Genomic DNA, 57,671 nt, shown 5'->3' on the forward strand with positions numbered 1-57,671 from the left:
AGTTGTCTTAAGAGAGACAAAGACCTTTGAGAACTGAATAAGAAACCAAGTGCAGGGTTATGATAGAAGAATTATAACCTGTCAATTTACAAGAATAAATCGTCAGACGACGGTAATGAGTTAACGCTCGAACAATTATTAAAATTTTTAATGAGAGTTTGATCCTGGCTCAGGACGAACGCTGGCGGCGTGCCTAATACATGCAAGTAGAACGCTGAAGAGAGGAGCTTGCTCTTCTTGGATGAGTTGCGAACGGGTGAGTAACGCGTAGGTAACCTGCCTTGTAGCGGGGGATAACTATTGGAAACGATAGCTAATACCGCATAACAATGGATGACACATGTCATTTATTTGAAAGGGGCAATTGCTCCACTACAAGATGGACCTGCGTTGTATTAGCTAGTAGGTGAGGTAACGGCTCACCTAGGCGACGATACATAGCCGACCTGAGAGGGTGATCGGCCACACTGGGACTGAGACACGGCCCAGACTCCTACGGGAGGCAGCAGTAGGGAATCTTCGGCAATGGGGGCAACCCTGACCGAGCAACGCCGCGTGAGTGAAGAAGGTTTTCGGATCGTAAAGCTCTGTTGTAAGTCAAGAACGAGTGTGAGAGTGGAAAGTTCACACTGTGACGGTAGCTTACCAGAAAGGGACGGCTAACTACGTGCCAGCAGCCGCGGTAATACGTAGGTCCCGAGCGTTGTCCGGATTTATTGGGCGTAAAGCGAGCGCAGGCGGTTTGATAAGTCTGAAGTTAAAGGCTGTGGCTCAACCATAGTTCGCTTTGGAAACTGTCAAACTTGAGTGCAGAAGGGGAGAGTGGAATTCCATGTGTAGCGGTGAAATGCGTAGATATATGGAGGAACACCGGTGGCGAAAGCGGCTCTCTGGTCTGTAACTGACGCTGAGGCTCGAAAGCGTGGGGAGCGAACAGGATTAGATACCCTGGTAGTCCACGCCGTAAACGATGAGTGCTAGGTGTTGGATCCTTTCCGGGATTCAGTGCCGCAGCTAACGCATTAAGCACTCCGCCTGGGGAGTACGACCGCAAGGTTGAAACTCAAAGGAATTGACGGGGGCCCGCACAAGCGGTGGAGCATGTGGTTTAATTCGAAGCAACGCGAAGAACCTTACCAGGTCTTGACATCCCGATGCTATTTCTAGAGATAGAAAGTTACTTCGGTACATCGGTGACAGGTGGTGCATGGTTGTCGTCAGCTCGTGTCGTGAGATGTTGGGTTAAGTCCCGCAACGAGCGCAACCCCTATTGTTAGTTGCCATCATTCAGTTGGGCACTCTAGCGAGACTGCCGGTAATAAACCGGAGGAAGGTGGGGATGACGTCAAATCATCATGCCCCTTATGACCTGGGCTACACACGTGCTACAATGGTTGGTACAACGAGTTGCGAGTCGGTGACGGCAAGCTAATCTCTTAAAGCCAATCTCAGTTCGGATTGTAGGCTGCAACTCGCCTACATGAAGTCGGAATCGCTAGTAATCGCGGATCAGCACGCCGCGGTGAATACGTTCCCGGGCCTTGTACACACCGCCCGTCACACCACGAGAGTTTGTAACACCCGAAGTCGGTGAGGTAACCTTTTGGAGCCAGCCGCCTAAGGTGGGATAGATGATTGGGGTGAAGTCGTAACAAGGTAGCCGTATCGGAAGGTGCGGCTGGATCACCTCCTTTCTAAGGAAAAACGGAATGTACTTGAGTTTCTTATTTAGTTTTGAGAGGTCTTGTGGGGCCTTAGCTCAGCTGGGAGAGCGCCTGCTTTGCACGCAGGAGGTCAGCGGTTCGATCCCGCTAGGCTCCATTGAATCGAAAGATTCAAGTATTGTCCATTGAAAATTGAATATCTATATCAAATTCCATATGTAATTAATTACATATAGATAGTAACAAGAAAATAAACCGAAACGCTGTGAATATTTAATGAGTTAGGTCGAAAGACCAAAATAAGGTTAAGTTAATAAGGGCGCACGGTGGATGCCTTGGCACTAGAAGCCGATGAAGGACGTGACTAACGACGAAATGCTTTGGGGAGCTGTAAGTGAGCAATGATCCAGAGATGTCCGAATGGGGGAACCCGGCAGGTAATGCCTGTCACTCATTACTGTTAAGGTAATGTAGAGGAAGACGCAGTGAACTGAAACATCTAAGTAGCTGCAGGAAGAGAAAGCAAAAGCGATTGCCTTAGTAGCGGCGAGCGAAACGGCAAGAGGGCAAACCGAAGAGTTTACTCTTCGGGGTTGTAGGACTGCAACGTGGACTTAAAGATTATAGAAGAACTACCTGGGAAGGTAGGCCAAAGAGAGTAATAGCCTCGTATTCGAAATAGTCTTTATACCTAGCAGTATCCTGAGTACGGCGAGACACGAGAAATCTCGTCGGAATCTGGGAGGACCATCTCCCAACCCTAAATACTCTCTAGTGACCGATAGTGAACCAGTACCGTGAGGGAAAGGTGAAAAGCACCCCGGGAGGGGAGTGAAATAGAACCTGAAACCGTGTGCCTACAACAAGTTCGAGCCCGTTAATGGGTGAGAGCGTGCCTTTTGTAGAATGAACCGGCGAGTTACGATATGATGCGAGGTTAAGTTGAAGAGACGGAGCCGTAGGGAAACCGAGTCTTAATAGGGCGCATTAGTATCATGTCGTAGACCCGAAACCATGTGACCTACCCATGAGCAGGTTGAAGGTGAGGTAAAACTCACTGGAGGACCGAACCAGGGCACGTTGAAAAGTGCTTGGATGACTTGTGGGTAGCGGAGAAATTCCAAACGAACTTGGAGATAGCTGGTTCTCTCCGAAATAGCTTTAGGGCTAGCGTCGATGTTAAGTCTCTTGGAGGTAGAGCACTGTTTGGGTGAGGGGTCCATCCCGGATTACCAATCTCAGATAAACTCCGAATGCCAACGAGATATAATCGGCAGTCAGACTGCGAGTGCTAAGATCCGTAGTCGAAAGGGAAACAGCCCAGACCACCAGCTAAGGTCCCAAAATATATGTTAAGTGGAAAAGGATGTGGGGTTGCACAGACAACTAGGATGTTAGCTTAGAAGCAGCTATTCATTCAAAGAGTGCGTAATAGCTCACTAGTCGAGTGACCCTGCGCCGAAAATGTACCGGGGCTAAAACATATTACCGAAGCTGTGGATACCTTTATAGGTATGGTAGGAGAGCGTTCTATGTGCGAAGAAGGTGTACCGTGAGGAGTGCTGGAGCGCATAGAAGTGAGAATGCCGGTATGAGTAGCGAAAGACAGGTGAGAATCCTGTCCACCGTAAGACTAAGGTTTCCAGGGGAAGGCTCGTCCGCCCTGGGTTAGTCGGGACCTAAGGAGAGACCGAAAGGTGTATCCGATGGACAACAGGTTGATATTCCTGTACTAGAGTATATAGTGATGGAGGGACGCAGTAGGCTAACTAAACCAGACGATTGGAAGTGTCTGGCCAAGCAGTGAGGTGTGATATGAGTCAAATGCTTATATCTATAACATTGAGCTGTGATGGGGAGCGAAGTTTAGTAGCGAAGTTAGTGATGTCACACTGCCGAGAAAAGCTTCTAGCGTTAATTATACTCTACCCGTACCGCAAACCGACACAGGTAGTCGAGGCGAGTAGCCTCAGGTGAGCGAGAGAACTCTCGTTAAGGAACTCGGCAAAATGGCCCCGTAACTTCGGGAGAAGGGGCGCTGACTTATGGTCAGCCGCAGTGAATAGGCCCAAGCAACTGTTTATCAAAAACACAGCTCTCTGCTAAATCGTAAGATGATGTATAGGGGGTGACGCCTGCCCGGTGCTGGAAGGTTAAGAGGAGTGCTTAGCAATAGCGAAGGTATGAATTGAAGCCCCAGTAAACGGCGGCCGTAACTATAACGGTCCTAAGGTAGCGAAATTCCTTGTCGGGTAAGTTCCGACCCGCACGAAAGGCGTAATGATTTGGGCACTGTCTCAACGAGAGACTCGGTGAAATTTTAGTACCTGTGAAGATGCAGGTTACCCGCGACAGGACGGAAAGACCCCATGGAGCTTTACTGCAGTTTGATATTGAGTATCTGTACCACATGTACAGGATAGGTAGGAGCCTATGACCTCGGGACGCCAGTTTCGAGTGAGGCGTTGTTGGGATACTACCCTTGTGTTATGGCTACTCTAACCCAGATAGGTTATCCCTATCGGAGACAGTGTCTGACGGGCAGTTTGACTGGGGCGGTCGCCTCCTAAAAGGTAACGGAGGCGCCCAAAGGTTCCCTCAGAATGGTTGGAAATCATTCGCAGAGTGTAAAGGTATAAGGGAGCTTGACTGCGAGAGCTACAACTCGAGCAGGGACGAAAGTCGGGCTTAGTGATCCGGTGGTTCCGCATGGAAGGGCCATCGCTCAACGGATAAAAGCTACCCTGGGGATAACAGGCTTATCTCCCCCAAGAGTTCACATCGACGGGGAGGTTTGGCACCTCGATGTCGGCTCGTCGCATCCTGGGGCTGTAGTCGGTCCCAAGGGTTGGGCTGTTCGCCCATTAAAGCGGCACGCGAGCTGGGTTCAGAACGTCGTGAGACAGTTCGGTCCCTATCCGTCGCGGGCGTAGGAAATTTGAGAGGATCTGCTCCTAGTACGAGAGGACCAGAGTGGACTTACCGCTGGTGTACCAGTTGTTCTGCCAAGAGCATCGCTGGGTAGCTATGTAGGGAAGGGATAAACGCTGAAAGCATCTAAGTGTGAAGCCCACCTCAAGATGAGATTTCCCATGATTTTATATCAGTAAGAGCCCTGAGAGATGATCAGGTTGATAGGTTAGAAGTGGAAGTGTGGTGACACATGTAGCGGACTAATACTAATAGCTCGAGGACTTATCCAAAGAAAGTAACTGAGACATATTGACAACGATTTGGTTTCTTGATACAGTATAGATATTCAATTTTGAGTTGAGAATACTCAGAGTTAAGTGACGATAGCCTAGGAGATACACCTGTTCCCATGCCGAACACAGAAGTTAAGCCCTAGTACGCCTGATGTAGTTGGGGGTTGCCCCCTGTTAGATATGGTAGTCGCTTAGCGTTTATCCGCCATAGCTCAGTTGGTAGTAGCGCATGACTGTTAATCATGATGTCGTAGGTTCGAGTCCTACTGGCGGAGTATAGGTTTCATTGCTGGACGTAGGTCTAGCTTTTTTTGTTAAGTTATTTACTTGTTAAAACTCTTAATTTCAGATATGATATGATTATATTTTATTTGAGAGGTATTATTATGTCGAATTTTGCATCAGAGTTTACACCTATTTCTATTTCTACTGCTAAAGATAAAATTTCTTCTACAGATAAGTTTATTTTATTTATTGGCCGTCCTTCTTGTCCATATTGTCAACTTTTTGAACCTAAATTATCTAATGTTGCACGTAATTCAAATCTTACTATTTTCTATATTAATAGTGAAAATAGTGAAGAACTTGAAGATATTCAAGCTTTACGTAAAAGATATGGTATTGCTACCGTCCCAGCTCTCTTTGTTTCAGAAAATGGAACTGCTAAGGTTGTTTGTGACTCTTCTCTTTCTGAGGATGACATTTTAGATTTTATTTCTTAATCTTTTTGGAGGTTCTTATGTTTATTTGTAAACACGAGGTCCAGTATTATGAAACAGATCGAATGGGTATTACTCATCATTCCAATTATGTACGATGGATGGAAGAGGCTAGAACTTTTTTTCTAAGAGAGATAGGTTGGCCTTATGAAAAAATTGAAGAGGAGGGAATTATCTCTCCTGTTACTTCAATTTCCTGTGACTATAAAGCTACTTCTACTTTTGCAGATGAGATTTCTATTGAGATTATTGTTAAAAGTGTTAAATCTGCTAGACTTTCTTTTGTATACCATATGGTAAATCAGAATGGTGTTCTTGTTTGTACAGCTGCTTCTGAACATAGTTTCTTATCTAAGGATGGTGGTTTTGTTAATCTTAAAAGAGATTATCCCTCATTTTTTAATCTTTTAAAAGAGCATTCAGTTATGCAATAAAAAAAGAAGAAAATCATTTTGATTTTCTTCTTTTTTTATTCAGCAAGCAGTTTTTGATAAATTGCTAAATTTTCATCATCAAATACGTTAAATATAACTTTTTTTATTATACTTGATTCATCAATAAAGGTTTTGACTGTTTGAATGGCGATTTTGGCAGCTTTTTGTTTTGGAAAATTGAAATCTCCAGTTGATAGACATGGAATAGCTATTGATTCAATGTTATTTTTCTCGGCTAGTGCTAATACTGAGAGATAGCTTTTTGCTAAAAGATCCTCATCAATTTGTGTCGGTTGGTCTACTATTTTCGGACCTACTGTATGAATGACAAAAGCAGAAGGAAGATTGTAAGCTGGGGTTATTTTAGCCATGCCAACAGGTTCTTCATATCCTTGTTCTAAGATGAGTTCGAAACAAGCTTGGCGTAACTGAACGCCTGCATATGTATGAATAGCATTATCTACACAATCATGAAGTGGTTTCATACATCCTAGTAAGGTTTTATTGGCTGCATTTACGATTGCGTCTACTTCAAGTCTTGTAATATCCCCCTTCCAGAGGTAGATTCGATCATCTTGTGGGATAGGCTGGAGTGAACTGAGTTGTACAAATCCACGTTCCCCTTTCCTAACTTGTAGGTAAAGGTCTTGTATTGTCAAGAATTGTGTTGATGCTGCCATTGGTTTACGTGTATTAAAGAGCGCTCTGAGAAGCTTTTGCTTTTCTTCGAGTTCTTCTGGGATAATCAAATCATGTAATTCTAGATTTTCTTTTTTGAGTTCACCTATGAGATAGGTAATCATTGCATCTTTATCCATATTTACTCATTTCTATTTTTATAGTTTTTTTATTATTATACTCCCAAGATAGGCTGTGAGCAAGTAATGTCTATGATAGGCAATGACTAATATTTGATAAGAATTTTTTATGTATGTATCAAATTCTTGCAATGGCCTTTAGAATCATATAGAATAGGTCTACAAAAGTTTTATAATGTCTAGGAGGATGAATATATGACACAAGTAGTAACAGATGCTACATTTGAACAAGAAACAGCTGAAGGACTCGTTTTGATTGATTTTTGGGCAACTTGGTGTGGGCCTTGCTTGATGCAAGCACCAATTCTTGAGCAACTTTCTGAAGAGATTTCAGAGGATGAACTTAAGATTGTTAAAATTGATGTTGATGAGAACCCAGAAACAGCTCAGAAGTTTGGAATCATGTCTATTCCAACTTTACTCTTCAAAAAAGATGGTGAGTTTGTTAAGCAAGTTGCAGGTGTACATACAAAAGAACAAATTAAAGCTATCGTTGCAGAGCTTAGCTAACTAATCTTCACAGTCCCGTTTAGGGATTTTTATTTTTAATTTATTCGAACGACGAGGAGAGTCTTATGTCTTATTCATTTCAAAATCCTAGTGCTGAGGTTATAGAATCTTATTTAAAATCAGCAAAGACGATTGCAATTGTTGGTTTATCTCATCGTAAGGAGGCAGCATCTTATCAGGTTGCTCATTTTCTACAAGCTGCTGGTTATCGTATCATACCAGTAAATCCCAAACTAGAAGGTCAGGAGCTTCTAGGAGAGCATGTTTATGCTTATCTTAAAGATATCCCATTTTCGATTGATATTGTTGATATATTTAGACGAAGTGAGTTTTTACCAGATGTTGCTTATGATTTTCTTGAGACGGATGCAAAAGTTTTCTGGAGTCAAATTGCTCTTGAGAATGAGGAGGCTGAGACTATTCTTCGTCAAGCGAATAGACAGGATATTGTAATGAATCGTTGTACAAAGATAGAATATATGCGACTCTTTGTTTAATAAAATGAAAAGGTGAGTGAGCTATGCTCGCTCGTTTTTGTTATAATAGAGCTATGATTGAAATTTTTGATACGCATACCCATCTTAATGTGGATAATTTTGCAGGAAAAGAACAAGAAGAAATAGATTTTGCAGCTGAACTAGGTGTTGTTAAAATGAATATTGTCGGTTTTGATAAACCAACAATAAATAAATCTTTAGCACTATCAGAGAGATATGATCAATTATATAGTACGATTGGATGGCATCCTACGGAAGCGGGGTCCTATTCTCAGGAAATTGAGGATATGATTGTATCACAATTGGATAATCCGAAAGTAGTGGCACTTGGGGAAATCGGTTTGGATTATTATTGGATGGAAGATCCTAAAGAAACTCAGATTGATGTCTTTAAGCGTCAAATAGCTTTGTCAAAGGAACATAATTTACCTTTTGTTGTCCATACACGTGATGCGCTTGAGGATACTTACGCTGTTATTAAAGAAGTTGGTGTTGGTCCTCGTGGGGGGATTATGCACTCATACTCAGGATCCCTAGAAATGGCTCAAAAATTTGTTGATCTTGGAATGATGATTTCATTTTCAGGTGTTGTAACTTTTAAGAAGGCTTTGGATGTCCAAGAAGCTGCTCAGAAGTTACCTTTAGATAAGATTCTGGTTGAAACGGATGCACCGTATTTGGCACCCGTTCCCAAACGTGGTCGAGAGAATCGTACAGGCTATACACGTTACGTAGTAGACAAGATTGCTGAGCTTCGTGGTTTAACAAGTGAAGAGGTTGCTAGGGCTACTTATAATAATGCGATGAGGATTTTTGGGCTGGATGAATAAAATAAAAATTCAAGAAGTCATCGTGGTAGAAGGTAAGGATGATACTGCAAATTTGAGACGCTTTTATGAGGTGGATACCTATGAGACTAGAGGCTCTGCTATCAATGAAGACGACTTAGAGCGTATCAATAAGCTTAATGATTTACGCGGGGTGATTGTTTTTACTGATCCAGACTATAATGGTGAACGTATCCGTAAAATCATCATGGAAGCTGTTCCGACAGCAAAGCATGCTTTTTTAAACCGTGGGGAAGCAACACCAAAATCTAAGACTAAAGGTCGTTCATTGGGTGTTGAGCATGCGAGTTTTGAGGATCTTCAAAAGGCCTTATCTGGAGTTCTAGGTAGTTACGATGATGATAATCAGTTTGATATTAGTAAATCAAATCTTATGAAGTTAGGACTACTAATGGGAGCAGATAGTCGAAAGCGTCGAGAATATTTGGGCGAGGCGCTTCGTATTGGTTATTGCAATGGAAAGCAGCTTCTAAAACGTTTGGAATTGTTTGGAATCACTCTAGAGGAGCTGGAAGAGGCTATGTCAAATTATTAGACTACCAGTAATCTTAAAATCAAATCGCTATTAAGTAGCTTATTATAGAGGTTGGGATAATTAAGAATTTGGACCTATTTTTTGTCCAAATATAAAAATCGTGAAATTAATAAGAAAAGAGAATAAATGAGAATTGCAGATTATAGCGTGACCAAGGCTGTCCTTGAACGCCATGGCTTTACCTTTAAGAAGTCTTTCGGACAGAACTTCTTAACAGATACAAATATTTTACAAAAAATTGTTGATACGGCAGAGATTGATAAAAATGTCAATGTAATTGAAATTGGACCTGGTATTGGAGCATTAACAGAATTCTTGGCTGAAAATGCTGCGGAAGTTATGGCTTTTGAAATTGATGATCGATTGGTTCCGATTTTGGAGGATACATTACGTGATCATGATAATGTTAACGTGATTAATGAAGATGTTCTCAAGGCGGATTTACAGACACGAGTAAAAGAATTTAAAAATCCAGAACTACCAATTAAGGTCGTAGCCAATTTGCCATATTATATTACGACGCCAATCTTGATGCATTTGATTGAGAGTAAGATTCCTTTTGCAGAATTTGTCGTTATGATGCAAAAAGAAGTCGCTGACCGTATTTCTGCAGAGCCTAATAGTAAGGCTTATGGTTCTCTATCAATTGCTGTTCAGTATTATATGATCGCTAAAGTGGCATTCATTGTCCCTCGTACAGTCTTTGTACCAGCCCCTAATGTTGACTCAGCTATTTTGAAGATGACGCGTCGTGAACAACCGTTGGTTGAAGTTAAAGATGAGGATTTCCTTTTCCGAGTGGCTAAGGCTAGCTTTGTCCATCGTCGTAAGACATTGTGGAATAATTTAACAAATCATTTTGGTAAATCTGAGGAAGTGAAAGCCAAACTTGAGCAGGCTTTGGAAATTGCAGATATAAAACCTTCTATTCGTGGAGAGGCTTTATCTATTTCTGATTTTGCACACTTATCAGATGCTTTGAGAGAAGCAGGCCTATAATTCAAAAATCCCACTGAGATTCAGTGGGATTTTTAGCTATGCGGAGAGAGGGATTTGAACCCTCACGCTTGAAAAAGCACATGCGCCTGAAGCATGCGTGTCTGCCATTCCACCACCTCCGCAGATGATATGCCTATTATACTGCAATCTATTGAAAATGCAAGGAGGCCCATGGGAGATGGAAGATCCGTTTTTTTGTTCCAGAAAAGCTTTCTAATTTGTGATATAATAGGGCTATTAAACGAATGAGGAGTTCACTTGCAAGGAAGAATTATCAAAGCACTGGCAGGTTTCTATTATGTAGAGCATGATGGTGTTGTATACCAGACGCGTGCACGAGGAAATTTTAGAAAAAAAGGACAAACACCTTATGTTGGAGATTTTGTTGAATTTTCAGCAGAGGAAAATTCAGAAGGTTATATCCTTAAAATTGGTCAACGAATCAATAGTTTAGTGCGTCCACCCATTGTCAATATAAATCAGGCTGTGGTTATTATGTCTGCCAAGGAACCGGATTTTAACAGTAATCTTTTGGACCGTTTTTTGGTTTTACTAGAGCATAAAAATATAAAGCCTGTAATCTATATTTCTAAGATGGACTTGGTTGAAGATGATTCAGAAATGAAAGCTATTCAAAAACAGTATCAAAAAATTGGTTTTGATTTTATCTTCAGTTTGGAAGAACTATTGCCGCTCTTGACTGATAAAATAACAGTCTTTATGGGACAGACAGGTGTTGGAAAATCAACCTTGTTGAACCGTATTGCCCCACAGTTACATATAGAAACAGGTGAGATTTCAGACAGTCTAGGTCGTGGACGTCATACTACAAGGGCTGTAAGTCTTTATGACGTTCATGGTGGGAAGATTGCTGATACACCAGGATTCTCTTCGCTAGATTATGAAGTGGATAATGCAGAGGACTTGAGTGAAGCTTTTCCGGAAATCCGTCAAGCTAGTCATGGCTGTAAATTCCGTTCTTGTACTCATACCCATGAGCCTTCTTGTGCTGTTAAGGATGAGGTTGAAAATGGCCAGATCTGGCAAGTCCGTTATGATAATTACCTTCAATTTTTAAGTGAAATTGAAAATCGTCGTGAAACATATAAAAAAACTGTAAAAAGAAAGTAGGTCTCTCATGTCATATAAAATTGCTCCTTCTATCCTAGCTGCTGATTACGCTAATTTTGCTTCAGAGCTAGCTCGTATTGATGCATCAGGTGCGGAATATGTTCACATTGATATTATGGATGGTCAATTTGTTCCTAATATCAGTTGGGGAGCAGATGTGGTTGCTAGCATGCGTAAACATAGCAAGTTAGTTTTTGATTGTCACCTTATGGTTGTTGATCCTGAGCGTTATGTGGATGCCTATGCACAAGCTGGTGCAGATATCATGACCATTCATGTTGAAGCCACTAAGCATATCCATGGTGCCCTCCAGAAAATCAAAGCTGCTGGTATGAAAGCAGGTGTTGTGATTAATCCTGGAACCCCAGTTGAGGCACTTATTCCTATACTTGATTTAGTGGATCAAGTACTTATCATGACTGTAAATCCAGGTTTTGGTGGTCAGGCGTTCATTCCAGAAATGATGTCTAAAGTAGAGCGTGTTGTGGAGCTTCGTGAAAAAGGTGGCTATTCATTCGATATTGAAGTTGATGGTGGTGTAGATAACAACACTATTGCAGCATGTGCCAAGGCGGGGGCTAATGTTTTTGTAGCGGGCTCTTACCTCTTCAAAAATCCTGATTTGACAGCGCAAGTTCAAACGCTTCGTGATGCTATCGATGCCTAAAATAGCTTTATTTGTCGGTGGTGAGCTAGAGTGGTTCGCTACCGATTTTGATTATTTTGTTGGGGTGGATCGTGCGTGCTTACGTTTGTTGGAGTTAGGTTTACCTCTTGATTTGGCTGTCGGAGACTTTGATTCAGTATCTCGGTCAGAGTTAGAGATGATTCAATCAGCTGCCAAAGATTGTATGATTGCTCCAGCTGAAAAGGATGATACGGATACAGAGTTAGCCCTAAAAATTATATTTCAGCTATATCCTGAGGCGGAAGTAACTATTTTTGGTGCTTTTGGTGGCAGAATTGATCATATGTTATCAAATATATTTTTGGTCAGCGATCCTGAATTAGCTCCTTTTATGAGGCGTATCTGTTTGCGAGATAAGCAAAATAAGATTACTTATTATCCAGAAGGAAGTCATAAAGTTTTACCAGAACCCGGAATGACATATGTTTCTTTTTTACATGAAGGAGATGGAGAACTGACGATTTTGGGAGCAAAATACGAATTAACTAGTGTAAATTATTTCCAAAAGAAAGTCTATTCTAGTAATGAATTCGTTGATAGTCCGATTCAAGTGCTTGTGCCAAATGGATATGTGATTGTCATTCAGACTAAAGATAGGAGTTAGTATGATCTATCTACTTACACTTTTAACTTTATTAAGCTTGGGGATTCTTATTGCTCTTTTCTTGAAGAATATGGAGTTAAAAGAACAGATTAATAAGAGTTTGGAAGAAAATGCAGATAATCTTTCAGATCAAGTTTCGTTTCAATTGGAATCTTTTGCTAAGACAAATCAACTGGAAACGACAAAGCAATTGAACCAATTGCAGATGGAACTATATCAACAGTTGACAGATATCCGAGAGGTTTTACATCAAAATTTGTCTGATAATCGAGACCGTTCCGACCAACGCCTTGAGCAAATAAACCAAAGCTTAACCAAAGCTGTTAAAGATATGCAGGATTCCAATGAGAAACGTTTGGAACAAATGCGTCAGACAGTTGAAGAGAAACTTGAGCAAACCTTACAAACACGTTTACAAGCCTCTTTTGAGACGGTTTCAAGACAATTAGAGTCGGTTAACCAGGGCTTGGGGGAAATGAAAAATGTAGCCAAGGATGTTGGAAGTCTTAACAAGGTCCTTTCAAATACAAAAACACGAGGTATTTTGGGAGAGCTTCAATTAGGGCAAATTATTGAAGACATATTGACTGTTAATCAGTACGAGCGAGAATTTCCTACGGTATCAGGTTCAAGTGAACGAGTTGAATATGCAATCAAAATACCAGGAAACCATAAAGATGAATATATCTACCTTCCCATTGATTCTAAGTTTCCTTTGGAAGATTACTATCGTCTGGAAGATGCTTATGAGTCTGGTAATAAAGAGGAGATTGAGAATCACCGTAAGTCACTTCTGACTAGTATTAAGCGATTTGCAAAGGATATTAACAAGAAGTATCTTAACCCACCTGAAACTACAAATTTTGGCATATTATTTTTGCCGACGGAAGGACTTTATGCTGAGGTAGTACGCCAACCAGCCTTCTTTGACGCCCTTCGTCGCGAAGAGAATATTGTTATCGCAGGGCCGTCAACCTTATCAGCACTCTTGAATTCATTGTCTGTAGGATTTAGAACTTTGAATATTCAAAAGAATGCGGATGATATTAGTAAGATTTTAGGCAACGTCAAACTAGAGTTTGGCAGGTTTGGAGATATGTTAGCTAAAGCTCAGAAACAATTGAATACAGCAAGTAAAACCGTCGATAGTCTTCTTAACACAAGGAGTAGGGCAATTGTTAGAGCTCTTGATACAATTGAAACCTATCAAGACAGTGCGACACAAAGTTTGTTGGATTTACCACGATTAGAAAACGAGGACAAGCATGAAGATTAATCAAATGAAAAAAGACGAGTATTTTGAAGGTTTTTATCTGATTAAGCGTGCAGAGGTACGTAAGACAAGAGCAGGAAAGGATTACATTGCCTTTACATTCCAGGATGATACTGGAGAGATTTCAGGCAACCTATGGGATGCTCAGCCTTATAATGTCGAAGAATTTACCGCAGGTAAAGTAGTGCATATGGAGGGCCGTCGAGAGGTTTATAATAATACTCCTCAGGTAAACCAAATTACCTTACGCTTGCCTACATTTGGTGAGCCAAATGATCCGGCTGATTTCAAAGAGAAACCACCAGTAAATCCTTCCGAAGTACGCGAATACCTAGAGCAAATGATTTTCAAGATTGAGGAAGCAACTTGGCAGCGTGTTGTTCGTACCCTCTATCGAAAGTATAATAAAGAGTTTTTCACTTTTCCAGCTGCTAAAACAAATCATCATGCCTTTGAAAGTGGACTAGCCTATCATACAGCTACTATGGTTCGCTTAGCGGACAGCATTGGAGATATTTATCCAGAGCTCAATAAGAGTCTACTCTTTGCCGGAATTATGCTTCATGATTTAGCTAAGGTTATTGAACTTACTGGTCCTGAAAATACTGAGTATACGGTTCGTGGAAACTTGATTGGTCATATTGCTTTGATTGATGAAGAAATCACTAAGGTGCTCATGGAGCTCAATATTGACGATACGCGTGAGGATGTCGTTGTTTTGCGTCATGTTATTCTCAGCCATCATGGACAACTAGAGTATGGTAGTCCAGTGCGCCCCCGTATTATGGAGGCAGAAATTATTCATATGATTGATAATCTTGATGCCAGTATGATGATGATGACGACAGCCCTTAACCTAGTAGGTCCAGGAGAAATGACAAATCGTCTCTTTGCTATGGATAATCGTTCTTTCTACAAGCCAAAATTTGATTAAAATCGAAATTAAGCGAGCATTTCATATGAAAATGTTCGTTTTTTGCTGTATTATGGTATAATAGTTAAAAAGTACAGAAAATATAGGTAACATATGAAATTAAAACGAAGTGAGCGCATGGTAGTGATTTCAAACTACCTGATTAATAATCCTTATCAATTGACAAGCCTCAACACCTTTGCAGAACGTTATGAAGCTGCAAAGTCTTCAATCTCAGAAGATGTTGCTATCATTAAAAAAGCTTTTGAGGAAAGTCAAATAGGAGAAATCGAAACAGTAACTGGTGCATCTGGTGGCGTTATGTTTACACCGACTATTTCTGATGAAGATGCAAGAAGTCTGGTTGAAGATCTTTGTAAACGTCTTTCCGAGAGTGATCGTATCTTACCAGGTGGTTATCTCTACCTATCTGATTTATTGAGTACACCGTCTATTTTAAAAAATGTTGGTCGTATCATTGCCAGTGCCTTTAAAGGACAAAAAATTGATGCCGTTATGACAGTTGCAACCAAAGGAGTTCCTTTAGCAAATGCAGTAGCAGATGTCTTGAACATTCCATTTGTTATCGTTCGTCGTGACTTGAAAATTACAGAAGGTTCAACCGTATCGGTAAACTACGTTAGTGGTTCAAGTGATCGTATTGAAAAGATGTTCCTTTCAAAACGTAGTTTGAAACCAAATAGCCGCGTCCTTATTGTTGATGATTTTCTTAAAGGTGGCGGTACCATTACGGGTATGATTAGCTTGCTTTCAGAATTTGATAGTGAGTTAGTAGGTGTAGCTGTATTCGCAGAAAATGCTAAAGGCGATCGTGATATCCATGAATATAAATCATTACTTACTGTTTCTGACATCGATGTAAAAGCACAGAAGGTAGAAGTTGAAGTCGGTAATATTTTTGATAAATAATTAATCTACGATAGTATTCCTAATTTAACGATTAGGAATTTTTCTTTTTAACAAGAAAGTCTTGACAATAATCATCAAAAAATGATACTATATTAGACGGTACTTTTTACTTTTGGTCTCTCAAAAGTGTACAGAGACGTGCTGACATAAGTTGCAAAAGTACACAAAGATATGGGCTGTCACCAAGTGCCATATCAACCAAAAATAAAAAAACACAGGAGAATGTAGATGCCTACAATTAACCAATTGGTTCGTAAACCACGTCAATCAAAAGTTGTTAAATCTAAATCACCAGCTTTGAACGTTGGTTACAACAGCCACAAAAAAGTTCAAACTAACGTATCTTCACCACAAAAACGTGGTGTTGCAACACGTGTTGGAACAATGACACCTAAGAAACCTAACTCAGCCCTTCGTAAATTCGCTCGTGTACGTTTGAGCAACCTTATCGAAGTTACTGCTTACATCCCAGGTATCGGACACAACCTCCAAGAACACAGCGTTGTTCTTATCCGTGGTGGACGTGTAAAAGACCTTCCAGGGGTACGTTACCACATCGTCCGTGGTGCACTTGATACTGCAGGTGTAGCTGATCGTAAACAAAGCCGTTCTAAATACGGTGCTAAACGTCCTAAAGGATAAGAAGGGAGATAAGATAAAATGAGTCGTAAAAATAGAGCGCCTAAACGCGAAGTATTGGCAGATCCATTGTACAATTCAAAAATCGTTACACGTCTTATCAACCGTGTAATGCTTGACGGTAAACGTGGTACTGCTGCAACAATCGTATACGATGCTTTCGAGCAAATCAAAGAAGCAACTGGAAACGATGCTCTTGAAGTATTTGAAACAGCTATGGACAACATCATGCCTGTACTTGAAGTACGTGCACGTCGTGTCGGTGGTTCAAACTACCAAGTCCCAGTTGAAGTTCGTCCAGAACGTCGTACAACTCTTGGTCTTCGTTGGTTGGTTAACGCATCACGTGCGCGTGGTGAACACACTATGAAAGATCGTCTTGCAAAAGAAATCATGGATGCTGCAAACAACACTGGTGCATCAGTTAAGAAACGTGAAGATACTCACAAAATGGCTGAAGCAAACCGTGCCTTTGCACACTTCCGCTGGTAATCATAAGTTTCAAGCTGAATTACAGTCATATATTCATAAGCTAAGATTATGGATTTGTAATAGGCTGACTCTGAATTCAAATAATATTATTCATATCATTTGAAAACCAGTTAAATATTAGTGAAAAAACGGGTAGGTCCTGCCTATCCGTTTTTTGACAATAATGTTATAATAAATAAGTAAACTAAAATATTTATAGGAGAATAAACCTAATGGCACGCGAATTTTCACTTGCAAAAACTCGTAATATCGGTATCATGGCCCACGTCGATGCCGGTAAAACAACTACAACAGAGCGTATCCTTTACTACACTGGTAAAATCCACAAAATCGGTGAAACTCACGAAGGTGCATCACAAATGGACTGGATGGAGCAAGAACAAGAGCGTGGTATCACAATCACATCTGCCGCTACAACAGCACAATGGGATGGTCACCGCGTTAACATCATCGATACACCAGGACACGTGGACTTCACAATCGAAGTACAACGTTCACTCCGTGTATTGGATGGTGCCGTAACCGTTCTTGACTCACAATCAGGTGTAGAACCTCAAACTGAAACAGTTTGGCGTCAAGCAACTGAGTATGGTGTTCCACGTATCGTATTTGCCAACAAAATGGATAAAATCGGTGCAGACTTCCTTTACTCAGTAAGCACACTTCACGATCGTCTTCAAGCAAACGCACACCCAATCCAATTGCCAATCGGTGCTGAAGATGATTTCCGTGGTATCATTGACTTGATTAAAATGAAAGCTGAAATCTATACTAATGACCTTGGTACAGATATTCTTGAAGAAGATATTCCAGCTGATTACGTTGATCAAGCAAACGAATACCGTGAAAAATTGATCGAAGCAGTTGCTGAAACTGACGAAGATTTGATGATGAAATACCTTGAAGGTGAAGAAATCACTAACGAGGAATTGAAAGCAGCTATCCGTCGTGCAACAATCAACGTTGAATTCTTCCCAGTTCTTTGTGGTTCTGCCTTCAAGAACAAAGGTGTTCAATTGATGCTTGATGCGGTTATCGATTACCTTCCAAGCCCACTTGATATCCCTGCAATCAAAGGTATCAACCCAGATACAGACGAAGAAGAAACTCGTCCAGCATCTGATGATGAGCCATTTGCAGCTCTTGCCTTCAAGATTATGACTGACCCATTTGTAGGTCGTTTGACATTTATCCGTGTTTACTCAGGTATCCTTCAATCAGGTTCATATGTAATGAACACATCTAAAGGTAAACGTGAACGTATCGGACGTATCCTTCAAATGCACGCTAACAGCCGTCAAGAAATTGAACAAGTATACGCTGGTGATATCGCTGCTGCTATCGGTTTGAAAGATACTACAACTGGTGACTCATTGACTGATGAAAAAGCTAAAGTTATTCTTGAGTCAATCGAAGTTCCAGAACCAGTTATCCAATTGATGGTTGAGCCTAAGACTAAAGCTGACCAAGATAAGATGGGTATCGGTCTTCAAAAACTTGCTGAAGAAGATCCAACATTCCGTGTTGAAACTAACCCTGAAACTGGTGAAACAGTTATCTCTGGTATGGGTGAACTTCACCTTGATGTCCTTGTTGACCGTTTGAAACGTGAACACAAAGTTGAAGCAAACGTTGGTGCTCCACAAGTATCTTACCGTGAAACATTCCGTGCTGGAACACAAGCACGTGGATTCTTCAAACGTCAATCTGGTGGTAAAGGTCAGTTTGGTGATGTTTGGATTGAATTTACTCCAAATGAAGAAGGTAAAGGTTTCGAATTCGAAAATGCTATCGTCGGTGGTGTGGTTCCACGTGAATTCATCCCTGCAGTAGAAAAAGGATTGGAAGAATCTATGGCTAACGGTGTCCTTGCTGGATACCCAATGGTTGACATCAAAGCTAAACTTTACGATGGTTCATACCACGATGTCGATTCATCTGAAACTGCCTTCAAGATCGCTGCATCTCTTGCACTTAAAGAAGCTGCTAAGACTGCACAACCAACTATTCTTGAACCAATGATGCTTGTAACAATCACTGTTCCTGAAGAAAATCTTGGTGATGTTATGGGTCACGTTACAGCTCGTCGTGGACGTGTTGATGGTATGGAAGCACACGGTAACAGCCAAATCGTTCGTGCATATGTTCCACTTGCTGAAATGTTCGGTTATGCAACAACACTTCGTTCTGCAACTCAAGGTCGTGGTACATTCATGATGGTATTTGACCACTATGAAGATGTTCCTAAATCAGTTCAAGAAGAAATCATCAAGAAAAATTCTGGTGAAGCTTAATTAGAACTTATAAAGTTAGGGTACTTATGAAAGTAAGTGCCTTTTCTATTTGCAATTTTTTGAAAAAAATTATATAATATGACTGTTGAAAGGTTGAATTGAAAGCGTTCAAGTTAATCTTTTCACAATAGGGAGAGCTTGCTCTCAAAATTATATTTATTTGATTTTCATAAGGAGGAAATCACTAATGGTAGTTAAAGTTGGTATTAACGGTTTCGGTCGTATCGGTCGTCTTGCTTTCCGTCGTATCCAAAACGTAGAAGGTGTTGAAGTTACACGCATCAACGACCTTACAGATCCAGTTATGCTTGCACACTTGTTGAAATACGACACAACTCAAGGTCGTTTCGACGGTACTGTTGAAGTTAAAGATGGTGGATTTGAAGTTAACGGTAAATTCGTTAAAGTTTCTGCTGAACGTGACCCAGAACAAATTGACTGGGCTAACGACGGTGTAGAAATCGTTCTTGAAGCAACTGGTTTCTTTGCTACTAAAGCAGCTGCTGAAAAACACTTGCATGCTGGTGGTGCTAAGAAAGTTGTTATCACTGCTCCTGGTGGATCAGATGTTAAAACAGTCGTATTTAACACTAACCACGATATTCTTGATGGTACTGAAACAGTTATCTCAGGTGCTTCATGTACTACAAACTGTTTGGCTCCAATGGCTAAAGCTCTTCATGACAACTTCGGTATCGTTGAAGGTTTGATGACTACTATCCACGGTTACACTGGTGACCAAATGGTTCTTGACGGACCACACCGTAAAGGTGACCTTCGCCGTGCTCGTGCTGCTGCAGCTAACATCGTTCCTAACTCAACTGGTGCTGCTAAAGCAATCGGTTTGGTTATCCCTGAATTGAACGGTAAATTGGACGGAGCTGCTCAACGTGTTCCTGTTCCAACTGGTTCAGTAACTGAATTGGTAGCAGTTCTTGACAAGAACGTTACTGTTGATGAAGTAAACGCAGCTATGAAAGAAGCTTCTAACGAATCATACGGATACACTGAAGATCCAATCGTATCTTCTGATATCGTAGGTATGTCATTCGGTTCATTGTTTGACGCAACTCAAACTAAAGTTCTTGACGTTGACGGTAAACAATTGGTTAAAGTTGTTTCATGGTATGACAACGAAATGTCTTACACTTCACAACTTGTTCGTACTCTTGAATACTTCGCGAAAATCGCTAAATAATTCAATTGTATAAAAAGAAGAGCTTCGGCTCTTTTTTTATTTCCAAAATAATAAAACAGCCGTATAAATAGGCTGTTATAATCTCAGTAGGATTGTGATTTATGAATAAGCTAGAAGGCATTCCAAATGAGTAGAAAGAGCAGGACACAACCCCAGGAGTTTTTATTATGTTTTTGTATAGCTAGCATACCATAAATAAGTATAAAAACGGTAAGTGATTCAAATAGGGTATAGATATCAAAACCAATAATTCCATGGATAAGGAGGCAAAAAATCGCACAAGTTATTGCCCCACTATCTAACCAAATGTAAGGAGATGGAAAACGTATGCGTATCTTTTCAGCGATGACTACATAGTTAAATCCTTCCTAGAATCCCCAAATAAGACAGATGAATGGGTATGTCAGGATATTACTAGGAAATGATTGGCTCATTACTTCTTTTGTTAATTGTATTGATTGAAGCGGTAGATAGGAATGAATCTGATGAGTAATTCCTTTAAATATGATAAGTGGTAGGGCTACAAGAAGAGATTGAAAAAGGGTGGTAACTAGATTTTTGGTGATTAATCCAAAGTGTCTGAAAGATTCTTTGCGATAAAGCATAACAGTGCTGGTTCCTAAGCCTGCGATGGCAAATTGACAACTAGCTAATAAGATTAATCGCAGCCATAGCGGTACTGAGGTTTGGTTAGTGTATGAAAAAAGAGTTGGTTTAAGAGTAAGAAAGAGGAGCAGAGGAACAAGGGTAAGAATAAGGATTACATTTAGATCATGGTCAGCTTGTTTCTGCTTCTTGTTTAGCTGTTTTTCATGGATATTCGACCTTTCTATTTAGATTATATGCTAAATGTCTTATACTCGCAATAAGCTAGAAATCCTTCTGATTTTGCTATCTCTTTTATGCATTTTGTGATATAATGAAAACGTATTAAAAAATTAAGGAGTCTGATCAAATGGCTAAATTGACTGTTAAAGATGTTGACTTGAAAGGGAAAAAAGTTCTCGTTCGTGTTGACTTCAACGTACCTGTAAAAGATGGCGTGATCACTAACGATAACCGTATCACTGCTGCCCTTCCAACTATCAAGTACATTCTTGAACAAGGTGGACGTGCAATCCTCTTCTCTCACCTTGGACGTGTAAAAGAAGAAGCTGATAAAGAAGGCAAATCACTTGCTCCTGTAGCTGCTGACTTGGCTGCTAAATTGGGTCAAGACGTTAAATTTATCCCAGGTGTTACACGTGGTGCTGAATTGGAAGCAGCTGTTAACGCTCTTGAAGATGGACAAGTTCTCTTGGTTGAAAACACTCGTTTTGAAGATGTTGATGGCAAGAAAGAATCTAAAAATGATCCTGAACTTGGTAAATACTGGGCATCACTTGGAGATGGTATCTTCGTAAACGATGCATTCGGTACAGCTCACCGTGCACACGCATCTAACGTTGGTATCTCAGCAAACGTTGATAAAGCTGTTGCTGGTTTCCTTCTTGAAAACGAAATTGCTTACATCAAAGAAGCAGTTGAAACTCCAGAACGTCCATTCGTAGCTATCCTTGGTGGTTCTAAAGTATCTGATAAGATTGGTGTTATCGAAAACCTTCTTGCAAAAGCTGATAAAGTTCTTATCGGTGGTGGTATGACTTACACATTCTACAAAGCACAAGGTATCGAAATCGGTAACTCACTTGTAGAAGAAGATAAACTTGATGTTGCTAAAGCTCTTCTTGAAAAATCAAATGGTAAATTGATTTTGCCAGTTGACTCAAAAGAAGCTAATGCATTTGCTGACTACACTGAAGTGAAAGACACTGAAGGTGAAGCAGTAGACCCAGGTTTCCTTGGTTTGGATATCGGTCCTAAATCAATTGCTGAATTCGATAAAGCCTTGACTGGTGCGAAAACAGTTGTATGGAATGGTCCTATGGGTGTATTTGAAAACTCTGACTTCCAAGCTGGTACAATCGGTGTGATGGACGCAATCGTGAAACAACCAGGCGTTAAATCAATCATCGGTGGTGGTGACTCAGCTGCTGCAGCAATCAACCTTGGACGTGCAGATAAATTCTCATGGATCTCTACTGGTGGTGGTGCTTCTATGGAACTTCTTGAAGGTAAAGAACTTCCAGGATTGGCTGCACTTACTGATAAATAAGTCTATTAGAATGAAAAGAGTTGGGAAACCAACTCTTTTTTGTGTCATCTCTTTGAATATTTAATAGAGGCTAAAATTATTATTGGGAAGTAAATTTCTCTCAAAAAATTGCGATTATTAGTTTGAACTTTGCGTCATAATACTGTAGAAGTAGCCAAAAGTTTCATAATCATGTTAAAATAGTAAAATGGGATTGAAATTTGAACCGAAAAAATTTAAATTTGGTATGCGTACACTTAAGACGGGGATTGCTGTCTTTCTTGTTTTAGGTCTTTTTTCTGCTTTAGGTTGGGAAGGGCTTCAGATTGGTTGTTTGACAGCAGTCTTTAGTCTTCGAGAAAACTTTGATAGAAGTATTCAGTTTGGTAAATCACGTATTTTTGCGAATACGGTTGGAGGTCTTTTGTCGCTATTATTTTACTTTGTGAATATGTGGTTTCATCATTCAGTTTGGGTGACCTTGCTATTGGTTCCAATTTTGACAATGTTAACGATTGTCATTAATGTGTCTTTTAATAATGCTTCTGGTGTTATTGGAGGGGTGGCTGCACTTTTGATTATTACCTTGTCTATTCCGCCTGATAATACTTTTACTTATGTTATTGCTAGAGTCTTTGAAACATTCTGTGGAGTCTTTATAGCAATCCTTGTCAATTATGATTATGATTGGCTACTTAAACATTTAAAATAAGAATGATAGGGTTCTATTGGACTCTATTTTTTATGATTTTTCGATAAAATCCTTAAATTAGAGCGAATATACAATGTAATGTTCGGTAATTGCTCATTGTGTAAGAAAAAGTGACATAAACTGTTGACATGTAGAAATATTCAGAATATAATTGTTAGGAAAGGAGGATGATCATGGCAAGAGAGAAAGAATTAAGGCGTTCTCTAGCTGTTTTTCCGATTGGAACAGTTATGAAGTTGACGGATTTAACCGCTCGTCAAATTCGTTACTATGAAGATCAAGGTTTAATTCAACCTGAACGTACAGCTGGAAATCGTCGGATGTACTCATTAAATGATATGGATCGTTTATTGGAAATCAAAGATTTTTTGGATGATGGTTACAATATTGCAGCGATTAAACATGAGTACGAAGAGCGTGAAGTTCGTGCCCAACAAAAACAAGTGGCTTTAACAGATGCGGACGTTCGACGTATCTTGCATGATGAACTCCTTCAGCAAGGCCGTTTTACGACCCCGTCACAACAATTTGGTAACTTGCGTATCTAATTACGCTTTGAACTTTTATTTTTGGTTTTTATAAAGGAGACCCCTATTATGGCAATCACAGCAGCTGATATTCGTCGCGAAGTCAAAGAGAAGAATGTTACTTTCTTGCGTTTAATGTTCTCTGATATCCTTGGTGTTATGAAGAACGTTGAAATTCCTGCGACAGATGAACAGTTGGATAAGGTACTTTCAAATAAAGCTATGTTTGATGGTTCATCAATCGAGGGATTTGTTCGTATCAACGAATCTGATATGTATCTTTACCCAGATCTTGATACGTGGACAGTTTTCCCTTGGGGCGATGAAAATGGTGCAGTAGCTGGTCTTATTTGTGATATCTATACTTCTGCGGGTGAACCATTTGCTGGTGACCCTCGTGGTAACTTGAAAAAAGCTTTGCGTCATATGGAAGAAGTTGGTTATAAATCATTTAACCTTGGACCAGAACCAGAATTTTTCCTTTTCAAATTAGATGAGCAAGGTAATCCTACGCTTGAAGTTAACGATAAAGGTGGTTATTTTGACCTTGCTCCAACTGACCTTGCAGACAACACACGCCGTGAAATCGTTAATGTGTTGACAGAAATGGGATTTGATGTTGAGGCATCTCACCATGAAGTGGCGGTTGGTCAACATGAAATCGACTTCAAGTATACAGATGTTTTGAAGGCTTGTGATAATATCCAAATTTTCAAATTGGTTGTTAAGACAATCGCTCGTAAACATGGTCTTTATGCGACATTTATGGCGAAACCTAAATATGGTATTGCTGGTAGCGGTATGCACTGTAACATGTCTCTCTTCACTGAAGAAGGAAATGCATTCTTTGATCCAGAGGATCCACGTGGTATGCAATTGTCTCAAGACGCCTACTACTTCCTTGGTGGTTTGATGAAACATGCATATAACTATACTGCAATTATTAACCCAACAGTTAACTCTTACAAACGTTTGGTTCCTGGATATGAAGCTCCTGTATATATTGCATGGGCAGGTAGCAACCGTTCACCATTGATCCGCGTTCCTGCGTCTCGTGGTATGGGTACACGTTTGGAATTGCGTTCAGTAGACCCAATGGCAAACCCATACTTGGCACTTGCTGTTCTTTTGGAAGCTGGTCTTGATGGTATTATTAACAAGATTGATGCTCCAGATCCAGTTGAAACAAACATTTACTCAATGTCTCCTGAAGAACGTAAAGAAGCAGGTATTATTGATTTGCCATCAACACTTCGTAACGCTCTTAAAGCATTGGAAACAGATGAAGTGGTTCGTCAAGCTTTGGGTAATCATATCTATACAAACTTCCTTGATGCGAAACGTATGGAATGGGCAAGCTATGCTACCTTTGTTTCACAATGGGAAATTGATAACTACTTGGATATTTATTAAGAAATTAAATTTGAAAATCAGGTTATGCCTGGTTTTCTTTTTCTTTTTAATTTATTAAGTTCTTGGACAAATTACGTAGTTTTAACTGAGCTGTTTTCTTTTGTCATATTTCTTTATTTCTCCTTAATCGCATTAAAATATGAGAGTGTTAAACTAATTTCATATTAATCTTATTCAGGGGGAAATATGAAAACTACAAAAAAAGCTGCTTTGGCAGCAGCCTCAAGTGCATTATTGCTCGGTCTTACAGTCGCACAAACAGTTAATGCTGATACTTATACAGTTCAAAATGGAGATTCATTCTTCGAGATTGCTAGTCAGTATGGTGTAGATCCTTATCAATTAGCAGCTGAAAATGGCATGACTATTTGGTCAACAATTGTTCCTGGTGGAAGCTTGGAAGTTTCAGGAGCTACTACGGCAGTTGAAGAAACAACAGAAGTTTCTTCTTCAGAGGTAACAGCTACTGATTCAGATGCTACTTGGAATCGTTATCCAGTTGGTCAATGTACATGGGGTGTTAAGGAAGTCGCTCCATGGGCAAGTAACTGGTGGGGTAATGGTGGCGATTGGGCCGGAAGCGCTGCTAGCCAAGGTTATGCTGTAGGTTCAACACCTGTGACAGGATCAATTGTATGTTGGACTGATGGTGGTTATGGTCACGTTGGTTATGTAACACAAGTTGGTCAAGATGGTCAAATTCAGATCTTGGAGTCAAACTATAACAACCAGCAACAAATCAATAACTATCGTGGTTGGTTTGATCCACAAAACTCAACTACACAAGGTTCAGTATCTTACATTTATCCAGGTGCATAAAACGAAAAGAAGCGTTTATAGCGCTTTTTTTCTTGCTGGAAGAGTTGTGCTCAGACTGGATTTAAACTTAAAAAATGGTAGCTAGATAGCTACCATTTTTTTATTTATCAGGTGTGAGAATCATTGGAATAATGATTGGTTCACGTTCTGTTTTTTCATATAGGAATGGGCGTAAAGCATTGACGATAGCTCCGTTAACAGATTGGATGCTAGCATCTTTATTCTTAAGAGCGATACGAATAGCATTGAATAGAATGCGTTGGCTTTCGCGGATAAGATCGCCAGATTCACGCATATAGATGAAGCCACGACTGAGGATGTCTGGACCAGCTAGAATCATCTTAGACTTGAAGTCAACAGTAGCTACGGCAAGTACGACACCATCTTCAGAAAGATCACGACGATCACGAAGAACGGCAGCTCCGATATCCCCAATGCCATTACCATCAACATAAATATCTTGAGCATTGAAGTGACCTGCACGACGCGCAGAGTCTTTTGTTAGGGCTAAGACATCACCATTTTCCATAATGAAGATATTATCTTTTGGAACGCCACAATCAACAGCAAGACCTGCGTGGACTTTCTGCATGCGGTATTCACCGTGAACAGGCATGAAGAATTTTGGTTTTATCAAACGAAGCATTAGTTTTTGCTCTTGTTGACCACCGTGTCCAGAGGTATGGATATTGTTGATTTTACCGTGGATAACATCAACACCAGCTTCTTGAATGGTATTAATCAGACGGTTAACGCTAGTGGTGTTCCCTGGAATAGGACTAGATGAGAAGATGACAGTGTCACCAGGTTGTAGTGTCACTTGGCGGTGCATACCATTGGCGATACGTGCAAGGGCCGCCATAGGCTCCCCTTGAGAACCGGTACACATGATAAGAATTTCACTGGCATGATAGTTTTTCATCTCACTAGGATCAATGATAGTCCCTTTTGGAACCTTGATGTAACCTAGTTCAACTCCATTGACAATGGCTTTTTCCATAGAACGTCCGAAGACAACAATCTTACGGCCAGTTTTTACAGCGGCTTCGGCAGCTTGTTGAAGACGGAAAATGTTTGAGGCAAATGAGGCGAAAATAATACGTCCGTGGATTCCTTCAATAATTTTCATAATGGATTGGCCAACAACCTTCTCGGAATTAGTGAAAGTTGGTACTTCAGCATTGGTTGAGTCTGAGAGGAGGCAAAGAACGCCTTCCTCACCAAGTGCAGCCATACGGTGAAGGTCTGCTGGTTCCCCTACTGGGGTGAAGTCAAACTTAAAGTCACCGGTACACACAATTTTACCTTGAGGTGTATGGATGACAATACCGAGAGGTTCTGGAATTGAGTGAGTAGTGCGGAAGAAGGTCACGCTCATATTTTTGAAAGTAAGCTCTGTATTAGCATTAATTTCGTAGAGTTGTGCGTCACGAAGTAGTCCGTGTTCTTCCAATTTTCCTTTGATAAGAGCAAGAGCAAGCGGTCCTGCATAAATTGGGATATTTGCCTGTTTAAGAAGGAAGGGAATCCCACCAATATGGTCTTCATGACCGTGGGTAATGACAAGTGCCTTTACACGATCAACGTTTTCAACGATGTAAGAATAGTCTGGGATGACATAGTCGATTCCGAGAAGATCGTCTTCGGGGAATTTAATACCCGCATCGACGATGATAATCTCATCTTGGTATTCAATACCATAGGTGTTTTTACCGATTTCCCCCAAACCACCAATCGCATAAACCCCAACTTCTTCAGGTTTTAGATTGATTTTTGATGCCATGGTCTTAGAACTCCGTTACTTCAAAAACGCCTGTTTCTTTTTCGTATTCAAGGGCTTTTTCTGAGAGGAGCTCGATGAATTCGATGTTATAGGCAGTGTTTTTTTCGATGATTTGACGAGCTTGGATACGTCCCTCAAGTTCAGTTTCTGCATCGATATCTAGGTAGAGTGATTTTGTCTGTTCACGGCGTGGATTACGCTCTTTAGTTTCTTGGTAAAAGACTTTATAAATCATGGTTTTCCTTTCTTTCCAAAAGGCTCTGCCATTCTATAAAAAAACCGGTCAAGTTAATCTTTCTATGATTTACTTGACGTTATGATATTCACTTTATGAGTAATAGCTAGTAGCCTTGATTCGTTTAACAATTACTATTATTGTACCATAAGATAAGGGCTAGATAAAGAAAATGGCGGAAAAAGTTGGAAAATGTTCGTTTCTGGGAAACAGTGACTTGTGTTATAATAGAAAAGCATAAAAGGAAACAAGGAAAAAAGATGAAAATATTAGCATTTGATACTTCTAGCACTGCTTTATCAGTAGCCTTGTTGGAAGATGAGAAACTAGTGGCAGAAACAACTGTCACAGTAAAAAAGAACCACAGTATTAGTTTAATGCCCACCATTGATTTTTTAGTTGCTCAGGCAGGCTGGCAGCCGTCTGATTTAGAACGTATTGTGGTTGCACAGGGGCCTGGATCCTACACCGGGCTTCGTGTGGCTGTCGCAACAGCTAAGACGTTAGCCTATGCGCTTGACATTGATTTAGTGGGGGTTTCAAGTCTACAGGCGCTGACAAACCTTTCGGTTGTCGGTGTTGTGATTCCTATCATGGATGCCCGTCGTAATAATGTTTACGTTGGTTTTTATGAAAATGGTCAGGCTATCGTCCCTGATTGTCATGCTGCCTTTACAGATGTTCTTGAGCAAGCTAAAGTTTATGAAAAGGTGACATTTGTCGGTGAAGTGGCTAATTTTGCGGATCAGATTAAGGAAAATCTTCCAGAGGCAACGATCTTGTCTAGCCTTCCATCAGCTCAGTTAATTGGTCGTTTAGGCTTATCCTTGCCTTCTGTTGATGTGGATGCCTTTGTTCCACATTACTTGAAGCGGGTTGAGGCAGAGGAGAATTGGCTTAAGACGCATGAGGAGATTAACCGTGACAACTACATCAAGCGCGTCTAGACTGAGTAGCCAAGAGCAAGCCCAATTGATTTATCAGATTTTGTCGGATGTTTATGACAAGTCTCCGTGGACGATAGAACAAGTGGTAGCAGACTTGGCTTTAGATACTACGGAATATTTCTATGTGTATGATCAGGAAGAAGTTGTTGGTTTTTTAGCCCTTCAAAATTTGGTGGGTGAGCTCGAGGTGACCAATATCGCCGTTTTAAAAGCTTATCAAGGGCGTGGTTATGCTAGTCAGTTGATGAAGCATTTGGAAGATCGTAGTGAGCCTATATTTCTAGAAGTGAGGACTTCAAATCAAGTCGCTCAGGCGCTTTATAGAAAATTTGGTTTTGAAAGTCTAGGAATTCGGAAAAATTATTATCATGAGCCTCAAGAAGATGCAGTTATCATGAGGCGAGAGGAAGTCTAATGGCAGATAGATATATTTTGGCAGTGGAGAGCTCATGTGATGAGACTTCAGTTGCCGTTTTGAAAAATGAGAAGGAACTTTTAAGTAATATTATTGCCAGTCAGGTGGAAAGCCATAAACGTTTTGGTGGTGTTGTTCCTGAGGTGGCTAGCCGTCACCATGTGGAAGTGGTAACTCTTTGCATTAAAGATGCCCTTTCTGAGGCGGGAATTACTGCTGAACAACTAGATGCTGTAGCAGTAACCTATGGTCCTGGTTTGGTCGGGGCGCTCTTGGTCGGGATGGCAGCAGCTAAGGCCTTCGCTTGGGCACACGGATTGCCTTTGATTCCAGTTAACCATATGGCTGGACATCTTATGGCGGCGCGTGAGGTTCAAGAATTGGAATATCCCCTCTTAGCGCTTTTGGTGTCTGGAGGGCACACAGAGTTGGTTTATGTGTCAGAACCGGGAAATTACAAGATTGTTGGTGAGACACGTGATGATGCAGTTGGTGAGGCCTATGACAAGGTCGGGCGTGTGATGGGGTTGACCTACCCAGCTGGGCGTGAAATTGATGAATTGGCTCATAAAGGGAAAGATGTTTATGATTTTCCACGCGCTATGATTAAGGAAGACCACTTGGAGTTTTCATTTTCAGGCTTGAAGTCAGCCTTCATCAATTTGCACCATAATGCAGAGCAAAAGGGTGACGTCCTAATTAAAGAAGACCTTTGTGCTTCTTTCCAAGCTGCTGTGTTGGATATCCTTCTAGCTAAGACTAAGAAAGCCTTGGAGCGTTATCCTGTCAAGACACTTGTTGTTGCAGGTGGTGTGGCAGCTAATCAAGGCTTACGTGAACGTTTGGCTGAAGAAATCACAGATGTAGATGTGGTTATTCCGCCTTTACGTCTTTGTGGTGACAATGCTGGCATGATTGCTCTAGCAGCCGCTATTGAATGTGATCAAAAACATTTTGCTGAGTTGGACTTGAATGCAAAACCAAGTCTAGCCTTTGCAGGATTTGAAGAATAAGAAGAACCTCTTACTAGTTTGGTAAGAGGTTCCTTTAGAAAGGAATTGAGTGTGTCTGACTTTCGTTTAGGTGTAAAAGCCGCGGTACCGACAGCTTTAGGCTATGTAGCTATTGGCCTAGCCTTTGGTGTTGTAGCAGCTGCTTCGGGTCTATCAGCCCTTGAGGTTGGCCTCATGTGTGCCTTGGTCTATGGTGGCTCGGCCCAGTTTGCCATGTGTGCCTTAGTAGTTGCAGGAGCTGGTCTAGGTGAGTTAACCTTGACTGTTTTCTTGGTTAATTTGCGTAACATGTTGATGAGTTTACATGCAACGACGATTTTTACAAAAACAAGTCTCTGGAATCAGCTGGGAATTGGTAGTCTGATTACGGATGAAAGTTATGGTGTCTTGTTGGGAGAATATGTGCATCATAAAGATATTCCTGCTAACTGGATGCATGGTAACAATATTTTCAGCTATTTGGTTTGGATTGTATCATCAGTTATTGGTTGTTTGATTGGTTCCATGATTCCTAATCCTGAGCTATTTGGTTTGGATTTTGCTTTGATTGCCATGTTTATTGGTTTGTTGAGTAGTCAGATTGATGCCTTGTTAGGGGAAGGCGTGCGTAAGCTACTCTTGATTTTACTATCTATTGCTGTGGCTTATTTGAGCTTTAGTGTCATCTTGTCGGAATCTTTGGCTGTTTTAGTGGCTACTTTGGTTGGATGTAGTGTGGGGGTGATGTGTGATGGCCGTCAATAAGTTTATTCTCATTGCTATTCTACTTGGGTTTGTGGTCAGCTGGGTTCCTCGTGTGCTTCCCTTTGTTTTAGTGAAATACAAGGGGCTTCCAGATATCGTTGTTCGATTTTTGCACTATTTACCAGTTTCTATCCTCTTTGCTCTGATTCTCTATAGTCTCACGACTGAGAAGATTGGTCACTTGCCACAGTTTAAGTGGATGGAAATCCTGGCTACTGTGCCAACGGTAATTGTAGCCTTTAAGAGCAAAAATCTGCTCTATGCAGTAATCGTTGGTATAATATCTATGGCCCTGATTCGTTTCGTATTTTAGCAAATGAAAAGACTTGGAGTTGCTCTTAGTGAGTCGCTTTCCAAGTCTTTTTTAGTTGTTGTTAAAAAAGGCAGCAATATCGTCTTCACTGAGACCAATCATTGGATCTATAGTTGCCCAATTTTCTTCAGTTAAACGATAGTTTTCTTCTGTTTGCACAGGTTTGTTAACAGACTTATCCACAGGTTGTGAATAAGTGTTAACAAGATTTTGGGATGGATTGATATTTTCCGAGAAGTCTTTGTTTTCAAAGGTTTCTGAGGGGTAGTTGTTCTTCGTTTTTGTTTGATTGGGTGCCTCTGTTGCCAGGTTTTTAACAATCTTTTCGACAGACTTATCAACAGCTTGTGTATAAGTTTGTTCAAAACGTTGGATGAGAAAAGTATTTCGTTTAGCCCCCTCGTTGCGAACGGCATAATCAAAGGCTGCGATTTCTCCTAACATGACTAGCTTACTCTTGGCACGTGTGATGGCGGTGTAGATGAGGTTACGTTGTAGCATACGTCCACTTTGTCGTGTGATGGGAAGGATAACGACTGGGAACTCACTCCCTTGGGATTTGTGGATTGACATGGCATAGGCCAGAGTAATCTTATTCCATTCGTTACGAGGATAGATAACCTCATTGCCATCGAAGGACATGTAAATTTCGTCCTGCTTGCTTTCAGTATATTTACCAGGGATGAGATCAGTAATGATGCCGATGTCGCCATTGAAGACATTGAGTTCGGTATCGTTGACCAGATGGAGAATTTTGTCGTTCTTACGGAAGAAAATGTCATTAAAGGCAAACTGATTGGCCTTTTCTTGAGGATTAAGTAGGTCCTGCATAATGGTGTTGAGATTGTTAATACCAGCCTGTCCTCGGTACATGGGAGCTAGAATCTGAACATCCTGAGCAGCGATTCCGCTCTTTATAGCGGCAGAGACAATTTTAGGAACCATCTGTGGAATATGGTTGGCATTGGCCTCAAAGTAAGAGCGGTCAGCCTTTTTCTCTGTGAAATCAGCGGGGAGTTGGCCTTGGCGCATCTGACTAGCTAAAGTAACGATGGTGGAATCCTCGGATTGTCTGAAAATTTTGGTCAGAGAAACCTTAGGCAAGTCATCAATCTGCAAAAGGTCAGCCAAGACCTGGCCAGGACCTACGGAAGGCAGTTGGTCTTGGTCACCCACAATGATGACTTGGGTTGAATCAGAGATACTTTCAAAGAGTTGATTGGCCAACCAAGTATCAACCATAGAAAACTCATCGATGATAATCAAGTCGCAATCGAGATAGTCCTCTAAGGTCTTGAAATCGTCTTCGCTATTGAGTCCCAAATGTCTATGGATAGTGGCGCTAGGGAGTTGGGTGAGTTCGTTCATCCGACGAGCAGCCCGTCCTGTTGGTGCCGCTAAAATAATAGGCAAATCAGACTTCTTGAGATCTAGACCATGAAGGTCGGCATAAGTTTTAATGATTCCGTTAATAACGGTGGTTTTACCTGTCCCGGGACCACCTGTCAGGATGAAGACCTTGCTTTGTAGGGCTTTGATAATGGCATCTTTTTGAACCTTATCATAAGTAATACCAAGCTCCTCTTCCACCTCTTCAAGACTTGCTTGGATTTTGTCCTCTGCACTGATGTCAGGTTGGTCTTTTATGATACGAGTTAGGTGGGTATAGATACCCTGTTCCGCAAAATATAGGGTATTATCAAAGATTTTAGTTTCTATATTTTGCACTTTATCCTCTTGGATGAGATTGGTTAATTCCTTAGCGACCAAGGCAGGGTCAAGTTCAATCTGACGAGCACTTTCCAAAAGGATGATAGTTCGTTCGAGCAAAGCTTTGGCTTCGATGTAGGTGTCGCCTTCTTCCATACTGGCTTCTAGCAGACAATGAATCAAGGCAGCTCGTAAACGTTCAGGAGCATCACTAGCAATTCCTAAGCGTTCGGCTAGTTGGTCAGCTATTTTAAATCCGATTCCTTGAACTTCCTCTACCAAGAGATAAGGGTGTTCTTCGATAAGGTTGAGCGATTCTTCCTTATATTGGTTGAAAATTTGTGAGGCAGCTTTTGGTGTGAGTCCATAGTTGGAAAGTTTGGACAAGATTTGCTCGGTTCCATAGTTGATTTTTAACTTTGCAACGAAGGCTTCTCGGTTTACCTTTGAAAGGTTAGGAATCTGTTCTAACTTGCTAGGATCCTCGAGAATCTGGTCAATTGGGTCTTCGCCATAAATCTCGACAATACGCTCAGCTGTTTTCTTACCAATCCCCTTAAAATTGTCGCTAGCGAAATACTTGATAAGACCGCTAGCAGAAGGTTTTGACCGTTCGTAGCGCGTCATTTGGAGTTGTTCACCATATTTGGGATGATTGGTTAGCTGACCCCAGAAGGTATAATCTTCACCTTCCATGACATCTCCCATGGTTCCTGTAACAATGATTTCATAGTCCTCAAAATCACTGTCTGTTTCGTCAATTTCTAAGAGTAGAATACGGAAAAAATTACTAGCGTTTTCGAAAATGACGCGTTCGATAGTTCCTGAAAAATAAAATTCTTGCATGTGTTTTTCCTAGATACATAATAAGGCTGGGTTCCCCCAACCTTATCTTATTTAGTGTTTTTAGTTGTCCTCAACGGTACCAATTTTATTAAGTGGCCAGAAGCGGAATTTAACTTCCCCTACAAGAGCACTCTTGTCAAAGTAACCAACTACTCGACTATCTTTGGAAACAATACGGTTGTCTCCAAGTAGGAAATATTTACCTTCAGGAACAGTGACAGAGAAGGTCGTGTTACCATCAGCATTGGTTGTAAAGGCCTTGGCATCCTTAGCTAGTTGTTGGAAGTAGCCACTCTTGCTCTTGTCATCGTTGTAAGCATATTCTTTTTGTAGCTTATCCTTGGCAAAGGCAGCTTGGAATTCTTTGAGGTATTCTTCCTTGACTTCTTTACCGTTGACAGTAAGTTTATCATTTTGATAGGTAATGGTATCACCTGGCATACCGATGATACGTTTGACGATTTGTTTTGTCTTACCGTCTTCGACTTCCTTGGCAACGACAATATCGAAGCGTTCAATGGATGTGTGTTTCAAAACGATAACACGTTGATTATTGGCTAGAGTAGGATCCATTGAGTGGCCGTCAACCTGGACAGGGAGCCAAAGGAAGAGGCGAGTCAAAAGGAAAAATGTGATAAAGAGGATAAAGAGTCCCCATTCACGAAGTAAAATGAGGAAGTATTGGGTCCATTTGTTTTTCATAGTTAAGGCCTTTCAGGGTTATTTTAAGCGTTGGTAGGCTTTTTTGGTATTGGCGAAATGATATTTAGCAGTAGCTTGGAGAGCCTGATCTCCGTAGGCTTGAAGAAGCTTAGTTGCGACCTGGTCAGATTTAGCACCAGCACCTGAAGGAAGGGTGTAGCCAACCTCTTGGCTGAGTTTGTCCAGATTTTCCAGGAAGAGATTGCGAGCGATGATAGAACTCACCGCAACAGCTAAGTATTTCCCCTCAGCCTTTTCTTCTAAAGTGATAGGAAAGTCAAAGCGATTGCGTTCATTCTTGAGGTATTTCTGATAATTTTTCTCACTGGTGAAGGCATCAATGACAATCTTATCTGGTTTAGCACCTGATTGTAACAATAGGAAGATAGCCTGATTGTGGAGAGCTACTTTAACGGACACAGCATTATGACTCTTACCGTCTCCAACCACTTCATTATACTTTCTAGGCGAAAGAAGGAGTGCCTTGTGAGGAATTTTCTCCTCCAAAATAGGTGCAATCTGACGAATCTTGATATCATTAAGATTTTTAGAATCATCGACCCCAAGAGATTTCAAAAAGGCATGGTCAGCTGGGGTAACTAGACTAGCTACAACAGCTAGACCACCAAAATAGGAGCCATTTCCGACTTCATCTGATCCAATTAGGGCTAGGTTTTGCCCATCAGGTGAATGCTTAGGCTCAGCTTGGTATCCAAAACGGCTAGCCAAGACTTCTGGCTTAGCTCCTTGGAAGGTTACCTTTCCTGAAGTATAGGCGATGACACTTACTCCATCGACCTTGGCTGAAAAGCTTGCATAAGGATTTTTAGTCGCAGTCGCATAGCTTGCCAGGACCTTCTGGAGTGTCGAAATCTGCTCTGCTGTCATTTTTAATACGATTGTGCCCATGAAATCTATTTTAGCACAAAAAAGGAGAATTGGTAGATATTTTACAGACTCGGAATCCCTGAAAATTATTTTTCTAGAGAAGTGCAAAGTCTAAAATTTACGAAAGTTAAAATTTAGGATATAATGATTAGAAAGAGAATGCCTAACCATGCTCTTTTTTCCACAATTAGAGAAAATGGGTTGGCATTTAAGTATCGAACACGCCTCAGAGTAAGTGTCTGAATCTTGCTAAAAATGGCGATATAAAAGCAATAAAATAAGGAGAAGCTGCGGTGGCGAATCCGTGACCACCATTGATTGGCAGCTAACAAGCAAATGGCAAATAAGAACCGTTACAAATTTCATTTTGGAGAGAAAAACCTCACGCTAACAACTGATAAGGACAACCTATTCATGGAAGAGGTGGAGCGTGTTGCCCACGAGAAATATAAAATTATCAAAGAGCAGATGAAAAATGCTGACAATGAAACAATCGCTATCCTAATGGCTATCAATTCTTTGTCGACTCAGTTGGAACGCGAAATTCAAGTTGAAGATATGGAAAAAGAGTTGGAAACGTTGAGAGCTAAGCAACTTGAGCAGCTCAAGGTTAAGGCGACAGCTACAAATGACGATGAGGATGACGCATGATTGGACTCCTTGTCTTAGCCATTATGGCTTGGAATTTCTACATTGGCTATCGTCGAGGCCTCTTTATGCAAGCTTATTACGTGGTTTCAGTCATTATCGCCATGTGTGTGGCGGCCTATTTCTACCGGTCGCTAGGAGAGGCTATCAATCTTTGGGTACCTTATACCAATCCAACCAAGGATGCCAGTATAGCCTTCTTTAAAGATCAGAACATCTTTTCACTTGACCGTGTCTATTATGCGGGTGTTGCTTATTTTGCTATCTACTGTATAGCCTATTATGGCTTACGCTTTCTTGGTATTTTCTTCCATATTGTGAGAATTGAGCGACTTGATCAGAGACGTTACCAAGTGGTAGGTGGTGTCTTGGCCACCTTAGTGAGTCTTGTGCCTTTGACTATGTTGGGGAATATTCTTGCGACTGTTCCTATGAACAACATTCAAACGCTCTTGTCATCGAGCTGGGTTTTACGTATCTTGATTAATGGTTATTTTCCAGTTAGTCAGATTATCCAGCATTTGTGGACAAGTGTGATATAGAAAATAGAAGTCTTCCTTGATTAAGGGAGACTTTTTTTGTTCTTTGTTTTGGTAGGATATGAAAAAGACCGGACACAAGGTCTCAGTCTTTCTTAACTATTTTTACCCTAAGGTTGCAATGGTACATCCGGAACCACCGGCACTTTGTGGGGCATATTCAAAACTTTTAACATGGCGATGACGGCGGAGATATTTGGTAACGGCATCACGGATGACACCTGTACCAATACCGTGGATGATGTCCACCTGACTCATGTTATTAAGTAGGGCTTGGTCAATAAAGGCATCAAGCTCTTGCATAGCTTCTTCGTATCGTTTCCCACGAAGGTCTAGACGGGCACGAGGACCGCCAGATGCCTTCTTGGCTTTTTTAACCACGTTAATCTGTTTCTTCTTAGGTTGTTGGGCTTCCGATTGGGCACGAACAAGAGTGAATTCATCCGCCTTGAGTGTCATCTTGATGAGACCGACCTGGGCTTCCCAGTTACCATTTTTGGCTTGACTGGTAAGGGTACCCCGTTGCCCATAGGCGGTAACGATGATATCATCTCCGACACGAGGGGCACGCGCAGCCTTTTCTTTCTTGGCCTTACGAAGGACCTTATTCTTAGAGAGGTCCACTTGAGGGGCAAGTTTCTTGAGTTTTCCTTTGGCGTCGATAACTTCATGAGGTTTGAGTTGACTCTTATCGTGGAGATTTTTGAGAATACTATCGCTCTCAGCCAAAGCTGTATCCACCATATCTTGAATTTCTTTCTGAGCCTTTTCGAGTTCCTTATCGTACTCATGGGAGAATTCGTTATAGAGTTTCTTGACCGCACGGTTGAATTTAAGGTTCTCTTGCTCAACGTCCTTGATGTGCTCCAGACGTTTTTGTGTTTCCACAGTTTGGGCTTCAAGTTGCTCGATGATACGGTTGACATCACTATCAGTATCTGTGAGGTTTTCTGCTTCCTTGACAATAATTTCATTCAAACCGAGGCGGCGAGCAATCTCAAAGGCATTAGAACGACCAGGAACCCCCTGCATAAAACGATAGGTAGGACTTAAAGTCGCTGTGTCAAACTCCATGCTGGCATTTTCCACATGTTGCGTCTCAATCCCATAGGCCTTAAGCTCAGGATAGTGAGTAGTAGCCATGGTCTTAATCTGACTCAAACGGAGGTGCTCTAGGATTGCCATGGCTAGACTAGCCCCTTCTTGAGGGTCGGTACCAGCCCCAAGCTCATCGACCAAGACAAGACTGTTGCTGTCGGCAGCGTCCAGAATCTCAACAATGTGGGTCATGTGACTAGAGAATGTTGACAAACTCTGTTCGATAGACTGTTCATCTCCGATGTCCGCAAAAATCTCTTGGAAAATGGCTACACGACTGCCCTTATCAGCCAAAATTGGAAGACCAGATTGAGCCATCAGTTGAGCTAATCCTAGAGTTTTAAGCATGACCGTTTTACCACCGGTATTGGGACCTGTAATGACAATGGCTGTGAGGTCTTCATCAAAGCGTAAATCGTTGGCTACTGGGTTGACCAAGAGAGGGTGACGAACGTTAAGCAGTTGAAGTGTTTGGTTGTCACTAATCTTTGGAATAACCGCCTTCTTATCTTGGAGATAGAGGTATTTCCCACGAATAAAGTCCATGTGCCCCAAAATCCAAGCGTTATTGGCAATCGCAGCAGCTTGTGGACGGAGTTGATCAGACAATTCATGCAGGATACGAGCCATCTCATGGCGTTCGTCTGCACGTAGTTGTGTAATTTCTTCGTTAAGTTGGATAACGGCGCGTGGCTCGATATACACTGTGTTTCCAGAGCTTGAGATGTCATGCACCACCCCAGCAATACGGTTACGGTAGGTATTTTTGACAGGCAGCACTGAACGACCATTACGACTAGCAATCAGACTCTCAGCCAACATGTGGCCAGATTTTTTGAGAATGTCTTGCAAGGTCTGGCGAATAGCATCATCGCAAGATTTGAGTTGACGACGGATATTCTGCAACTCAGGGCTAGCAAAATGTTCAATGAAACCACGATCATTGATACTTTGAAGGCTGCCTTGTAGACTTGGGAAGGCCTCAATCTTTTCGAAAAGACGTTTAAGAGCGACGAGCTCAACATTTTCAAGGTCAGCGTAGAAGCGACCAAGGTCAGCCGAAGCTTGCAGCACCTTCTTGATGGCAATGAGCTCCTGGATATTGAGATCAGCATCCAGTTCCAAGCGACGTAAGGGCTCAGAAATATCTCTCAGGCTACCAATGGCAAAGCCATGGTGCTCTACGAAAATCTCAGACATTTCTTGGATTTCTGTAAATTGATTTTGAATTCTTTCTGGATTGGTCATAGGCACCAAGTCACGCAACTCCGCCTGAGCCTGTTCAGTCTGCAGGTATTCTGTGAACTGGTCCTTGACCTTGTTAAATTCTAATTGGTCTAAAATCTTTGTGTTCATAGCTTCTATTATAGCACATTTGCCTATGGGGCGTGGAGGAGGGAAATACCTGAGGTCGTTTTATCAGTGAACTTTTGTCATCAGATGTTGACTAGCTATTTTTACAAAAGAGTCTCCCTAAAATAAGAGATTTTCAATTAAAACCAATGCTCCTATCTATGCTATAATAAACCTATGACTAATCAGAAAAAATTACTCCTAATTGACGGTTCATCCGTTGCCTTTCGTGCTTTTTTCGCACTCTATAATCAAATTGACCGTTTTCGTAACAATAATGGCCTTCATACCAATGCTATCTACGGTTTCCACCTTATGTTGGACAACCTGCTTGAGCGTATCCAACCGACTCATGTTTTGGTAGCCTTTGATGCTGGCAAAACAACTTTCCGTACCGAGATGTTCGCAGACTACAAGGCTGGTCGTGCTAAGACACCAGAGGAATTCCGTGAGCAGTTCCCTTATATCCGTGAGATGTTGGCTGCACGTGGTATCGCCTATTATGACCTGGCTCAGTACGAGGCAGACGACATTATCGGTACCTTGGCTAAGATGGCTGAAAATACCAGTGAGGACTATCAAATTACTGTTGTCTCTGGGGATAAAGACTTGATTCAGCTGACTGACGAAAACACAGTCGTTGAGATTTCGAAGAAAGGTGTGGCTGAGTTTGAGGCCTTCACACCTGACTACCTCATGGAGAAAATGGGTATTACTCCAGCGCAATTCATCGACCTCAAGGCCCTCATGGGTGATAAGTCCGATAATATTCCAGGAGTTACTAAGATTGGTGAAAAGACTGGTCTCAAGCTCCTCCTGGAACACGGTTCCCTTGAAGGTATCTATGAGCATATTGATGAGATGAAGAAGTCCAAAATGAAGGAAAATCTCATCAATGATAAGGAACAAGCCTTCCTTTCTAAGACCTTGGCGACCATTGATACCCAGTCCCCTATTGAAATTGGTCTCGATGATACGGCCTTTACGGGACCAGACTTTGAAAAATTGGCAGCCTTTTATGACGAGATGGGCTTTGTTCAGTTTAAAAATGCCCTTGGTGGCGAGGCTGTGCCACAAGATTTTGATGTGGCCTATACAGAGCCAGGCCAAGTGACAGAAGATCACTTTAGCTCTGATGATTTCTTCTATTTTGAAATTCTCGGTGACAATTATCACACAGAACCTATCATCGGTTTTGCTTGGGGGAATGACAAGCAGATTTATGCGTCTACAGATACTGACCTACTCAAATCAGAAGCTTTCCAGGCAGCTCTTTCAAAAGCTGTTAATATCTACGATTTCAAGCGAAGTAAGGTCCTTTTGAGCCATCTAGGGATTGACTTGCCTACGGCTAATTTTGATGCACGTCTGGCCAAGTATCTGCTCTCAACCGTTGAAGACAATGAATTGTCAACCATTGCCCGTCTCTATACGGACCTACCGTTAGAAACAGATGAAGTGGTCTATGGCAAGGGAGCTAAGCGTGCGGTTCCTGAAAAAGAGGTCTTACTCAGCCACCTGGCTAAGAAAGTCAAAGTCCTTCAGGTTGCCAAACCGGTCATGCTCGAAAAATTGGCTGAACACGGCCAATCAGAGCTCCTCTTTGACATGGAGTTACCACTGGCAAATGTGCTAGCTAAGATGGAAATCGCTGGTATTAAGGTTAAAGGGCAAACCCTTAACGAGATGGCAGTGGAAAACCAAGTAGTCATTGACAAATTAACCCAAGAAATCTACGAGATGGCGGGTGAAGAGTTCAATATCAATTCACCTAAACAGTTGGGTGTTATCCTCTTCGAAAAGATGGGGCTACCTTTGGAATACACTAAGAAAACCAAGACCGGTTACTCGACAGCTGTTGATGTCCTTGAACGTTTGGCACCAATTGCTCCAATCGTAGCTAAGATTTTGGAGTACCGCCAAATCACTAAGCTTCAGTCTACCTATGTCTTGGGGCTTCAGGATTATATCCTTGAGGATGGCAAGATCCATACACGTTATGTGCAAGATCTAACTCAGACAGGTCGCCTCTCATCAGTGGATCCAAACTTGCAAAATATCCCTGTTCGCTTGGAGCAAGGTCGTCTCATCCGTAAGGCTTTTGTCCCATCGACTGAGGACGCAGTGCTTTTAAGCTCGGATTACTCACAGATTGAGTTGCGCGTGCTTGCCCACATTTCGGGAGATGAGCATTTGATTGCTGCTTTTAAAGAAGGGGCAGATATCCATACCTCTACAGCCATGCGTGTTTTTGGCATTGAAAAGCCAGAGGATGTCACACCTAACGACCGTCGTAACGCCAAGGCTGTTAACTTTGGTATCGTTTATGGCATTTCTGACTTCGGACTTTCTAATAACCTTGGCATTAGCCGTAAAAAGGCCAAGGAGTATATCGACACCTACTTTGAGCGTTATCCTGGTATCAAAGCCTATATGGATAATGTGGTTCGTGAAGCTAAGGATAAGGGCTACGTAGAAACTCTCTTCCACCGCCGTCGTGAGTTGCCAGATATCAATTCTCGTAACTTTAATGTTCGCAACTTCGCAGAGCGTACAGCCATCAACTCACCTATCCAAGGAAGTGCCGCTGATATCCTCAAGATTGCTATGATTAACTTAGACAAGGCTTTGGTAGAAGGTGGCTACAAAACTAAGATGCTCCTCCAAGTGCACGATGAAATCGTCCTTGAGGTGCCAAACGATGAACTTGTAGCGATGAAAGCCTTGGTTAAAGAAACCATGGAAGCTGCAGTCGAACTCGCTGTCCCTCTCATCGCAGATGAGAATGACGGCCGCACATGGTATGAGGCAAAGTAAAACATGAAAGAAAATTTTCCATTTACCTATTTTCTCTTGCGCTACATGCTAGGATTTCTGGCCGTTGTCCTAGCTATAGTGGCAGTATTGGTAATCATCACCTACTTTATGACCAAGTAGAAATAGACAGATGAAAGCTGGACTGAGGTCCGGCTTTTTTTGATGCGTATACTTGTAATTGTAAAAAGAATTACTATCTAATGTCTAGATTTTTTAATTGAAACTCTAATTTAATTGAGATTGGAATTGTTGGGTCATAGTGGAAGTTCTTATTATATAAGTGTTCTTTGTAAATAAATATAAATTAATTTTTCAAAAAATACTTGACTTGATAATCATGCAATTGTTAATATAATGTCAGAGAGATTTAAATGATTTAATGTTAACGTTAGATCATTTCTTATGAAAGGATAGTTATGAAAAAGAAATTAACAGGATTTGCACTCCTATCAAGTTTGTTTTTGCTGACGGCTTGTAACGCAACGAATACGGACATTTCAGGTTCAGGAGACGGTACTGCTAAGTCTGAGCAAGTGAGTGGCGATTCGTCCGAAACCGAAGAAGTGAGCTACGATGAGCTCTATGCTTCGGTCTTGGACCTCTATCGTCCCATTGCTCTGAACGGTGATACATCGGCTGTTCCAAGTGATCTTTCGTCTGACGAAGCTTATGCGACTAGCACTATTTTTGATGCTAAAAGAGCAGGAGAAAACGTGCAATATAGCTATGTAGACATCAACCATGATGGCTCAGCTGAACTTTTGATTGGTACTCCTGACAGTGTCCATGCGCTATATTATCTTGATAATGATGATAAGCCTGTTTTTGCCAAAAGTGCTGGAACTTTTACCAAGGGTGGTTACTTGAGCACTATGAAATTTTATAAAGATGGTACAATTTACTGTCAACTATTCCAGCGCATGAAGCCTGAAGCAAAGGCTGAGACCTATGAAATTAAAGATGGTGCCTTTAACCAGCTTCAATCAGTTGATTTCAGCATGTCTGAGACAACTGATGGTGCAAGTAAGGTTGGCTTAGGTAACGAACAGACTTTGGATTTATCTTCCGAAGATTGGTATGATTTTGACGACTCAAGTAGTGACGAGACAGAAGATAGTAGTAGCGATAGCAAGTCAAACAAAGAGACTGGTATGGACATCAATGCTATTCAGAATGGTGATTTCTCAAGTATCGCTGGAACTTGGAAGAATGGTAAAGGCTATACAATGACCTTTGATAAAAATGGGTTAGTAAGTGATACTGAGAAAGTAGCAATTGAATATGGTAAAATTACTGATGGCTTTTTTAAAGCAGGACTTGTACCAAAAGTAGTTGGTCCTGGAGGTGGAATGATTGCATTCTTACCTAAAGGAGTATCTCTGACTGGTTCTGTAATGTCATCATCAGAGACAGCTGATGACCAATCTGATAAGACAAAAGAGCGTCTTTGGATGGGACAACAACTAAGTGGCACCACAGACGACAGTTACTTCTTCTACAAAGTAGATTAATAATTCTCAAGCTGAAACTTGAACGTTTCGGCTTTTTGTTCTCTATAGTGACATTTATGTCACTATTTTTTATTGGCCCTCTTACCTATAATAGAAGCACAACTAAGAACAGTGGCAGGAGTTCTTAATAAAAAGGAGTGTCGTATTATGATTGAATTTTTGATGTCAAAAAATGTGACTTATTTGGAGTTGTTTTATATCTTTTTGGGAGTAGTTCTTTCAAAAGTATACCTTGCTTTGCGTAGCCGGAAGCACAATAAAATTGATGCATAAGAAAAAGGGTAGCACTCAACGCTATCCTTTTTTGCTGTCTTCATAAGTTTTAATCATTTTCTTCTGTGGTGTGGCCATTGGGAACTGGTCGAAGTCTTCAGCCGCTACCCAGCATAGCTCCTTATCGGTAGTGACTTTATCGTCATTAACGCTACCTTCCACCATCTCGATGGTCCATTTTTGGTGGCTGAAAGTATGCTTTACGGGTGTAAAACTATTATTCGTCCACTCTGGTTTGAGGGCATAATTTTCCTCAAAAATAGCCTTTTGAGAGACTGTCTCGAGAATACTATCATCTTTTTCAAAAAGGCTGAGTTGTTGGCCAATAAAGTCCGTTTCCATGATAGGAAAGGACCAGAAACCACCTAGCAGACGTCCCTCGATATTTTTTTCGAGCAGAAATTCACCCTTTGCATTTCTGATAATAAAAGCCTGAATTTGCATAGGTTTAGGCTTCTTCTTAGGCAATTTGATAGGGTACTTGTCATAAGTTCCGTTGAGATAGGCTGCACAGAAAAAGCGAATAGGGCTTTCGTCGGGTCTTGGATTTTTAGCTGATTCGATATCGGTCCCAAGGTCCATAAGCGCCTGATTAAAGTCCCCTGGACGGTCAGGGTCAATCAAAATGTCCATAATCGCTTGAAAAATCTTACGATTTTTGGCGTCTCCGATATCGTAGTTGACCTCAAAGAGACGGGCCATAACTCGCATAACATTACCATCAACAGCGGGCTCTGGGAGTCCAAAAGCAATGCTAGAAATAGCACCAGCAGTATAGGGTCCGATGCCCTTGAGTTTGGCGATGTTTTCATAAGTATCTGGAAACTGACCATTAAAATCATTCATGATTTGCTGAGCAGCCTTTTGCATGTTGCGGACACGTGAATAGTAACCTAACCCCTCCCAAGCCTTGAGAAGTTTCTCTTCTGGAGCCTCAGCCAGATCCTTAACTGTTGGGAACCAGTCTAAAAAGCGCTCGTAATAGGGAATGACAGTTTGAACCTGGGTTTGTTGTAGCATAATTTCGCTAATCCAGATATAGTAGGGATTCTTAGTCCTACGCCATGGGAGGTCTCGTTTCTCTCGATCGTACCAGTCCAGGAGGGTACGATGAAAAGAGGCGATTTTCTCAGCATCCCACATGATAATGCCGTATTCTTTTAAATCTAACATGTCTCTATTGTAGCAAAGAAATCTTTTTTCAAAAAATCATGCGTTTTTCTGTTAAAAAGATTGACAAAAGTAAGCGTTTACATTATACTAAGAGTGTAAAGAAGATAAGGATTCATCAAGGAGGTAAAAGCCATGGTGAGAGTCAATATTTCAAGGTACAAAAACGGAGACTAAAATCTCTAAACAAAACAGTAGGCAAAACAAATAACTTTACCATTCATCTCTGAGGAGCGTGACCACATGACAGTAGGACGTTACAAGAACGGAGATTAATTCAGTCGCATAAAATAGCTACAAGGGAGTGATACCACCAGAAGTCGAAAGCTAAACTCAAATCTGTTAACTTAAGAAGAAGTGAGGTAAAGCTCATGAGAAATGTTAGTAGGTATAAAAATGGAGACACTTAGGTTGTTGCGTAAAATAGCCTAAGGAGTGATACCCATGCCACACGAAACGTAAATCCTATATTCTTAAGATGAATGAGGTGAGTTCATGAAAAATATCAGTAGGTATAAAAACGGCGATTAAAAATGTTGCATAAAATAGCTACAAGGGAGTGATACCACCAGAAATTGAAAGCTAAACTCAAGATTAACGTCAAAAAGTGAGGTAAAGCTCATGAGAAATGTTAGTAGGTATAAAAATGGAGACACTTAAGCTGTTGCGTAAAATAGCTTAAGGAGTGATACCGATGCCAAATGAGTAAACTATCGACAAAAGTTGAATGCTTAAATCTTGTAAAAAAGTACCGAGGTGACGCTTATGTTGATGTTTGATGTAAGTCGTTATAAGAACGGCGACAAGTAAATCTCATTGAGTGGTCAATGGGGAGATAGGTCTCAAATCATACGAATCAGAGGTGATTACTATGATGATGAATTTAGGACGTTATAAAAATGGAGACACTTCAAGTTATTGCATAAAATAGCTTAGGGAGTGATACCAATGTAATAGAAAATTTACAATACAAAAAAGTTATTTGTAAGTTGATGGAGGTAATCTATGATTGCTAGGTATAAAAATGGTGACACACAATGACTCCTCCTTATGAAAATATTTTTTACAAAATTCCAAAAGGATGTTCTAATGACAATTGAAGAATCTTAAAAGCTCATTCTAGCGTGTAAGAATGAGCTTTTTGATATGTTGAATTTTGCTGAAAGGTACTTAATCCTTATTGTTTAACTGGACCTTTCGTAGGAGAGCCAGTCTTTTTTGTTCTTCGACTAGAGCCATAAAGATTTGGTATTGATTTTTAAGATGCGGCAGGAAGCTCTTAGGAATCTTGCTATCAAAGCTTAGGTTGTTCAGAAATATGGGAGCACTACTATCTCTATAGATTTGTCCTTGGAAGAAGTAGTTGTCGGTCACGATATCAATTGAGATACGTGATGAGCGCCATCGCCGTTTGCGCATGTACTTGGGTTTCCAACGAATCTTAAGTTGCTGGTCCTTGATATACCACCCCATGATGTCTATTTTAGCGGTCTGTTTCGTTTTGTCATCACAGTAGGTTACTGGGACGCTTAAAACCTGCTGGCTTCTTGGTGAGGTTAAGAAGGGATGAAAATCAGGAATGAAGTCGTAGTCCTTGCTAGACACTTCCGATAGACCGTCTTCTTCTCGTACTTTGCCACGACTGGTGTACTTGAAGAAGTCAAAACTCTTACCTTGTCTTTCTAGTCGATCAGCCTCTAATTGATATCTTGTCACCTGATCACCGATATTTTTATTCGTCTTGAGGTAACGCATGATTTCTTCATCCTTGTAGTAAAGAGCGACGAGATTTTTTAGACGCTGACTAGGGTTCAGAGAGTGTAACTTGTCTGGAAAAGACAAGATTTGTATGCTAGGAACAGAGGCTAAAGGGACAGCAGCGATACCTGATAAGAGATTATCTTGTTCAAAGAGGGAGACGGTATCAAAATGACTGGTATGACCAAGCTGATGTCTTATGTCAACAACAAAGAGGTTATTGTCCTGTTTAAAAGTGATAATGTAGGTATCACTTGGACCTAAGTTTTTAAAATCATATTCTAGGGTAGTAATAGGAATATTGTAGTAGTGGTTAAAGGTTGGAAGTCCTAGTTTTTCCCCTAATTTCTTTTTATGATAAAGCATTCTCTTATTTTAGCATGAAGTTTAGTCAGAGAAAAGATAACTGATGAGGTCTAGCTCTTTTCTTGGTCATTTAAACTTTTTACTATTTGGAAGATAAAGTTAATAAGTTTTTCCTTGCAATATCTCCTATTCTTTGGTAAAATCATATCTTGTGAGTGCACCTCACTTACTCGTGGAGAAAGACCATGAGTCATTAGACCAAAAGAGGAGGAAAATATCAATGGCTAAATACGAAATTCTTTATATCATTCGTCCAAACATTGAAGAAGAAGCTAAAAACGCTTTGGTAGCACGTTTCGATTCTATCTTGACTGACAACGGTGCAACTGTTGTTGAATCAAAAGATTGGGAAAAACGTCGTCTTGCATACGAAATCCAAGATTTCCGTGAAGGACTTTACCACGTTGTTAACGTTGAATCTGATAACGATTTTGCTCTTAACGAGTTTGACCGTCTTTCAAAAATCAACGGTGACATTCTTCGTCACATGATCGTTAAACTTGACGCGTAAGAAGGTAGATTATGATTAATAATGTCGTACTCGTTGGTCGCATGACCCGTGATGCGGAACTTCGTTATACACCAAGTAATGTTGCAGTTGCTACATTCAGTCTTGCAGTTAATCGTAACTTCAAGGGTGCTAATGGTGAACGTGAAACTGACTTTATTAACTGTGTTATCTGGCGCCAGCAAGCTGAAAATTTGGCTAACTGGGCTAAGAAAGGCGCATTGATTGGAATTACAGGTCGTATTCAGACTCGTAACTATGAAAATCAACAAGGTCAACGTGTTTACGTAACTGAAGTTGTCGCTGATAATTTCCAAATGTTGGAAAGCCGTGCGGCACGTGAAGGTCACAGTGGTGGTTCTTACAACGCTGGAGGATTTGATAATTCAAATTCATTCGGTGGAGGAGCTTCAACTGGTGGTTCATTTGGTGGATCACAACCTGCACAATCTACACCAAACTTCGGTCGTGATGAGAGTCCATTTGGTAATTCAAATCCAATGGATATTTCAGATGACGATCTCCCATTCTAAGAATGGACAAAACGAATTAAATATATAAAGGAGAAATAAACATGGCTCAACAACGTCGTGGCGGATTCAAACGCCGTAAAAAAGTTGATTACATCGCAGCTAACAAAATCGAATATGTTGATTACAAAGATACTGAGCTTCTTAGCCGTTTCGTTTCAGAACGTGGTAAAATTCTTCCACGTCGTGTAACAGGAACTTCAGCTAAAAACCAACGTAAAGTAACAACAGCGATTAAACGCGCTCGCGTTATGGCACTTATGCCTTACGTAAACGAAGACTAAAAATAATGCCCTCGACTGAGGGTGTTTTTTTCTGCCTTGATTTTGTAGGCTTTTGTTATTTCTAGGGCTGACAGTGGAGAGTTTTATTTTATACTTTAGGGAAAAAGAAAAACCAACTGGTCTTCTCATTTATCTTGAGGAGCTAGTTGGTTGGTTTGTGGTATATAGAGTGTGTTTTCTAAGAAATCATCAAATTTTTGGTCGTTAACGAGGATATCGACATTATCTTTGAAGACCTTGAAGCGGTTTGATAACCAGTGTGTTTTGATATCCGCCCAATTATTGAAGCGGCTCCACCTGTAAGGAAGTGTAGGGTCCTGTTTTTCAAAGACATAGATACTGCCATCTTTTTCATAAGCTATAGCCGTGTGGAAATTGCTGACATCACCAGGGCTACTTTGAAAGACTGAGAGGAGTTTAACCTTTTTTGGGAACTTGAGTCCAGCTTTTTTCCAAGCTTTAAGGAGGTCATTCGTAGACTGATAGCTGATATTATCCCCAAAGAGGAGACTATAGAGAGCTTGATCCTTGGCAGTTAGCTCTTTGTGGCGTGACTTAAGATCTATAAATTCGTTTTGAAGGGGGAGGTCCAATTTGGTGAGGTCCTCTGAACTTGTAATAAGATCATGAAGAAGGAGGAACGATGTTCGTCGGCAGTTTAAGTCATCAGTAAAATGTGATTTGTTATCTTCGAAAGTTTTTTCATTAAGGAAGGTGACGAATTGATTTTGATCCTTGCCGATTTTACTTTTGGTCCATTTTTTGACAACAGGTTGGAGGTTTGTATTTTCCTGATTGTAACGACTAATATAAGGGGCTAGATTGTCCCAGTCTTTTGTCGGGATGCCCTTGCTTTTTAAGGCTTTTGCCAGCTGTTTTTCCTGAGTGGAAGTCGTCACATTGTTAAAACTATAGTAAGCTTGATAGTTTTTCTGAGTATTCTTGTGGCCACAAGCCATAAGTAATAGGCAGCAAGCAATGATTAGTAGAGGGAATTTGATACGCATCTATTGGATTTCTTTCTTTTGTCTATTAACTTTAACATTTTAGTATAGAACAACCAACTGTGTCAAGATTTCTGACGTAAAAAAGCACCCTTCTGGGTGCTTGGGGTTGAGATAGATTAAGATGCAGGTGCGTAAGTACTTTGAACGTTGTAGTGACGTTTGAAGAAGTATTTGGCAACACCAGCGATGACACCAATGATAAGGATTACAATTGGTGAAAGACCAGGGTTGAGGTAGCTTGGAAGAAGGGCTGTAAGACTAAAGAGAGCAAACCATGCAATAAAAGAGAGAGTGATGATGGTCATGCTGAACCACCATTTTGGACGTTCTTCTTTTGGTTTGTTATTGTGACGGTAGATGTAGTGGTAAGGGGTATACATAGCAAGACCGCCAATGAATGACACTGAAAGAAGGGTTGTGAGGCCGTAACTAGTTTGTGTACCTGAGAAACCAAAGATTGCGTTCATGATTGCAACGATGGCTAGAAGGAAGAGTGAGGTATCAAGCCACATTTTCCAAGGTGTTTTATCTGTTTCTGGTACTTCTTTGTTAGGTTTACCAGTTTCAGGTTGTTGGTGTTTTTCAGGGGAGAAGCTAGCTGCCCAAACAGTTGGAGCACCAAGGAGTCCACGTCCTGTGATTCCTTTTTTCTGGTTTTCGATAAGTTCAGGAATAATATCGCCAAGGATATCTTTGATTTCTTGGTCTGATTTACCATCTTTGATGAGTTGGTTGGTTGCGATGTGGATAAATTCTTGGTTTTTCTTGGTGAGTTTTTGGATGTCCATGAGATGACCTTTCGATAAATAATATTATTTTTAGTGTTGAAGTTTAGGGAAAAGAAGAGGCTCTATGTTAGAACCATTTTTTTCTGATAAAGTAGATAACAACGCAAGATGACCCGAGAGCCGCGATGAAGAAAATGACCCAAAAGGCGTTATCTAAATCGTTTAGGGGCATAGAATTGTTTTTAAAGTTCATACCGTAAGCGGAGAAGATAACGGTTGGGATGTCCAGAGCCATAGTCATGAGAGCCAGTGTTTTCATGATAGTGTTCTGGTTATTACCGATGATAGATGCAGAGGTTTCAGCCATAGCGTTCAAGACATTTTCATAGATGCCTGCCATCTCAATGGCCTGTTGGGTTTCGACCAGGGTATCTTCCAAGAGATCCTCGTCCTCGATATATTTCTTCAAGCTTGAGGCGTTACCTGTTAGCTTTTTGACAATTCGCTCATTCATCTTAAGTGAGGCTTTTAGATAGACAATGGATTTTTCCAATTCCATCATGTCAATTAATTGCTCGTTCTTTGTCGCATTTTCCAACTGAGCTTCCAATTTATCGCTCTGACGGTCGATAGAACGTAGGGCGGTTAGGTAAAGTTGAGCATTGCGATAGAGAATTTGGAAGACAAAGCGTGTCTTCATGAAGGTATAGAAGTTACGTACACGGTGGTTGAGGAAGTTGTCCATAAGGCTGATGTCCTCAAGACAAGTAGTAACAACCACCTCATCGGTAACGATGATACCTAATGGAATGGTAACGTAGTAACTTTTGTTATTACGCTCTTCTTGGGTTGGGACGTCGACCAGAATCAGGGTGTAGTCATCTTCGACATCGATACGTGATGTTTCTTCCACGTCCAGAGGGGCGCGGAGGTCTTGAATATCAATGTTAAAACGTTCTGCAACCTTCATGGCTTCTTCTTGGGAAGGGTTCACTAAATGAATCCAAGCACCAGGCTCGAATGTTTCAATTTCTTTGAATTCTTTTCCGGTGGATAAGAACATTTGTTTCAATGGGAACCCCTCCTTTGTCATTAGGTAAGCGCTAGCGCCTTGATTATAAAAGGATTTTTACAATCGCTTTTAAGTAAAATAAACACCGCTCTTAGCTTTTTTTAGTGATGTCAAATGAGGCTTGGGACGATGTTCCTTGCCTTTTTCAGACACTCCAATATTATACTACATTTGAAACATTTTTGGGCTGGATAAATTGAAATTTTGTTATAATATGAGAGAAAGTCGGGATGGATTTTCCATCCGTCTGTAGAAAGGAGTGGCCGTAGCTTCTGGGTTAGGGTCTCTTAAAATATGCAAGATAAGTTAGTGATTCATGGAGCAAGAGCTCACAATTTAAAAAATATCGATGTGGAGATTCCGCGTGATAAACTGGTGGTGGTGACGGGCTTGTCAGGTTCTGGTAAGTCTTCTTTGGCCTTTGATACCATCTATGCAGAGGGGCAACGTCGTTATGTTGAAAGTCTCTCGGCTTATGCCCGCCAGTTTTTGGGAAATATGGAGAAACCTGATGTGGACTCGATTGATGGTTTGAGTCCTGCCATCTCCATTGACCAGAAAACAACAAGCAAAAACCCTCGTTCGACGGTCGGAACGGCAACAGAGATTAATGACTATCTTCGTCTTCTTTATGCCCGTGTGGGTGTTCCTTATTGTCCTAATGGTCATGGGGCCATTCAGTCATCCTCTGTGGAACAGATTGTGGACGAGGTTCTAGCTCTTCCTGAGCGTACGCGTATGCAGATTTTAGCGCCGATTGTTCGTCGTAGAAAAGGGCAACACAAGGCCGTTTTTGAGCGTGTACAAAAGGACGGTTATGTTCGTGTTCGTGTAGATGGTGAGATTTACGATGTCACAGAAGTGCCAGAGTTGTCTAAGTCTAAAATGCATAATATAGAAGTAGTTGTAGACCGCTTGGTGAATAAGGATGGTATCCGTAGTCGTCTCTTTGATTCGGTGGAGGCGGCCCTACGTTTAGCAGATGGCTACTTGATTGTGGATACCATGGATGATAATGAACTGCTTTACTCAGAACATTATTCTTGTCCGGTTTGTGGCTTCACAGTGCCAGAGTTGGAGCCTCGTCTCTTTTCATTCAATGCGCCATTTGGCTCTTGTCCGACCTGTGATGGTTTGGGTAATAAACTGGAAGTTGATATGGATTTGGTTATCCCTGATGCTAGTAAGACCTTGCGTGAAGGTGCTCTGGCGCCTTGGAATCCTATTTCGTCCAACTATTATCCAGCTATGCTTGAGCAGGCTATGGAGCAGTTCGGCGTGGATATGGATACGCCATTTGAAGATCTTAAAAAAGAAGAACAAGATTTGATTCTCTACGGATCTGGGGATCGTGAATTCCATTTCCATTATGTTAATGATTTTGGTGGGGTGCGTGATATTGATATTCCTTTTGAAGGAGTTGTGACTAATATCAATCGTCGCTATTACGAGACCAATAGTGATTTCACTCGCAATGTCATGCGAGGTTATATGAATGAGCTGTCATGTCCAACTTGTCATGGCTATCGTCTTAACGAAGCAGCACTCTCAGTTCGTGTTGGTGGTGAGAATGGTCTCAATATTGGTCAAATCTCTGATTTGTCTATTTCAGATCATCTTAAGGAAATCGATAACCTTGAATTAGGTGAAAACGAGGGAGTGATCGCTCGTCCAATTGTTAAGGAAATCAAGGATCGCTTGACTTTCCTAAATAATGTAGGTCTTAATTATTTGACTCTCTCTCGTATGGCTGGAACTCTTTCAGGTGGTGAGAGTCAGCGTATCCGTTTGGCGACACAGATTGGCTCTAATCTTTCTGGAGTCCTATATGTTTTGGATGAGCCTTCTATTGGGCTTCATCAGCGTGACAATGATCGCTTGATTTCAAGTCTTAAAAAGATGCGTGACCTTGGCAATACCTTGATTGTGGTGGAGCATGATGAAGATACCATGCGTGAGGCTGACTGGCTTATCGATGTGGGACCTGGTGCTGGTGCCTTTGGTGGGCAAATCATGGCTTCGGGAACTCCAGAGGAAGTGGCTAAGAACAAGAAATCAATCACCGGGCAATATTTGTCAGGTGCTAAATCAATTCCTGTACCGACGGAACGTCGTGTAGGTAATGGTCGTTTTATCGAGGTTACAGGAGCTAGCGAAAATAACCTTAAGAATGTGTCTGTCAAGTTTCCACTTGGAAAGTTGATTGCAGTCACAGGTGTTTCTGGTTCGGGAAAATCGACTTTGGTTAACGGAATTCTCAAGAAAAAAATTGCCCAAGAGCTTAATCGTAATAGTGAGAAGCCAGGTAAACACAAATCAGTGACAGGAATCGAGCATATCGAGCGTTTGATTGATATTGACCAAAGTCCAATTGGGCGTACACCTCGTTCTAATCCAGCGACTTACACAGGCGTCTTTGACGATATTCGTGATCTGTTTGCTCAAACCAATGAGGCCAAGATTCGAGGTTATAAGAAGGGGCGTTTCTCTTTCAATGTCAAGGGTGGCCGTTGTGAAGCCTGCTCTGGTGATGGTATTATCAAGATTGAGATGCACTTCCTACCTGATGTTTATGTTCCTTGTGAGGTTTGCCATGGCACACGCTATAATTCAGAAACCTTAGAAGTTCGTTATAAAGGAAAAAATATTGCGGAGATTCTGGATATGACAGTTGATGACGCAGTTGACTTCTTTGCGGCTATTCCTAAGATTGCTCGTAAGGTACAGACTATCAAGGATGTAGGACTTGGGTATGTGACCCTGGGACAACCAGCAACAACCCTCTCAGGTGGTGAAGCCCAACGTATGAAGCTAGCTAGTGAGTTGCACAAACGCTCTACAGGGAAGTCTTTCTATATTCTAGATGAACCTACGACAGGTCTTCATACAGATGACATTGCGCGTCTCTTGAAGGTGTTGCAGCGTTTTGCGGACGATGGGAACACTGTTCTCGTAATCGAGCACAATCTGGATGTTATAAAGACCGCAGACCATATCATTGATTTGGGTCCTGAAGGCGGTGTCGGTGGAGGTACCATCGTAGCTACAGGGACTCCAGAAGAGGTAGCAGCTGTTCCAGAAAGCTACACTGGACAATATTTGAAAGAAAAATTGAAATAAAGGAAAAAGGCTCTCGGAGTCTTTTTTTGCTTTAGGCTAATTTAAGTTGAGCTTGCTATCCTACAGTTAAGAAAAACAAAAAGGAGTTGTATTATGGTTAAAAAGCGTTTTTTCATAGGCTTTAACGGCATTCTACTAGCCCTATTTCTAGATATTTGTCTTTTGATTAGCATTCGTACAGTGGATCATCATGGCCATTTTCAATCAGCAACAGATAAATGGGAAACTTTGCTTTATGTCATAGGATTTTATTTTAGTTTCCTCCTTTTTGAAGTTATTTTTTATCTTATTGTAAGACATCGTAGAAATAAGCAAGTTTTGGAACAGGTTTTATAAAGGCCTGTCTTTTTGTGTTTAGTGATAGTGACATCTATGTCACTATTTTTTTGAAAAAGAGGAACTTATAATGACATTGTAGCTAAACTCACTAGGTTTTAAAGACAGCAAGTCTTTGAATAGTCCAAGTAGTTATTGCTGTAATTTTTGAAAATAAAGGAGAAATAAGAATGCGTACTAAAGCATATGGCGAAGAGCTAACTGCTGAAACCTTAGAAAATGTCACAGGAGGTAATTTTGTATATAGGCCCAAGACTTTTCCTGAACGATTAGGTTGGGACAGATGGTGGTTAAAAAGAAAATATCCTTATGGCGATTAGAAGTTAAGATGAGGACCAGATATGGAAAATAAGAATATGGATAAACAGAAAAATAATCTTATTAGAAGCTTAAGCATTGTTATCGTGATTGTCTGGCTATTTATTGTGATGATAAATGCTACGCTAAGTTTCACCGAAGGCGTTGCTTTTATTGACCATTGTCTCGTCTGGTCAACACTTTCGCTAGCTTTTTCTTTGTTTGCGCTTAGGGTAGCGGGTAAGGACAAGGAGAAATGATTTTCTCTGCTAATTACTATAGTCTCAGGTTGAGTTTATATACTTAGCCTTTTCTTTTGTCTTTAATCCTATGGAATGGTGACATCTATGTCACTATTTTTTATCTTGTTAAGCTCTTATAATGAAGTCATAGCTTGAACTTAGTTGTTAAAGCGCTAATTAAATAGAAAAAGGAGAGAAACATGGTAATTAGTGTCATGGTACCCTTGCTTTTGTTAATGGGTAAAAAGTAAGATGTCACACAGTAAACAAATAAGGAGAACACATGAAGAAAATACAATTTATTTTGATGGCGAGTTTTGTTTTAGGTACTTGTCAGTTAGCAGTGCTTAGTGGTGCAGCAGATGAGCTAGATGTTAGGGAGGTCGCTACAGAGCTAGCCAGTGATTTTGTTGAAAATGGTGAAGTAGGGAGTGTGCAAGATTCTTCCGAAACAGCTTCCGAACAAGTGGTTGAGAAGGCTGAATCTAATAGTGAGACAAAGGAAAATCCTCTTCTTCCATCATCACAGACAGGAGTGGCTGAGACAGAAGTGAGGTCCGAAGAGGTTTCGGTTGAAACTTATGAAAAGAATCTTGAAAACCTGAAGCAGGTCTCTTATAGTGATGTCACAAATATGTTGACTGAAGATGGTGGGGACCATATCCTTTATGTTGGCCGGCCAACCTGCTATTATTGTCGTCAAAATTCTCCAGTTTTGAAGGATTTCAATACCCTGATTGATGGTCAGCTTCTTTATTACAATACAGATTCGGATCAGCTGGACCGTGAGTCTCGTAAAATACTATTTGATAAGCTAGGTATTCCAGGGACTCCAAGTGTCATTCGTCTCAAAAATGGTCAATTGGTTTCTGGCTATCTTGGCAGTGCTCCAGATGCCCAAGCTATTTATCAGGCTGTTTTTAAGGAAGAAACTGAGAAAACGGAGACACCAGAGGGAACAGAGGTAGTAGAGAAGGCGGAAAATCCCTTACCTGAATCCCCCTCTGAAGATACTATCAAGTATGGTGGTGAGAATACAGTTAATCATACAGACCAGTCTGTTAATAGCCTAATGTCTCAAATTAAGCAAGTTTTTAGGAATCTAACAGACCTGCTTATAAGTCTTTTAGGGAAATTTTTCTAACAGACTATTTTCTACGTCGAGAAATAAAAGAATTTATCAAATATGATTACCAACTATCTACGAAAAGCGAGCCTTTGTATAATGCTAATAAAGTCAGAGTTTCATCTGGCTTTTTCTTTATGACATCAAAAAAACAATCTAAAATGTCAATTTAATCCTTTAAAGTCTGAAAATTTGGTATAATTAACCTAAAATACCAAAGGAGTAATTCATAATGCAACGTAGACTTGAACGATTTGATGCCAAACTTTCCCAATCAGGCCTTGATGCCTTGTTGGTGACAGGACAAAAAAATATCTATTATTTAACAGATTTCTGGGGGACAAATGCGACTGTCTTCATTACTAAGAATCGTCGCCTCTTCTTAACGGATTCACGTTATACCCTCATTGCCAAACAATCCGTGCATGGCTTTGATATTATCGAAAGTAAGGACCCACTTAAGGATATTGTTAAAATTATCGAGGCTAATAAACTGGAAACAATCGGATTTGATAATCAGGTATCATTTGCTTACTATCAAGGTCTTCAAGCGATTTTTGAAGGCTACACTTTATCACCACAAAGCAACTTCATGGAAGAGTTGCGTATGATCAAGGACGAAAAAGAATTGGCAACTATCCGTAAGGCTTGTTCTATCTCGGACCGTGCCTTTACAGATGTACTTGATTTTATTAAACCAGGTCAAACAACAGAACTACAAGTGGCAAACTTCCTAGATTTCCGTATGCGTGAGTACGGAGCTTCAGGGGTTTCCTTTGAGTCTATCATTGCTTCAGGTTACCGTTCTGCTATGCCTCATGGGGTTGCTTCAGAAAAGGTTATCCAATCTGGTGAAACCTTAACGATGGACTTTGGTTGCTACTACAACCACTACGTTAGCGATATGACTCGTACTATCCATATTGGTGACACCACTGATGAGGAGCGTGAAATTTATGATATCGTTCTACGTTCTAACCAGGCCTTGATTGACGCAGCTAAGGCTGGTATGACACGTCGTGACTATGATAAGGTTGCGCGTGATGTTATTGTCGAAGCGGGGTACGGTGACTACTTTACACATGGTATTGGACATGGTATCGGTCTTGACATTCACGAGATTCCTTACTTTGGTAACTCTGATGAGACTATCGAAGCTGGTATGGTCTTGACGGACGAGCCAGGTGTTTATTTGGCTGGTAAATACGGTGTTCGTATCGAAGATGACATCATTATCACAGAAAATGGTTGTGAATTGATTACCCTTGCGCCTAAGGAATTGATTGTTCTCTAAG

The 57,671-nt window shown here is 40.9% G+C and carries 52 protein-coding genes, 3 tRNA genes and 3 rRNA genes; 45 read left to right on the top strand and 13 right to left on the bottom strand.

Annotation, left to right across the window (positions count from 1 at the left end):
* Nucleotides 1-146: 146 nt before the first annotated feature.
* The 7 genes from ACT170_RS09095 (at nucleotide 147) to ACT170_RS09125 (ending at nucleotide 6,023) form a co-directional block, all read left to right on the top strand.
* A 16S ribosomal RNA gene (locus tag ACT170_RS09095) occupies nucleotides 147-1,694 on the top strand.
* A gap of 54 nt (nucleotides 1,695-1,748) precedes the next feature.
* Nucleotides 1,749-1,821 (top strand) — tRNA-Ala (locus ACT170_RS09100).
* A gap of 146 nt (nucleotides 1,822-1,967) precedes the next feature.
* Nucleotides 1,968-4,867, top strand: a 23S ribosomal RNA gene (locus tag ACT170_RS09105).
* An 83-nt stretch (nucleotides 4,868-4,950) separates the two neighbouring features.
* Nucleotides 4,951-5,066 (top strand): 5S ribosomal RNA (gene rrf, locus ACT170_RS09110).
* The 16S, 23S and 5S rRNA genes sit together here with 2 tRNA genes alongside, the layout of an rRNA operon.
* Nucleotides 5,067-5,071: 5 nt before the next feature.
* Nucleotides 5,072-5,145: transfer RNA gene (locus ACT170_RS09115), tRNA-Asn, on the top strand.
* Nucleotides 5,146-5,256: 111 nt separating this feature from the next.
* Complete coding sequence (gene traF, locus ACT170_RS09120) at nucleotides 5,257-5,592, top strand: conjugal transfer protein TraF (RefSeq protein WP_048790120.1); 336 nt, start codon at nucleotides 5,257-5,259, stop codon at nucleotides 5,590-5,592.
* A gap of 17 nt (nucleotides 5,593-5,609) precedes the next feature.
* Nucleotides 5,610-6,023 (top strand): acyl-CoA thioesterase, encoded by a 414-nt coding sequence (locus tag ACT170_RS09125; protein ID WP_002884641.1) that lies wholly within the window; start codon nucleotides 5,610-5,612, stop codon nucleotides 6,021-6,023.
* A 35-nt stretch (nucleotides 6,024-6,058) separates the two neighbouring features.
* Here ACT170_RS09125 and ACT170_RS09130 read toward each other — a convergent pair whose 3' ends face one another.
* Nucleotides 6,059-6,841, bottom strand: a complete 783-nt coding sequence (locus tag ACT170_RS09130) for a protein-ADP-ribose hydrolase (RefSeq protein WP_021143587.1) — start codon at nucleotides 6,839-6,841, stop codon at nucleotides 6,059-6,061.
* Between the two features lie 195 nt (nucleotides 6,842-7,036).
* Here ACT170_RS09130 and trxA point away from each other — a divergent pair, with 195 nt between their 5' ends.
* The 5 genes from trxA (at nucleotide 7,037) to rsmA (ending at nucleotide 10,230) form a co-directional block, all read left to right on the top strand.
* The gene (gene trxA / locus ACT170_RS09135; RefSeq protein ID WP_410532384.1) at nucleotides 7,037-7,351 is read left to right on the top strand and encodes a thioredoxin; all 315 of its coding nucleotides are present in this window, start codon (nucleotides 7,037-7,039) and stop codon (nucleotides 7,349-7,351) included.
* Between the two features lie 65 nt (nucleotides 7,352-7,416).
* A complete protein-coding gene (locus ACT170_RS09140) occupies nucleotides 7,417-7,848 on the top strand; it encodes a CoA-binding protein (protein WP_444818237.1) in 432 nt (143 codons plus the stop codon).
* A 53-nt stretch (nucleotides 7,849-7,901) separates the two neighbouring features.
* Entirely contained in the window at nucleotides 7,902-8,678 is a 777-nt protein-coding gene (locus ACT170_RS09145) for a TatD family hydrolase (RefSeq protein ID WP_148513088.1), read from the top strand.
* Nucleotides 8,671-9,231, top strand: a complete 561-nt coding sequence (gene rnmV, locus ACT170_RS09150) for a ribonuclease M5 (protein ID WP_013991215.1) — start codon at nucleotides 8,671-8,673, stop codon at nucleotides 9,229-9,231. The genes ACT170_RS09145 and rnmV overlap by 8 nt, the downstream gene beginning before the upstream one ends.
* A gap of 126 nt (nucleotides 9,232-9,357) precedes the next feature.
* The gene (gene rsmA, locus ACT170_RS09155) at nucleotides 9,358-10,230 is read left to right on the top strand and encodes a 16S rRNA (adenine(1518)-N(6)/adenine(1519)-N(6))-dimethyltransferase RsmA (RefSeq protein ID WP_038676803.1); all 873 of its coding nucleotides are present in this window, start codon (nucleotides 9,358-9,360) and stop codon (nucleotides 10,228-10,230) included.
* Nucleotides 10,231-10,269: 39 nt separating this feature from the next.
* Here the strand turns inward: rsmA and ACT170_RS09160 are convergent.
* A tRNA-Leu gene (locus ACT170_RS09160) sits at nucleotides 10,270-10,352 on the bottom strand.
* A 136-nt stretch (nucleotides 10,353-10,488) separates the two neighbouring features.
* On the opposite strand from ACT170_RS09160, the gene rsgA reads away from it, so the two are divergent.
* The 15 genes from rsgA to ACT170_RS09235 all read left to right on the top strand — a co-directional run bounded on the left by rsgA (nucleotide 10,489) and on the right by ACT170_RS09235 (nucleotide 25,997).
* Entirely contained in the window at nucleotides 10,489-11,361 is an 873-nt protein-coding gene (rsgA, locus tag ACT170_RS09165; protein WP_038676801.1) for a ribosome small subunit-dependent GTPase A, read from the top strand.
* 7 nt (nucleotides 11,362-11,368) lie between these two features.
* On the top strand, nucleotides 11,369-12,028 hold the full coding sequence (rpe, locus tag ACT170_RS09170) for a ribulose-phosphate 3-epimerase (protein WP_148513087.1): 660 nt from the start codon (nucleotides 11,369-11,371) through the stop codon (nucleotides 12,026-12,028).
* On the top strand, nucleotides 12,021-12,653 hold the full coding sequence (locus ACT170_RS09175; protein ID WP_104021373.1) for a thiamine diphosphokinase: 633 nt from the start codon (nucleotides 12,021-12,023) through the stop codon (nucleotides 12,651-12,653). The genes rpe and ACT170_RS09175 overlap by 8 nt, the downstream gene beginning before the upstream one ends.
* A 1-nt stretch (nucleotide 12,654) precedes the next feature.
* Nucleotides 12,655-13,929, top strand: coding sequence for a DNA recombination protein RmuC (locus tag ACT170_RS09180; protein WP_183137345.1), 1,275 nt, complete (start codon nucleotides 12,655-12,657; stop codon nucleotides 13,927-13,929).
* Nucleotides 13,919-14,860: a 3'-5' exoribonuclease YhaM family protein gene (locus tag ACT170_RS09185; protein ID WP_048674989.1), complete on the top strand. Its 942-nt coding sequence runs from the start codon at nucleotides 13,919-13,921 to the stop codon at nucleotides 14,858-14,860. The genes ACT170_RS09180 and ACT170_RS09185 overlap by 11 nt, the downstream gene beginning before the upstream one ends.
* Before the next feature lie 93 nt (nucleotides 14,861-14,953).
* A complete protein-coding gene (purR, locus tag ACT170_RS09190; RefSeq protein ID WP_002891918.1) occupies nucleotides 14,954-15,769 on the top strand; it encodes a pur operon repressor in 816 nt (271 codons plus the stop codon).
* A 228-nt stretch (nucleotides 15,770-15,997) separates the two neighbouring features.
* On the top strand, nucleotides 15,998-16,411 hold the full coding sequence (gene rpsL, locus ACT170_RS09195) for a 30S ribosomal protein S12 (RefSeq protein WP_002884809.1): 414 nt from the start codon (nucleotides 15,998-16,000) through the stop codon (nucleotides 16,409-16,411).
* 18 nt (nucleotides 16,412-16,429) lie between these two features.
* Nucleotides 16,430-16,900 (top strand): 30S ribosomal protein S7, encoded by a 471-nt coding sequence (gene rpsG, locus ACT170_RS09200; protein ID WP_002884746.1) that lies wholly within the window; start codon nucleotides 16,430-16,432, stop codon nucleotides 16,898-16,900.
* A gap of 212 nt (nucleotides 16,901-17,112) precedes the next feature.
* Nucleotides 17,113-19,194, top strand: coding sequence for an elongation factor G (gene fusA, locus ACT170_RS09205; RefSeq protein ID WP_002884537.1), 2,082 nt, complete (start codon nucleotides 17,113-17,115; stop codon nucleotides 19,192-19,194).
* Nucleotides 19,195-19,381: 187 nt separating this feature from the next.
* Nucleotides 19,382-20,392, top strand: a complete 1,011-nt coding sequence (gene gap, locus ACT170_RS09210) for a type I glyceraldehyde-3-phosphate dehydrogenase (protein WP_014635067.1) — start codon at nucleotides 19,382-19,384, stop codon at nucleotides 20,390-20,392.
* Nucleotides 20,393-21,347: 955 nt separating this feature from the next.
* Nucleotides 21,348-22,547: a phosphoglycerate kinase gene (locus tag ACT170_RS09215; RefSeq protein ID WP_048790113.1), complete on the top strand. Its 1,200-nt coding sequence runs from the start codon at nucleotides 21,348-21,350 to the stop codon at nucleotides 22,545-22,547.
* Nucleotides 22,548-22,734: 187 nt separating this feature from the next.
* Nucleotides 22,735-23,238, top strand: coding sequence for an FUSC family protein (locus tag ACT170_RS09220; RefSeq protein ID WP_048790112.1), 504 nt, complete (start codon nucleotides 22,735-22,737; stop codon nucleotides 23,236-23,238).
* Nucleotides 23,239-23,411: 173 nt separating this feature from the next.
* The gene (locus ACT170_RS09225; protein WP_008535631.1) at nucleotides 23,412-23,786 is read left to right on the top strand and encodes a MerR family transcriptional regulator; all 375 of its coding nucleotides are present in this window, start codon (nucleotides 23,412-23,414) and stop codon (nucleotides 23,784-23,786) included.
* 48 nt (nucleotides 23,787-23,834) lie between these two features.
* On the top strand, nucleotides 23,835-25,178 hold the full coding sequence (gene glnA / locus ACT170_RS09230; protein WP_002884322.1) for a type I glutamate--ammonia ligase: 1,344 nt from the start codon (nucleotides 23,835-23,837) through the stop codon (nucleotides 25,176-25,178).
* 186 nt (nucleotides 25,179-25,364) lie between these two features.
* Complete coding sequence (locus ACT170_RS09235; protein WP_444818238.1) at nucleotides 25,365-25,997, top strand: CHAP domain-containing protein; 633 nt, start codon at nucleotides 25,365-25,367, stop codon at nucleotides 25,995-25,997.
* Nucleotides 25,998-26,097: 100 nt separating this feature from the next.
* Here the strand turns inward: ACT170_RS09235 and rnjA are convergent, their stop codons facing one another.
* Complete coding sequence (gene rnjA, locus ACT170_RS09240) at nucleotides 26,098-27,780, bottom strand: ribonuclease J1 (RefSeq protein WP_002884294.1); 1,683 nt, start codon at nucleotides 27,778-27,780, stop codon at nucleotides 26,098-26,100.
* A gap of 4 nt (nucleotides 27,781-27,784) precedes the next feature.
* Nucleotides 27,785-28,015 carry a DNA-dependent RNA polymerase subunit epsilon gene (locus ACT170_RS09245; RefSeq protein WP_002884752.1) on the bottom strand — a complete coding sequence of 77 codons (231 nt, stop codon included), beginning with the start codon at nucleotides 28,013-28,015 and terminating at the stop codon, nucleotides 27,785-27,787.
* Nucleotides 28,016-28,275: 260 nt separating this feature from the next.
* Between ACT170_RS09245 and tsaB the strand changes: the two genes are divergently transcribed.
* Genes tsaB through ACT170_RS09270 form a run of 5 tightly spaced genes read left to right on the top strand, consistent with a single transcriptional unit; the run spans nucleotide 28,276 to nucleotide 31,447 of the window.
* A complete protein-coding gene (tsaB, locus tag ACT170_RS09250; protein ID WP_060933689.1) occupies nucleotides 28,276-28,962 on the top strand; it encodes a tRNA (adenosine(37)-N6)-threonylcarbamoyltransferase complex dimerization subunit type 1 TsaB in 687 nt (228 codons plus the stop codon).
* Nucleotides 28,922-29,377 carry a ribosomal protein S18-alanine N-acetyltransferase gene (gene rimI, locus ACT170_RS09255; protein WP_037605671.1) on the top strand — a complete coding sequence of 152 codons (456 nt, stop codon included), beginning with the start codon at nucleotides 28,922-28,924 and terminating at the stop codon, nucleotides 29,375-29,377. The genes tsaB and rimI overlap by 41 nt, the downstream gene beginning before the upstream one ends.
* Nucleotides 29,377-30,390, top strand: coding sequence for a tRNA (adenosine(37)-N6)-threonylcarbamoyltransferase complex transferase subunit TsaD (gene tsaD / locus ACT170_RS09260; RefSeq protein ID WP_014635059.1), 1,014 nt, complete (start codon nucleotides 29,377-29,379; stop codon nucleotides 30,388-30,390). Before rimI ends, tsaD begins: the two co-directional genes overlap by 1 nt.
* 51 nt (nucleotides 30,391-30,441) lie before the next feature.
* Nucleotides 30,442-31,134, top strand: coding sequence for an AzlC family ABC transporter permease (locus tag ACT170_RS09265; protein WP_002884750.1), 693 nt, complete (start codon nucleotides 30,442-30,444; stop codon nucleotides 31,132-31,134).
* Nucleotides 31,121-31,447 (top strand): AzlD domain-containing protein, encoded by a 327-nt coding sequence (locus ACT170_RS09270; RefSeq protein ID WP_022495964.1) that lies wholly within the window; start codon nucleotides 31,121-31,123, stop codon nucleotides 31,445-31,447. Before ACT170_RS09265 ends, ACT170_RS09270 begins: the two co-directional genes overlap by 14 nt.
* 51 nt (nucleotides 31,448-31,498) lie before the next feature.
* Here ACT170_RS09270 and recD2 read toward each other — a convergent pair whose 3' ends face one another.
* From recD2 to rnhC, 3 genes are read right to left on the bottom strand one after another with little or no spacing between them, the layout of a single operon-like run.
* Complete coding sequence (gene recD2, locus ACT170_RS09275; protein WP_084915280.1) at nucleotides 31,499-34,003, bottom strand: SF1B family DNA helicase RecD2; 2,505 nt, start codon at nucleotides 34,001-34,003, stop codon at nucleotides 31,499-31,501.
* Nucleotides 34,004-34,063: 60 nt separating this feature from the next.
* Nucleotides 34,064-34,705: a signal peptidase I gene (lepB, locus tag ACT170_RS09280; RefSeq protein ID WP_002884233.1), complete on the bottom strand. Its 642-nt coding sequence runs from the start codon at nucleotides 34,703-34,705 to the stop codon at nucleotides 34,064-34,066.
* 18 nt (nucleotides 34,706-34,723) lie between these two features.
* Nucleotides 34,724-35,614 carry a ribonuclease HIII gene (gene rnhC, locus ACT170_RS09285; RefSeq protein ID WP_084915282.1) on the bottom strand — a complete coding sequence of 297 codons (891 nt, stop codon included), beginning with the start codon at nucleotides 35,612-35,614 and terminating at the stop codon, nucleotides 34,724-34,726.
* A 315-nt stretch (nucleotides 35,615-35,929) separates the two neighbouring features.
* On the opposite strand from rnhC, the gene zapA reads away from it, so the two are divergent.
* Both zapA and ACT170_RS09295 read left to right on the top strand, forming a co-directional pair.
* Nucleotides 35,930-36,244, top strand: a complete 315-nt coding sequence (gene zapA / locus ACT170_RS09290) for a cell division protein ZapA (RefSeq protein ID WP_004183554.1) — start codon at nucleotides 35,930-35,932, stop codon at nucleotides 36,242-36,244.
* Nucleotides 36,241-36,783 (top strand): CvpA family protein, encoded by a 543-nt coding sequence (locus ACT170_RS09295; RefSeq protein WP_084915283.1) that lies wholly within the window; start codon nucleotides 36,241-36,243, stop codon nucleotides 36,781-36,783. Before zapA ends, ACT170_RS09295 begins: the two co-directional genes overlap by 4 nt.
* A gap of 102 nt (nucleotides 36,784-36,885) precedes the next feature.
* Here ACT170_RS09295 and ACT170_RS09300 read toward each other — a convergent pair whose 3' ends face one another.
* Entirely contained in the window at nucleotides 36,886-39,234 is a 2,349-nt protein-coding gene (locus ACT170_RS09300; protein ID WP_084915286.1) for an endonuclease MutS2, read from the bottom strand.
* Between the two features lie 174 nt (nucleotides 39,235-39,408).
* On the opposite strand from ACT170_RS09300, the gene polA reads away from it, so the two are divergent.
* A complete protein-coding gene (polA, locus tag ACT170_RS09305; RefSeq protein WP_215644325.1) occupies nucleotides 39,409-42,048 on the top strand; it encodes a DNA polymerase I in 2,640 nt (879 codons plus the stop codon).
* Between the two features lie 416 nt (nucleotides 42,049-42,464).
* Nucleotides 42,465-43,559 (top strand): DUF6287 domain-containing protein, encoded by a 1,095-nt coding sequence (locus ACT170_RS09310; protein WP_444818239.1) that lies wholly within the window; start codon nucleotides 42,465-42,467, stop codon nucleotides 43,557-43,559.
* A gap of 294 nt (nucleotides 43,560-43,853) precedes the next feature.
* Here ACT170_RS09310 and mutY read toward each other — a convergent pair whose 3' ends face one another.
* Both mutY and ACT170_RS09320 read right to left on the bottom strand, forming a co-directional pair.
* Entirely contained in the window at nucleotides 43,854-45,005 is a 1,152-nt protein-coding gene (mutY, locus tag ACT170_RS09315; protein WP_444818240.1) for an A/G-specific adenine glycosylase, read from the bottom strand.
* A 1,167-nt stretch (nucleotides 45,006-46,172) separates the two neighbouring features.
* Complete coding sequence (locus ACT170_RS09320) at nucleotides 46,173-47,126, bottom strand: hypothetical protein (protein ID WP_014635048.1); 954 nt, start codon at nucleotides 47,124-47,126, stop codon at nucleotides 46,173-46,175.
* 220 nt (nucleotides 47,127-47,346) lie between these two features.
* Between ACT170_RS09320 and rpsF the strand changes: the two genes are divergently transcribed.
* Genes rpsF through rpsR form a run of 3 tightly spaced genes read left to right on the top strand, consistent with a single transcriptional unit; the run spans nucleotide 47,347 to nucleotide 48,448 of the window.
* Nucleotides 47,347-47,637, top strand: a complete 291-nt coding sequence (gene rpsF, locus ACT170_RS09325; protein WP_002884188.1) for a 30S ribosomal protein S6 — start codon at nucleotides 47,347-47,349, stop codon at nucleotides 47,635-47,637.
* A gap of 11 nt (nucleotides 47,638-47,648) precedes the next feature.
* Nucleotides 47,649-48,167 (top strand): single-stranded DNA-binding protein, encoded by a 519-nt coding sequence (locus tag ACT170_RS09330; RefSeq protein WP_002891844.1) that lies wholly within the window; start codon nucleotides 47,649-47,651, stop codon nucleotides 48,165-48,167.
* Between the two features lie 41 nt (nucleotides 48,168-48,208).
* The gene (gene rpsR, locus ACT170_RS09335; protein WP_000068665.1) at nucleotides 48,209-48,448 is read left to right on the top strand and encodes a 30S ribosomal protein S18; all 240 of its coding nucleotides are present in this window, start codon (nucleotides 48,209-48,211) and stop codon (nucleotides 48,446-48,448) included.
* A 125-nt stretch (nucleotides 48,449-48,573) separates the two neighbouring features.
* Here the strand turns inward: rpsR and ACT170_RS09340 are convergent, their stop codons facing one another.
* The 3 genes from ACT170_RS09340 to ACT170_RS09350 all read right to left on the bottom strand — a co-directional run bounded on the left by ACT170_RS09340 (nucleotide 48,574) and on the right by ACT170_RS09350 (nucleotide 51,255).
* Nucleotides 48,574-49,455, bottom strand: coding sequence for a DUF4300 family protein (locus ACT170_RS09340; RefSeq protein ID WP_444818241.1), 882 nt, complete (start codon nucleotides 49,453-49,455; stop codon nucleotides 48,574-48,576).
* 116 nt (nucleotides 49,456-49,571) lie between these two features.
* The gene (locus tag ACT170_RS09345) at nucleotides 49,572-50,243 is read right to left on the bottom strand and encodes a DUF1129 domain-containing protein (RefSeq protein ID WP_048790099.1); all 672 of its coding nucleotides are present in this window, start codon (nucleotides 50,241-50,243) and stop codon (nucleotides 49,572-49,574) included.
* Between the two features lie 67 nt (nucleotides 50,244-50,310).
* Complete coding sequence (locus ACT170_RS09350) at nucleotides 50,311-51,255, bottom strand: magnesium transporter CorA family protein (RefSeq protein WP_444818242.1); 945 nt, start codon at nucleotides 51,253-51,255, stop codon at nucleotides 50,311-50,313.
* A gap of 294 nt (nucleotides 51,256-51,549) precedes the next feature.
* On the opposite strand from ACT170_RS09350, the gene uvrA reads away from it, so the two are divergent.
* From uvrA to ACT170_RS09380, 6 genes are all read left to right on the top strand, one after another.
* Nucleotides 51,550-54,375 carry an excinuclease ABC subunit UvrA gene (uvrA, locus tag ACT170_RS09355; protein WP_444818243.1) on the top strand — a complete coding sequence of 942 codons (2,826 nt, stop codon included), beginning with the start codon at nucleotides 51,550-51,552 and terminating at the stop codon, nucleotides 54,373-54,375.
* A gap of 93 nt (nucleotides 54,376-54,468) precedes the next feature.
* Nucleotides 54,469-54,711 carry a DUF3923 family protein gene (locus ACT170_RS09360; protein ID WP_155211885.1) on the top strand — a complete coding sequence of 81 codons (243 nt, stop codon included), beginning with the start codon at nucleotides 54,469-54,471 and terminating at the stop codon, nucleotides 54,709-54,711.
* A 170-nt stretch (nucleotides 54,712-54,881) separates the two neighbouring features.
* Nucleotides 54,882-55,031, top strand: a complete 150-nt coding sequence (locus ACT170_RS09365; protein WP_022496292.1) for a hypothetical protein — start codon at nucleotides 54,882-54,884, stop codon at nucleotides 55,029-55,031.
* Nucleotides 55,032-55,052: 21 nt separating this feature from the next.
* Nucleotides 55,053-55,268, top strand: coding sequence for a hypothetical protein (locus ACT170_RS09370; RefSeq protein ID WP_444818244.1), 216 nt, complete (start codon nucleotides 55,053-55,055; stop codon nucleotides 55,266-55,268).
* Nucleotides 55,269-55,533: 265 nt separating this feature from the next.
* Nucleotides 55,534-56,394, top strand: coding sequence for a thioredoxin family protein (locus tag ACT170_RS09375; RefSeq protein WP_014632606.1), 861 nt, complete (start codon nucleotides 55,534-55,536; stop codon nucleotides 56,392-56,394).
* A 214-nt stretch (nucleotides 56,395-56,608) separates the two neighbouring features.
* On the top strand, nucleotides 56,609-57,670 hold the full coding sequence (locus ACT170_RS09380; protein ID WP_444818245.1) for a M24 family metallopeptidase: 1,062 nt from the start codon (nucleotides 56,609-56,611) through the stop codon (nucleotides 57,668-57,670).
* Nucleotide 57,671 lies beyond the last annotated feature (1 nt).

Source organism: Streptococcus sp. cx1, from assembly GCF_052384325.1.
Taxonomy (GTDB): Bacteria; Bacillota; Bacilli; order Lactobacillales; family Streptococcaceae; genus Streptococcus; species Streptococcus salivarius_G.

Coding starts and splice junctions, on each gene's coding strand:
- traF (WP_048790120.1), top strand. CDS start 5,257: ATGTCGAATTTTGCATCAGAGTTTACACCTATTTCTATTTCTACTGCT.
- ACT170_RS09125 (WP_002884641.1), top strand. CDS start 5,610: ATGTTTATTTGTAAACACGAGGTCCAGTATTATGAAACAGATCGAATG.
- ACT170_RS09130 (WP_021143587.1), bottom strand. CDS start 6,841: ATGGATAAAGATGCAATGATTACCTATCTCATAGGTGAACTCAAAAAA.
- trxA (WP_410532384.1), top strand. CDS start 7,037: ATGACACAAGTAGTAACAGATGCTACATTTGAACAAGAAACAGCTGAA.
- ACT170_RS09140 (WP_444818237.1), top strand. CDS start 7,417: ATGTCTTATTCATTTCAAAATCCTAGTGCTGAGGTTATAGAATCTTAT.
- ACT170_RS09145 (WP_148513088.1), top strand. CDS start 7,902: ATGATTGAAATTTTTGATACGCATACCCATCTTAATGTGGATAATTTT.
- rnmV (WP_013991215.1), top strand. CDS start 8,671: ATGAATAAAATAAAAATTCAAGAAGTCATCGTGGTAGAAGGTAAGGAT.
- rsmA (WP_038676803.1), top strand. CDS start 9,358: ATGAGAATTGCAGATTATAGCGTGACCAAGGCTGTCCTTGAACGCCAT.
- rpe (WP_148513087.1), top strand. CDS start 11,369: ATGTCATATAAAATTGCTCCTTCTATCCTAGCTGCTGATTACGCTAAT.
- ACT170_RS09175 (WP_104021373.1), top strand. CDS start 12,021: ATGCCTAAAATAGCTTTATTTGTCGGTGGTGAGCTAGAGTGGTTCGCT.
- ACT170_RS09180 (WP_183137345.1), top strand. CDS start 12,655: ATGATCTATCTACTTACACTTTTAACTTTATTAAGCTTGGGGATTCTT.
- ACT170_RS09185 (WP_048674989.1), top strand. CDS start 13,919: ATGAAGATTAATCAAATGAAAAAAGACGAGTATTTTGAAGGTTTTTAT.
- purR (WP_002891918.1), top strand. CDS start 14,954: ATGAAATTAAAACGAAGTGAGCGCATGGTAGTGATTTCAAACTACCTG.
- rpsL (WP_002884809.1), top strand. CDS start 15,998: ATGCCTACAATTAACCAATTGGTTCGTAAACCACGTCAATCAAAAGTT.
- rpsG (WP_002884746.1), top strand. CDS start 16,430: ATGAGTCGTAAAAATAGAGCGCCTAAACGCGAAGTATTGGCAGATCCA.
- fusA (WP_002884537.1), top strand. CDS start 17,113: ATGGCACGCGAATTTTCACTTGCAAAAACTCGTAATATCGGTATCATG.
- gap (WP_014635067.1), top strand. CDS start 19,382: ATGGTAGTTAAAGTTGGTATTAACGGTTTCGGTCGTATCGGTCGTCTT.
- ACT170_RS09215 (WP_048790113.1), top strand. CDS start 21,348: ATGGCTAAATTGACTGTTAAAGATGTTGACTTGAAAGGGAAAAAAGTT.
- ACT170_RS09220 (WP_048790112.1), top strand. CDS start 22,735: ATGGGATTGAAATTTGAACCGAAAAAATTTAAATTTGGTATGCGTACA.
- ACT170_RS09225 (WP_008535631.1), top strand. CDS start 23,412: ATGGCAAGAGAGAAAGAATTAAGGCGTTCTCTAGCTGTTTTTCCGATT.
- glnA (WP_002884322.1), top strand. CDS start 23,835: ATGGCAATCACAGCAGCTGATATTCGTCGCGAAGTCAAAGAGAAGAAT.
- ACT170_RS09235 (WP_444818238.1), top strand. CDS start 25,365: ATGAAAACTACAAAAAAAGCTGCTTTGGCAGCAGCCTCAAGTGCATTA.
- rnjA (WP_002884294.1), bottom strand. CDS start 27,780: ATGGCATCAAAAATCAATCTAAAACCTGAAGAAGTTGGGGTTTATGCG.
- ACT170_RS09245 (WP_002884752.1), bottom strand. CDS start 28,015: ATGATTTATAAAGTCTTTTACCAAGAAACTAAAGAGCGTAATCCACGC.
- tsaB (WP_060933689.1), top strand. CDS start 28,276: ATGAAAATATTAGCATTTGATACTTCTAGCACTGCTTTATCAGTAGCC.
- rimI (WP_037605671.1), top strand. CDS start 28,922: ATGAGGAGATTAACCGTGACAACTACATCAAGCGCGTCTAGACTGAGT.
- tsaD (WP_014635059.1), top strand. CDS start 29,377: ATGGCAGATAGATATATTTTGGCAGTGGAGAGCTCATGTGATGAGACT.
- ACT170_RS09270 (WP_022495964.1), top strand. CDS start 31,121: ATGGCCGTCAATAAGTTTATTCTCATTGCTATTCTACTTGGGTTTGTG.
- recD2 (WP_084915280.1), bottom strand. CDS start 34,003: ATGCAAGAATTTTATTTTTCAGGAACTATCGAACGCGTCATTTTCGAA.
- lepB (WP_002884233.1), bottom strand. CDS start 34,705: ATGAAAAACAAATGGACCCAATACTTCCTCATTTTACTTCGTGAATGG.
- rnhC (WP_084915282.1), bottom strand. CDS start 35,614: ATGGGCACAATCGTATTAAAAATGACAGCAGAGCAGATTTCGACACTC.
- zapA (WP_004183554.1), top strand. CDS start 35,930: ATGGCAAATAAGAACCGTTACAAATTTCATTTTGGAGAGAAAAACCTC.
- ACT170_RS09295 (WP_084915283.1), top strand. CDS start 36,241: ATGATTGGACTCCTTGTCTTAGCCATTATGGCTTGGAATTTCTACATT.
- ACT170_RS09300 (WP_084915286.1), bottom strand. CDS start 39,234: ATGAACACAAAGATTTTAGACCAATTAGAATTTAACAAGGTCAAGGAC.
- polA (WP_215644325.1), top strand. CDS start 39,409: ATGACTAATCAGAAAAAATTACTCCTAATTGACGGTTCATCCGTTGCC.
- ACT170_RS09310 (WP_444818239.1), top strand. CDS start 42,465: ATGAAAAAGAAATTAACAGGATTTGCACTCCTATCAAGTTTGTTTTTG.
- mutY (WP_444818240.1), bottom strand. CDS start 45,005: ATGTTAGATTTAAAAGAATACGGCATTATCATGTGGGATGCTGAGAAA.
- ACT170_RS09320 (WP_014635048.1), bottom strand. CDS start 47,126: ATGCTTTATCATAAAAAGAAATTAGGGGAAAAACTAGGACTTCCAACC.
- rpsF (WP_002884188.1), top strand. CDS start 47,347: ATGGCTAAATACGAAATTCTTTATATCATTCGTCCAAACATTGAAGAA.
- ACT170_RS09330 (WP_002891844.1), top strand. CDS start 47,649: ATGATTAATAATGTCGTACTCGTTGGTCGCATGACCCGTGATGCGGAA.
- rpsR (WP_000068665.1), top strand. CDS start 48,209: ATGGCTCAACAACGTCGTGGCGGATTCAAACGCCGTAAAAAAGTTGAT.
- ACT170_RS09340 (WP_444818241.1), bottom strand. CDS start 49,455: ATGCGTATCAAATTCCCTCTACTAATCATTGCTTGCTGCCTATTACTT.
- ACT170_RS09345 (WP_048790099.1), bottom strand. CDS start 50,243: ATGGACATCCAAAAACTCACCAAGAAAAACCAAGAATTTATCCACATC.
- uvrA (WP_444818243.1), top strand. CDS start 51,550: ATGCAAGATAAGTTAGTGATTCATGGAGCAAGAGCTCACAATTTAAAA.
- ACT170_RS09360 (WP_155211885.1), top strand. CDS start 54,469: ATGGTTAAAAAGCGTTTTTTCATAGGCTTTAACGGCATTCTACTAGCC.
- ACT170_RS09365 (WP_022496292.1), top strand. CDS start 54,882: ATGCGTACTAAAGCATATGGCGAAGAGCTAACTGCTGAAACCTTAGAA.
- ACT170_RS09370 (WP_444818244.1), top strand. CDS start 55,053: ATGGAAAATAAGAATATGGATAAACAGAAAAATAATCTTATTAGAAGC.
- ACT170_RS09375 (WP_014632606.1), top strand. CDS start 55,534: ATGAAGAAAATACAATTTATTTTGATGGCGAGTTTTGTTTTAGGTACT.
- ACT170_RS09380 (WP_444818245.1), top strand. CDS start 56,609: ATGCAACGTAGACTTGAACGATTTGATGCCAAACTTTCCCAATCAGGC.